The sequence below is a fragment of the Streptomyces buecherae genome, from assembly GCF_014295035.1.
In the GTDB taxonomy this organism is placed as follows: Bacteria; Actinomycetota; Actinomycetes; order Streptomycetales; family Streptomycetaceae; genus Streptomyces; species Streptomyces youssoufiensis.
In genome coordinates, this window is record NZ_CP060404.1 from 5209601 (window position 1) to 5266300 (window position 56700).

General features: G+C 71.7%; 52 protein-coding genes (2 of these 52 only partly in view). 30 read left to right on the plus strand and 22 right to left on the minus strand.

The window, feature by feature from the left end; translation table 11 throughout:
- The 6 genes from H7H31_RS20530 to H7H31_RS20555 form a co-directional block, all read right to left on the minus strand.
- Window positions 1-391: the start of an FG-GAP repeat domain-containing protein gene (locus tag H7H31_RS20530; RefSeq protein ID WP_187063554.1), read on the minus strand. It extends 1034 nt beyond the left edge of the window; the window shows 391 of its 1425 coding nt (coding positions 1-391); it begins with the start codon at window positions 389-391; its stop codon lies off the left edge, out of view.
- Between the two features lie 82 nt (window positions 392-473).
- Window positions 474-1844: an FG-GAP repeat domain-containing protein gene (locus H7H31_RS20535; protein ID WP_187063555.1), complete on the minus strand. Its 1371-nt coding sequence runs from the start codon at window positions 1842-1844 to the stop codon at window positions 474-476.
- A gap of 308 nt (window positions 1845-2152) precedes the next feature.
- Window positions 2153-2353 (minus strand): DUF397 domain-containing protein, encoded by a 201-nt coding sequence (locus tag H7H31_RS20540; protein WP_187063556.1) that lies wholly within the window; start codon window positions 2351-2353, stop codon window positions 2153-2155.
- Window positions 2354-2388: 35 nt separating this feature from the next.
- Entirely contained in the window at window positions 2389-2589 is a 201-nt protein-coding gene (locus tag H7H31_RS20545) for a DUF397 domain-containing protein (RefSeq protein ID WP_187063557.1), read from the minus strand.
- 219 nt (window positions 2590-2808) lie between these two features.
- The gene (locus H7H31_RS20550; RefSeq protein WP_187063558.1) at window positions 2809-3009 is read right to left on the minus strand and encodes a DUF397 domain-containing protein; all 201 of its coding nucleotides are present in this window, start codon (window positions 3007-3009) and stop codon (window positions 2809-2811) included.
- Window positions 3006-3845 carry a helix-turn-helix domain-containing protein gene (locus H7H31_RS20555; RefSeq protein WP_187063559.1) on the minus strand — a complete coding sequence of 280 codons (840 nt, stop codon included), beginning with the start codon at window positions 3843-3845 and terminating at the stop codon, window positions 3006-3008. Before H7H31_RS20555 ends, H7H31_RS20550 begins: the two co-directional genes overlap by 4 nt.
- 432 nt (window positions 3846-4277) lie before the next feature.
- On the opposite strand from H7H31_RS20555, the gene H7H31_RS20560 reads away from it, so the two are divergent.
- The 5 genes from H7H31_RS20560 to H7H31_RS20580 all read left to right on the plus strand — a co-directional run bounded on the left by H7H31_RS20560 (window position 4278) and on the right by H7H31_RS20580 (window position 6654).
- Window positions 4278-4598 (plus strand): hypothetical protein, encoded by a 321-nt coding sequence (locus H7H31_RS20560; protein WP_187063560.1) that lies wholly within the window; start codon window positions 4278-4280, stop codon window positions 4596-4598.
- Window positions 4595-5068, plus strand: a complete 474-nt coding sequence (locus H7H31_RS20565; protein ID WP_187063561.1) for an NUDIX hydrolase — start codon at window positions 4595-4597, stop codon at window positions 5066-5068. The genes H7H31_RS20560 and H7H31_RS20565 overlap by 4 nt, the downstream gene beginning before the upstream one ends.
- A 114-nt stretch (window positions 5069-5182) precedes the next feature.
- The gene (locus H7H31_RS20570; protein ID WP_187063562.1) at window positions 5183-5524 is read left to right on the plus strand and encodes an ArsR/SmtB family transcription factor; all 342 of its coding nucleotides are present in this window, start codon (window positions 5183-5185) and stop codon (window positions 5522-5524) included.
- A gap of 3 nt (window positions 5525-5527) precedes the next feature.
- On the plus strand, window positions 5528-6034 hold the full coding sequence (locus tag H7H31_RS20575; protein WP_187063563.1) for an SRPBCC family protein: 507 nt from the start codon (window positions 5528-5530) through the stop codon (window positions 6032-6034).
- Window positions 6034-6654 (plus strand): dihydrofolate reductase family protein, encoded by a 621-nt coding sequence (locus H7H31_RS20580; RefSeq protein WP_187063564.1) that lies wholly within the window; start codon window positions 6034-6036, stop codon window positions 6652-6654. Before H7H31_RS20575 ends, H7H31_RS20580 begins: the two co-directional genes overlap by 1 nt.
- Before the next feature lie 87 nt (window positions 6655-6741).
- On the opposite strand, the gene H7H31_RS20585 is transcribed toward H7H31_RS20580, so the two are convergent.
- The 4 genes from H7H31_RS20585 to H7H31_RS20600 form a co-directional block, all read right to left on the minus strand.
- Window positions 6742-7320, minus strand: a complete 579-nt coding sequence (locus H7H31_RS20585; RefSeq protein WP_187063565.1) for a TetR/AcrR family transcriptional regulator — start codon at window positions 7318-7320, stop codon at window positions 6742-6744.
- Window positions 7321-7371: 51 nt separating this feature from the next.
- Window positions 7372-7794 carry a RidA family protein gene (locus tag H7H31_RS20590; protein ID WP_187063566.1) on the minus strand — a complete coding sequence of 141 codons (423 nt, stop codon included), beginning with the start codon at window positions 7792-7794 and terminating at the stop codon, window positions 7372-7374.
- A 50-nt stretch (window positions 7795-7844) separates the two neighbouring features.
- A complete protein-coding gene (locus H7H31_RS20595) occupies window positions 7845-9077 on the minus strand; it encodes a Cmx/CmrA family chloramphenicol efflux MFS transporter (RefSeq protein ID WP_187063567.1) in 1233 nt (410 codons plus the stop codon).
- A 264-nt stretch (window positions 9078-9341) separates the two neighbouring features.
- Entirely contained in the window at window positions 9342-10442 is a 1101-nt protein-coding gene (locus tag H7H31_RS20600) for a citrate synthase 2 (RefSeq protein ID WP_187063568.1), read from the minus strand.
- 378 nt (window positions 10443-10820) lie between these two features.
- Between H7H31_RS20600 and pdxH the strand changes: the two genes are divergently transcribed.
- Window positions 10821-11507, plus strand: a complete 687-nt coding sequence (gene pdxH, locus H7H31_RS20605) for a pyridoxamine 5'-phosphate oxidase (RefSeq protein WP_372456050.1) — start codon at window positions 10821-10823, stop codon at window positions 11505-11507.
- 161 nt (window positions 11508-11668) lie between these two features.
- On the opposite strand, the gene H7H31_RS20610 is transcribed toward pdxH, so the two are convergent.
- Window positions 11669-12223, minus strand: a complete 555-nt coding sequence (locus tag H7H31_RS20610) for a hypothetical protein (protein WP_187117995.1) — start codon at window positions 12221-12223, stop codon at window positions 11669-11671.
- An 859-nt stretch (window positions 12224-13082) separates the two neighbouring features.
- Between H7H31_RS20610 and H7H31_RS20615 the strand changes: the two genes are divergently transcribed.
- On the plus strand, window positions 13083-14474 hold the full coding sequence (locus H7H31_RS20615) for a PAS domain-containing protein (RefSeq protein WP_222624839.1): 1392 nt from the start codon (window positions 13083-13085) through the stop codon (window positions 14472-14474).
- Between the two features lie 321 nt (window positions 14475-14795).
- Here H7H31_RS20615 and H7H31_RS20620 read toward each other — a convergent pair whose 3' ends face one another.
- Entirely contained in the window at window positions 14796-15569 is a 774-nt protein-coding gene (locus H7H31_RS20620; RefSeq protein ID WP_187060223.1) for an SIS domain-containing protein, read from the minus strand.
- Window positions 15570-15834: 265 nt separating this feature from the next.
- Between H7H31_RS20620 and H7H31_RS20625 the strand changes: the two genes are divergently transcribed.
- From H7H31_RS20625 to H7H31_RS20640, 4 genes are all read left to right on the plus strand, one after another.
- Window positions 15835-16527 (plus strand): metal-dependent transcriptional regulator, encoded by a 693-nt coding sequence (locus H7H31_RS20625; RefSeq protein WP_187060224.1) that lies wholly within the window; start codon window positions 15835-15837, stop codon window positions 16525-16527.
- A gap of 924 nt (window positions 16528-17451) precedes the next feature.
- Entirely contained in the window at window positions 17452-18321 is an 870-nt protein-coding gene (locus H7H31_RS20630) for an alpha/beta fold hydrolase (protein WP_187063404.1), read from the plus strand.
- Between the two features lie 401 nt (window positions 18322-18722).
- Window positions 18723-19226, plus strand: coding sequence for a hypothetical protein (locus H7H31_RS20635; protein WP_187063395.1), 504 nt, complete (start codon window positions 18723-18725; stop codon window positions 19224-19226).
- 366 nt (window positions 19227-19592) lie between these two features.
- Entirely contained in the window at window positions 19593-24053 is a 4461-nt protein-coding gene (locus H7H31_RS20640; RefSeq protein WP_187063396.1) for an FtsK/SpoIIIE domain-containing protein, read from the plus strand.
- 239 nt (window positions 24054-24292) lie between these two features.
- Here the strand turns inward: H7H31_RS20640 and H7H31_RS20645 are convergent, their stop codons facing one another.
- From H7H31_RS20645 to H7H31_RS20660, 4 genes are all read right to left on the minus strand, one after another.
- Window positions 24293-24556 carry a WXG100 family type VII secretion target gene (locus H7H31_RS20645; RefSeq protein WP_232109983.1) on the minus strand — a complete coding sequence of 88 codons (264 nt, stop codon included), beginning with the start codon at window positions 24554-24556 and terminating at the stop codon, window positions 24293-24295.
- 920 nt (window positions 24557-25476) lie between these two features.
- Window positions 25477-26058, minus strand: coding sequence for a DUF3592 domain-containing protein (locus H7H31_RS20650; RefSeq protein ID WP_187063397.1), 582 nt, complete (start codon window positions 26056-26058; stop codon window positions 25477-25479).
- A gap of 54 nt (window positions 26059-26112) precedes the next feature.
- Window positions 26113-27597: a hypothetical protein gene (locus H7H31_RS20655; RefSeq protein WP_187063398.1), complete on the minus strand. Its 1485-nt coding sequence runs from the start codon at window positions 27595-27597 to the stop codon at window positions 26113-26115.
- Entirely contained in the window at window positions 27590-27919 is a 330-nt protein-coding gene (locus H7H31_RS20660) for an SAV_915 family protein (protein WP_187063399.1), read from the minus strand. Before H7H31_RS20660 ends, H7H31_RS20655 begins: the two co-directional genes overlap by 8 nt.
- Before the next feature lie 115 nt (window positions 27920-28034).
- Here H7H31_RS20660 and H7H31_RS20665 point away from each other — a divergent pair, with 115 nt between their 5' ends.
- Together H7H31_RS20665 and H7H31_RS20670 are read left to right on the plus strand one after the other, a co-directional pair.
- Window positions 28035-28334, plus strand: a complete 300-nt coding sequence (locus H7H31_RS20665; RefSeq protein ID WP_187063400.1) for a hypothetical protein — start codon at window positions 28035-28037, stop codon at window positions 28332-28334.
- Window positions 28335-28530: 196 nt separating this feature from the next.
- Window positions 28531-29367: a hypothetical protein gene (locus H7H31_RS20670; protein ID WP_187063401.1), complete on the plus strand. Its 837-nt coding sequence runs from the start codon at window positions 28531-28533 to the stop codon at window positions 29365-29367.
- A gap of 99 nt (window positions 29368-29466) precedes the next feature.
- Here the strand turns inward: H7H31_RS20670 and H7H31_RS20675 are convergent, their stop codons facing one another.
- Together H7H31_RS20675 and H7H31_RS20680 are read right to left on the minus strand one after the other, a co-directional pair.
- The gene (locus H7H31_RS20675) at window positions 29467-30390 is read right to left on the minus strand and encodes a hypothetical protein (protein WP_232109984.1); all 924 of its coding nucleotides are present in this window, start codon (window positions 30388-30390) and stop codon (window positions 29467-29469) included.
- A 125-nt stretch (window positions 30391-30515) separates the two neighbouring features.
- Window positions 30516-31238 (minus strand): hypothetical protein, encoded by a 723-nt coding sequence (locus tag H7H31_RS20680; protein ID WP_232109985.1) that lies wholly within the window; start codon window positions 31236-31238, stop codon window positions 30516-30518.
- Window positions 31239-31581: 343 nt separating this feature from the next.
- On the opposite strand from H7H31_RS20680, the gene H7H31_RS20685 reads away from it, so the two are divergent.
- From H7H31_RS20685 to H7H31_RS20750, 14 genes are all read left to right on the plus strand, one after another.
- On the plus strand, window positions 31582-32169 hold the full coding sequence (locus H7H31_RS20685; RefSeq protein WP_308284286.1) for a hypothetical protein: 588 nt from the start codon (window positions 31582-31584) through the stop codon (window positions 32167-32169).
- A gap of 34 nt (window positions 32170-32203) precedes the next feature.
- On the plus strand, window positions 32204-33805 hold the full coding sequence (locus H7H31_RS34150; RefSeq protein ID WP_232109986.1) for a hypothetical protein: 1602 nt from the start codon (window positions 32204-32206) through the stop codon (window positions 33803-33805).
- The gene (locus tag H7H31_RS20695) at window positions 33802-35109 is read left to right on the plus strand and encodes a CpaF family protein (RefSeq protein ID WP_176162167.1); all 1308 of its coding nucleotides are present in this window, start codon (window positions 33802-33804) and stop codon (window positions 35107-35109) included. The genes H7H31_RS34150 and H7H31_RS20695 overlap by 4 nt, the downstream gene beginning before the upstream one ends.
- 6 nt (window positions 35110-35115) lie before the next feature.
- Window positions 35116-36108 carry a type II secretion system F family protein gene (locus H7H31_RS20700; RefSeq protein ID WP_232109987.1) on the plus strand — a complete coding sequence of 331 codons (993 nt, stop codon included), beginning with the start codon at window positions 35116-35118 and terminating at the stop codon, window positions 36106-36108.
- Entirely contained in the window at window positions 36105-37055 is a 951-nt protein-coding gene (locus H7H31_RS20705) for a type II secretion system F family protein (RefSeq protein ID WP_176162166.1), read from the plus strand. Before H7H31_RS20700 ends, H7H31_RS20705 begins: the two co-directional genes overlap by 4 nt.
- An 87-nt stretch (window positions 37056-37142) precedes the next feature.
- Window positions 37143-37391: a hypothetical protein gene (locus H7H31_RS20710; RefSeq protein WP_176162165.1), complete on the plus strand. Its 249-nt coding sequence runs from the start codon at window positions 37143-37145 to the stop codon at window positions 37389-37391.
- Between the two features lie 310 nt (window positions 37392-37701).
- A complete protein-coding gene (locus tag H7H31_RS20715; RefSeq protein ID WP_187063403.1) occupies window positions 37702-38217 on the plus strand; it encodes a TadE family protein in 516 nt (171 codons plus the stop codon).
- A 903-nt stretch (window positions 38218-39120) separates the two neighbouring features.
- On the plus strand, window positions 39121-39309 hold the full coding sequence (locus H7H31_RS20720; RefSeq protein ID WP_187117996.1) for a hypothetical protein: 189 nt from the start codon (window positions 39121-39123) through the stop codon (window positions 39307-39309).
- A 345-nt stretch (window positions 39310-39654) separates the two neighbouring features.
- Window positions 39655-42666, plus strand: a complete 3012-nt coding sequence (locus H7H31_RS20725) for a LysM peptidoglycan-binding domain-containing protein (protein ID WP_187062044.1) — start codon at window positions 39655-39657, stop codon at window positions 42664-42666.
- Window positions 42667-42879: 213 nt separating this feature from the next.
- Window positions 42880-43872: a hypothetical protein gene (locus tag H7H31_RS20730; protein ID WP_187062045.1), complete on the plus strand. Its 993-nt coding sequence runs from the start codon at window positions 42880-42882 to the stop codon at window positions 43870-43872.
- A 75-nt stretch (window positions 43873-43947) separates the two neighbouring features.
- Entirely contained in the window at window positions 43948-44664 is a 717-nt protein-coding gene (locus H7H31_RS20735; protein WP_187062046.1) for a hypothetical protein, read from the plus strand.
- A 44-nt stretch (window positions 44665-44708) separates the two neighbouring features.
- On the plus strand, window positions 44709-45590 hold the full coding sequence (locus H7H31_RS20740) for a hypothetical protein (RefSeq protein WP_187062047.1): 882 nt from the start codon (window positions 44709-44711) through the stop codon (window positions 45588-45590).
- Between the two features lie 30 nt (window positions 45591-45620).
- Window positions 45621-45881, plus strand: coding sequence for a hypothetical protein (locus H7H31_RS20745; RefSeq protein WP_187062048.1), 261 nt, complete (start codon window positions 45621-45623; stop codon window positions 45879-45881).
- Window positions 45882-45993: 112 nt separating this feature from the next.
- The gene (locus H7H31_RS20750; protein WP_187062049.1) at window positions 45994-46761 is read left to right on the plus strand and encodes a hypothetical protein; all 768 of its coding nucleotides are present in this window, start codon (window positions 45994-45996) and stop codon (window positions 46759-46761) included.
- A gap of 60 nt (window positions 46762-46821) precedes the next feature.
- Here the strand turns inward: H7H31_RS20750 and H7H31_RS20755 are convergent, their stop codons facing one another.
- The 3 genes from H7H31_RS20755 to H7H31_RS20765 all read right to left on the minus strand — a co-directional run bounded on the left by H7H31_RS20755 (window position 46822) and on the right by H7H31_RS20765 (window position 50316).
- Entirely contained in the window at window positions 46822-48405 is a 1584-nt protein-coding gene (locus tag H7H31_RS20755) for a transporter (protein ID WP_187062050.1), read from the minus strand.
- Window positions 48406-48593: 188 nt separating this feature from the next.
- Window positions 48594-49448: an ABC transporter ATP-binding protein gene (locus H7H31_RS20760; protein ID WP_372456051.1), complete on the minus strand. Its 855-nt coding sequence runs from the start codon at window positions 49446-49448 to the stop codon at window positions 48594-48596.
- Window positions 49449-49656: 208 nt separating this feature from the next.
- The gene (locus H7H31_RS20765; RefSeq protein ID WP_222623864.1) at window positions 49657-50316 is read right to left on the minus strand and encodes a bifunctional DNA primase/polymerase; all 660 of its coding nucleotides are present in this window, start codon (window positions 50314-50316) and stop codon (window positions 49657-49659) included.
- Window positions 50317-50647: 331 nt separating this feature from the next.
- On the opposite strand from H7H31_RS20765, the gene H7H31_RS20770 reads away from it, so the two are divergent.
- Window positions 50648-52033, plus strand: coding sequence for a tetratricopeptide repeat protein (locus tag H7H31_RS20770; protein WP_187062053.1), 1386 nt, complete (start codon window positions 50648-50650; stop codon window positions 52031-52033).
- A gap of 574 nt (window positions 52034-52607) precedes the next feature.
- Window positions 52608-54830: a hypothetical protein gene (locus H7H31_RS20775; protein ID WP_187061195.1), complete on the plus strand. Its 2223-nt coding sequence runs from the start codon at window positions 52608-52610 to the stop codon at window positions 54828-54830.
- Window positions 54831-54893: 63 nt separating this feature from the next.
- Here H7H31_RS20775 and H7H31_RS20780 read toward each other — a convergent pair whose 3' ends face one another.
- Window positions 54894-56285 (minus strand): ABC transporter substrate-binding protein, encoded by a 1392-nt coding sequence (locus tag H7H31_RS20780; protein ID WP_187061196.1) that lies wholly within the window; start codon window positions 56283-56285, stop codon window positions 54894-54896.
- Window positions 56286-56402: 117 nt separating this feature from the next.
- Between H7H31_RS20780 and H7H31_RS20785 the strand changes: the two genes are divergently transcribed.
- Window positions 56403-56700: the 5' portion of an SCO4402 family protein gene (locus H7H31_RS20785; RefSeq protein WP_187061199.1), read on the plus strand. Its footprint extends 203 nt past the window's final position; only the first 298 of its 501 coding nucleotides appear in the window; its start codon is at window positions 56403-56405; its stop codon lies beyond the right edge, outside the window.

The window sequence follows — 56700 nt, forward strand, 5'->3', positions numbered from 1 at the left end:
CGTTGTCCAGGTTGCGGATATTGGTCTCCACAATGACGGTCGCGATGGCGATGGCCCCGGCCCGCTGGTTCAGGCCGCGCCCCTTGACGGTCTCGATGATCGCTCTGGCGCACGAGGCTGTATAGGCGTTCATGTTGTCGCGCATGGCGTTGTGGAGAAGTGGGTTCAGGGCTGCGGCGTTCGCAGCGTCCTCGGCTTTCGGACCGCCCGACACACAGGGCAGGGAGTTCCAGGCCACGGCGGCGGCTCCCAGCGGACGCCTTGTCGCGATGCCATGGGGGTCGTCGGCCGCTGCGGCGGGGAGAGCGGCGACGGACAGCAGCAGGATAGTGATCGCGGTCGTGAGAGTACGTCTGGTCTTCTTACTGGTCTTCTTCTTGACGGAAGGCATGGGTCGGCTCCGGTCTCGGATAGTGGGTGGGAGGCTGGCGTCGGCCCACGCCGCCGTAGCGGCGCGGGCCCGGTGGACCGCGTCAGGCGAAGTGGATGTTGTCCTTGGTGAAGCCCCGGCCGATGACCACGTCGCCGTCCCACGGCATCTCCGCAAACCCACGACCGTTGTGCCACGCCTTCACATCACCGTTATCCAGCACACTGGCCAGCTCAGAACGACCATCACCATCGAGATCGGCAAAGTGCACATTGCCCCTGGCGAACCCCCGACCGATGACCACGTCGCCGTCCCACGGCATCTCCGCAAACCCACGACCGTTGTGCCACGCCTTCACATCACCGTTATCCAGCACACTGGCCAGCTCAGAACGACCATCACCATCGAGATCGGCAAAGTGCACATTGCCCCTGGCGAACCCCCGACCGATCACCACGTCGCCGTCCCACGGCATCTCCGTAAACCCACGACCGTTGTGCCACGCCTTCACATCACCGTTGTCCTGCACAGAAACCAGCTCAGAACGGCCGTCACCGTCGAGGTCAGCGAAGTGGATGTTGTCCTTGGTGAAGCCCCGGCCGATGACCACGTCGCCGTCCCACGGCATCTCCGTAAACCCACGACCGTTGTGCCACGCCTTCACATCACCGTTGTCCTGCACAGAAACCAGCTCAGAACGGCCGTCACCGTCGAGGTCAGCGAAGTGGATGTTGTCCTTGGTGAAGCCCCGGCCGATGACCACGTCGCCGTCCCACGGCATCTCCGCAAACCCGCCACCGTTGTGCCACGCCTTCACATCACCGTTGTCCAGCACACTGGCCAGCTCAGAACGACCATCACCCGACAGCGAGGTCCCGCGGCCGTGGCCGTCGATGATGTTGCGGTACCGGTAGGGCTTGAACTGGGCCGGCGTGCTGGAGTAGGGATATGGGATCTTCCGGTACACCGTGCCAGTGCCACCAGCCTGTTCATACCCCCAGTACTCGCTCTGTGCGTCGTTCACCCACTTGTCGAAGAGCACGACATGACGCGTGTTCGAGTCTCCCTGCGCGTCGAGCAGGACATCACCGGTCTTCAGATCGGCCTTGGTGATCGCGCTGCTGAAGTCCAGCAGGCCCACGGTGTTGGGGCCGGGCGCGGGCAGGCCCCAGGTCATCGAGACGTAACCCGAGCAGTCCGTGCGATAAGTGCCGTACTCATTGGTGTGCTTGGCATTCTGGCTGTAGGGGACCGAGGGCCGCAGCCAGCTTCTGGCCCGGACGATGACTTCGTCACGGGTGATCGGAGCGGCTGCCGCGAGAGAGGCAAGGTCCGCCGCTCGCGATGTGACGGCCGTCCCGTCACCCCCGGAAGCCGGCTCGGCCAGGGCCGGATTCGTGGTCAACAACACCGCGAGGGCGGCTGCCGACGCAACCGCCCACCGAGCCGCACGGACACGGATTCTGCCTTGCATGGGTTCCCCTGAGAGTCGATAGCTGTGGACAGACCGCAGCAGCGGATACCGCGGCGATCAGAGGCTGCACCACGGCAGGCAGACCGATGTTGCCAGCATCAACAAGGTCCTGATCTCGATCCTGTATGACCGGCGGGCCCCTCTTGCACTCCCCTCCATGCTCTTCCCGTCCGAGGAGTCCCTCGTCGAAGTAGCGGACGCACGGCGCCTTGAATGACTCACGGTCCCCGGGGACATGCTCGAACGGATGTGAAGACCCCCGCTTCTCTTGCTCGAAGAGCTGCGGGGGTCTGTTGCGTCGTACGCGGTTACGCGTCGAAGTCGCCGGCCTTGACGCCTGCCACGAAGGCCGACCAGGCCGACGTGTCGAAGGCGAGAGCCGGGCCGTGCGGGTTCTTGCTGTCCCGGACCGGCACGGTTCCGTACGCGGCAAGGTTGGCGGCGACCTCGACGCAGTTGCCGCCATTGTCGCTGTAGGAGGACTTGGTCCAGCGGGGTTCGGTCGTCACGGGGCGTTCCTTCTGTCGCGGAGTGGGTGGGGGCTTTACGTCGTGAAGTCGCCGGACCGTACGCTCGCGACGAAGGTCGACCAGGCTGACGTGCCGAAGATGAGGGTGGGACCGTCTGGGTCCTTGCTGTCGCGGACCGGCACGGTGCCGTAGGCCGCGAGGTTAGTGGCGATCTCGACGCATTCGCCGCCGTTGCTGCTGTAGGAGGACTTGGTCCAGTGCGGTTCGGGGGTCATGTGTGCCCCTTCGTGGGTGACGGATCAGGGTCACGGGCGAGGGCCGGGTGTGCGCGTCCCGGCCTGCGAGGGAGGGTAGGGCGCCGGCCGGGGGAGCACGGTAGGGCGCGTTCGGCTCAACTCGGGGCGTGGCAGCGGGCGTTGGCGTACGCCCGGGCATGCGAAGACCCCCGCAGCTCTTACTCGAAGAGCTGCGGGGGTCTGTTGCGTCGTACGCGGTTACGCGTCGAAGTCGCCGGCCTTGACGCCTGCCACGAAGGCCGACCAGGCCGACGTGTCGAAGGCGAGAGCCGGGCCGTGCGGGTTCTTGCTGTCCCGGACCGGCACGGTTCCGTACGCGGCAAGGTTGGCGGCGACCTCGACACAGGCTCCGCCGTTGGAGCTGTAAGAAGACTTGTACCAGCGGGGTTCGGTCGTCACGGGGCGCCCTTTCGTACCTGGTTGACCATGGCCACAGATTCGGCCTGCGACAGGGATTCAGCCTGTAGCTGATGGTAGTTCGTCAACGCCGCGAGAACGAAGCTGCTTTCGCGCTCCAGATGCCCCTGGGCATGTGATTCCGCATACGCGACCATCGAGCGGTCCGTCATGGTCAGCAGGTAGATCGGCAGGTCGAACGGCCTCCGTTCACCGATGCCGAATGGGGCGATTTGCAGCATGGTGTTTGGTCGTGCAGAGAACTCCTCAAGGTGTGCGAGTTGCTCGCGCATCACCTCGTCGCCACCGACGCGGCGGCGGATGCAACTCTCGTCCATCACGGCCATCACCGTGGGCGGGCGGGGCCGGGTGAGTGCTGCCTGGCGATCCGTGAGGAAGGCCAGTCGCTCCTCGGCCTGTTCGGGGGAGATGGTGCCGCGTCGCACGTCACCTTGCGCGATGGATCGGGCGTAGGCAGGCGTCTGGAGCAAGCCCGGGATGATTCCGATTTCGAACACCCGGACCTCAACTGCTCGTCCCTCCAGTCCGATGTACTCCGGAAACCCCTCCAGCAAGTTTCCGTGCCGGATGTCGCGCCACTGGCGCTCGAACGACTCGGCCGTGTTGGCCACCCCGAAGGCATCATCGGCTTTGCGCGAGAACGGGAGGGTCGGCGGTTTCCGTGCGGTTTCCACGGCTGAAACGTGCTGGCTGGACAGGCCCAGGCGGTCGGCCAGTTGCTCCTGGGTCCAGCCGCGATTCTCGCGGTGCCTCCGTAAACGCGCACCGTAGGCGGCGCGCGGGCTGCTGTCGGGGTTCAGGTCCTTGCGGTTGACCATGGTCGACTCCAACTCTTCCTTAGGCCTGGATTATTTGAAGGGTTACGCGCTGTGGGTCAGGCTGAATCTCCCCGGTAGTGAAGCCACTACGGAGAGGAGCGGTTTCGCCATGTCCTCCACCCCTGCCCCCACGCCGTCCGATGACAAGTTGGCCGCGCCCATCGCCTCGTACGAGGGTGCGGCGCGAGCGGATCAGCAAGCGGCCGTGTCGGTGGCGCAAGAGATCAACTCGCGTGCGGAAAGCCGGCGTTCAGGTGGCAATTGCCAGGCCATCCGCATGGTTGGCGAGCGGGCCAAGACGTTCCGCGCCGCCATTCAGCACCGTAGGGCCACCGAGCTTTCGCGTGTCCAGCGTCTTCGTGAAGATCCCCTCGAACGGGTAACCAGGCAGCGGAAGTTCGGGCCGTGCGGCGCCGGGCGAGGTGACGCAGCGTGCTGAGCCGTCGCGTCTTCGAGGGCACGCACCGCGTCGTCGTACGCGGCGTCGCGCTCCGCTTCTTCCTGCGTACCGACGACACGTGGTCGCCGGTCACCGACACCGACTTCCAGCACGCCTACGAACTCGCGCTCTTCGACCCCGACGCGCTGCGCAAGGACGTGCTCTGCCCCAACGCGCGCAGGGTCGAGCACAGCACGGTCGAGGGCTGGTTCTGGTCCAACGGCAGCGACACGTGCGGGCTGTGCACCTTCGACGACAGGAGCCCCGAGGAGTGCGCCGGCATGGCCCAGATCACGGGCGGGACGGGGCCGTGACGCGGCCCCGTCAGACGTGGGTCCACCTGCTGGTGTGGCGGCCCGCCGACCCGTCCAACCCGCTCGACGTCAGCCGGTCCTGGCCGCACGTGCTCCAGGTCGTGCGGGACGAGCGGCCCGCGCCGCCGGGCGTCATCCTGCGGCCCGGCGAACCCATTCCGTACGCCGCGGGGCGCGTGGCGGCGGCCCTGGGGTTGCGCGCGCCGGAACCGCTGCGGCTGCTCGCCGTCGACCAGCAGCCGGCCGAACCGGGCCACGAGGAGCAGGTGGGCCTGGTCTTCGACGGCGGCTGGCTGGCCGCCGACGGGCCGCCGCCCTGCGACGACTGCGGGCGGTCCCACACGGTGTGGACGCCGATGCGCGACGTCGGCCGCGTCGCGCTGGCCCACGCCTTCCGCGCGCTGCTCACCGGCCGGCACACGTCGGCGGTGCTGTGGCGCGGCGGCCTGCCCGACGAGGGCGGGCAGTGAGGGGGCCGAGTTCGACGCCTCCGGCTCGGCGTCTCCCCGCTGGCTCCGCTCGGCGTGTTCCTTCGGCGTCCACGTGCCTATTGACGCATGCCCATATGGGAATATGATTGCCGCATGGCACGAGCAGCGACGACGTCGGACGTCTTCAACGCGGTCGCCGAGCCGCAGCGCCGGGAGATCCTGGCGCTGCTGCGGGCGGGTGAGCGGTCGGTGACCGAGTTGGCCCAGGAGTTGGGGATGACTCAGCCGGGAGCGTCCAAGCACCTGCGGGTGCTCCGGGAGGTCGGGCTGGTGCGGGACCGCAAGGTAGGCAAGCAGCGCCTGTACGGCCTCGACGCCCGCGGGCTGCGACCGGTCCACGAGTGGACCGGCGGGTTCGAGCGGTTCTGGAACGAGAGTTTCGACCGGCTGGACGAGTACGTGCGGGACCTGAAGCAGGCACAACAGGAGGAGTAACCGATGGCAGCGACAGGACGGGACGTGCCGGCGCGGTCAGCGACGGCTGACCGCGAGATCGTGATCTCCCGGGCTATCGGCGCCCCACGGGAGCTGGTGTTCGAGGCGTTCACCGAGGTGCGGCACCTGTCACGGTGGTGGGGACCAGAGGGGTTCACCACCACCACGCGGGCGTTCGAGTTCCGTGTCGGCGGAGAGTGGGACTTCGTGATGCACGGACCGGACGGGACGGACTACCAGGAGTGGATCACCTGGACCGAGCTCACCCCGCCGGAACGGATCGCGATGCTCCACGGTGAGGCCCGCGACGACCCGAACGCCTTCGAGTCGGTCCTCACGTTCGAGCCCGACGGCGCGGCGACCCGGATCGAGATGCGCACGGTGTTCCCCACCAGGGAACTGCGCGACCAGGCGGTCGAGAAGTACCACGCGATCGAGGGCGGCCGGCAGACCCTGGGCAACCTGGCCGCGTACGTCACCGAGACCGTTCGGAAGGGGGCGGAGGGCTGATGGCTGGCAAGGTGTTCTTCAGCGTGTCGATGTCGCTCGACGGCTTCATCGCGCCCGAGTCCCCCGAGGAACTGATGGGGCGCCTGTGGATGGAACTGCAGCACTGGGTCTTCCCGCAACGTTTCTTCCGGGAGAACCTGAAGCTCGGCAAGGGGGGCGAGGAGGGGCGCGACAACGACATCGTGCGGGAGACGTTCGAGCGCACCGGTGCGAGCGTGATGGGTAAGCGCATGTTCGACGCCGGCGAGCGGATGTGGCCGGAGGAGCCGCCGTTCCACACGCCGGTGTTCGTCGTGACGCACGAGAAGCGCGACCCTTGGGAGCGGCCGGGCGGGACCACGTTCCACTTCGTCAACGACGGTATCGAGTCCGCCCTCGAACAGGCTCGTGAGGCCGCCGGAGAGCGCGATGTCCGCATCGCGGGCGGCGGCGCGACGATCCTTGAGTACGTGAACGCCGGCCTGGTCGACGAGTTCTCGATCGCGCTCTCACCCGTGCTGTTCGGCTCCGGAATCCGCCTGTTCGAGGGCGTGGACGCCGGTCGCGTGGCCCTGGAGCAGGTCCGCGTGGAGCCCTCCCCGAGGACGACGCATCTGACCTACGCCGTCCGAAAGCGGTGATCACCCCGCCCCCGGCGCGGCCTCCCGCCAAGGCCAGCCGCCGACGTCAGCCGCCCGCGGACGGTTCAGCGCCCGGTCAGGCCCCGCTCACACCCCCGCCAGCGTGAGTTCCACCGTGCTCAGCAACGCGTCCCGGTCGTCGCTGGCCCGCGCCAGCACCCGTAGCCCGTAGTACGCGGTCTGCACCTGGCGGGCCAGGGCGCGGGCGTCGCGGTCGGCGCGGATCTCGCCGGTGCTCTGGCCGAAGGTCAGCACCGCGCACAACTCGTCCTCCACCCGCCCGAAGTTGCCCCGCACGGCCTCCTTGACCTCCGGGTCGCTGCCGGCCGCCTCGATGGCCGAGTTGACGGCGAAGCAGCCGCGCGGGCTCTCGCCGTCCAGGTCGGCGTCGATGGCCTCCACCATCAGCGCGCGCAGCCGCTCGCGCACCGGGCCCGGCTGCTGGAGCACCTCGACCTGGCGGGCGGTGGCGGTCTCGCAGTACCGGCGCAGGGCGCGTACGAAGAGTTGCCGCTTGCCGCCGAAGGTGTTGTACAGGCTCGACGGGCCGAGCCCCGTGCTCTGGCTCAGCTCGCGGGTCGAGGTGGCCTCGTACCCGTGCCGCCAGAACGTCTCCATCGCCGCGTCCACGACGCGGCCCTCCTCGAACGCGCGTGGCCTGGCCATGACGTCACGGTAAGGGTTTTGTAGCGCCCGTACAAAACCCTGGGGTCGCGGTCACCGGGCGGGGACGGCCCCGGCCAGTGCCACCGCCTCGATCTCGATCAACCACCGGGGGTCCGCCAGTGCGGCGACCTGGACGAAGGACTCGGCGGGGAACGGCGCGGTGGGGTAGTGCTGGGCGCGCAGGGCGCCGAAGGCGTCCTGGTGGGCGACGTCGGTGACGAAGACCGTGAGCTTGACGAGCTGGTCGAGCCCGGAGCCCGCGTTGGCCAGCACCGTGGCCAGGTTGGCGAACGCCTGCTGGGCCTGGGCGGTGAAGTCGCCGACGCCGACGGTCGCGCCGTGCGCGTCGATCGGCGCCTGGCCCGAGGTGAAGACCAACTCTCCGACCCGGACGGCCAGCGAGATCCCGGCCGACTCGTACCAGTCGGGGTCGGCGGTGACGCGGGTGCGGACGGTGGGGGAAGGCGAAGACATGGCGTAACTCCTCAGTTCGGTGACGGTGGTGGTGGCCGTGGTCCGTGCGGTCAGGCGTCGGAGCCGAGCAGCGGGGCCGGGGTGCGGTCCTTCGCGGCGAGGGCGTCGGCGGGGCGTACGGGCGAAGGGTTGGCGGGTCGGGCGGCGAGGTGGGCGGCCCACAGGGTGCCGGCGCAGCCGGCGACGCCCAGCGCGACGCCCACCCAGGCCACGGCGGTGAAGCCGTACCCCGCGTCGATGACCACGCCGCCGAGCATCGGGGCCAGCGTGTTGCCGACGTTGAAGGCGGCCGTGTTGGTGGCGCCGGCCAGCGTCGGCGCCTCCGGCGCGAGGGCGAACACCCGGGACTGGAGCGCGGGGTTGGTCACCCAGGCGACGAAGCCGAGGACGAAGACCAGCCCGACCGCGACCGCCGCGTGCCGCGCCGTGAGGGCCAGCGCCCCGGAGACGAGGACCAGCCCGCCGAGCCCCCACCCGAGCGTGCGCAGCGGATACGCCTCGGCCAGCCGGCCGCCGACCGCGATGCCCAGCAACCCGCCGACCCCGAACAGCGCCAGCACGGCCGGCACCCACCCCTCGGCGAGCCCGCTCACCTCCGTCAGCAGCGACGCCAGATAGCTGAAGGTGACGATGACCGCGCCGAAGGTGAACGCCGTGATCGCGTACGAGAGCCACAGGTGCGGCCTGGCCATGCCGCGCAGCTCGGCGCGGGCGGAGCCGGCGGGGACGTGCGTGCCGCGCCCGGCGGGGACGGCGAACACCGTGCAGACCAGGCTGACCAGCGTCGCGACGGCCACCGCCCAGAACGCGGCCCGCCACCCCGCGTACTGGCTGAGCAGCGTGCCGGCCGGGACGCCCACGATGGTCGCGAGCGTGAGGCCGCCGGCCACCGTGGCGACGGCCCGGCCGGTGGCGCCCGCCGGCGCGAGGCTCACCGCCGCGGCCAGGGCCACGCCCCAGCAGCCCGCGTAAACGAGGGCGCTGATGACGCGGGTCGCGAACAGCACCCCGTAACCGGGCGCGAGCGCGCCCACCACGTGCGCGGCGATGAAGACGGCCTGGAGCGCGACGAGCGCGGTACGGCGCGGCCAGCGCAGCGTGGTGAGGGCGAGCAGCGGCGCGCCGACGACCATGCCGATGGCGAAGGCGGAGATCAGCAACCCCGCGTCGGGGATGGAGACGCCCAGGTCATCGGCCATGCCGGGGAGCAGCCCGGAGAGCATGAACTCGGAGGTCCCCTGGGTGAAGATCACGAAGCCGAGGACGTAGACCGGCAGCGGCACGATGTTCCTCCGGTGGGAGTGGTGCGTGGGGTGCGGTGGGGGAGTGGTGGGCGCGTTTTGGAGCGTGTGCTTCAGAAGTGGGGCGTGAGGGTGCCCGTTCTCGCCGTTCCGGACCCTAGCATGTTGTGTAGCGACCGCTTCAAAACGGGTGCGCGGCAGGGCCGTGTGGGGATACGCGAACGCCCCGCGGTCCCGGCGCGCGGCCGGGACGACGGGGCGAGGAGGCGGAACGGCGGGCCGGTGGGCCCGCGGGGGTGGCCCGGGTCAGCGGGCGATGTCGGCGTACCCGACGATGTCCTTCGGGTCGCGCGAGCCCGGGCCTGTGTACCGCGCGGACGGGCGGACCAGGCGCCCGGTGCGCTTCTGCTCCAGGATGTGCGCGCTCCAGCCGGCCGTGCGGGCGCAGGTGAACATCGAGGTGAACATGTGCGCCGGGACCTCCGCGAAGTCCAGCACGATCGCCGCCCAGAACTCGACGTTGGTGGCCAGCACCCGGTCGGGGCGGCGCGCGTGCAGCTCCTCGAGCGCGGCCTTCTCCAGCGCCTCGGCCACCTCGAAGCGCGGCGCGCCCAACTCGCGGGCGGTGCGGCGCAGGACGCGGGCGCGCGGGTCCTCCGCCCGGTAGACCCGGTGCCCGAAGCCCATCAGCCGCTCGCCACGGTCGAGCGCGCCCTTCACGTACGCGCTCGCGTCGCCGGTCCGCTCGATCTCCTCGATCATGCCGAGGACGCGCGACGGGGCCCCGCCGTGCAGCGGGCCCGACATCGCGCCCACCGCGCCCGAGAGCGCGGCGGCCACGTCGGAGCCGGTGGAGGCGATGACGCGGGCGGTGAACGTGGAGGCGTTCATGCCGTGCTCGGCCGCCGAGGTCCAGTACGCGTCCACGGCCGCCACGTGCTTCGGGTCGGGCTCGCCGCGCCAGCGCCGCATGAAGCGCTCCACGACGGTCTCGGCCTTGTCGATCTCGCGCTGCGGCACCATCGGCAGCCCCTGGCCGCGCGCCGACTGCGCCACGTACGACAGGGCCATCACGGCCGCGCGCGCCAGGTCCTCGCGGGCCTGCTCCTCATCGATGTCGAGCAGCGGTTTCAGGCCCCACACGGGCGCCAGCATGGCCAGCGCGGACTGCACGTCCACGCGGATGTCGCCGGAGTGCACGGGGATCGGGAACGGCTCGGCGGGCGGCAGCCCGGGATTGAACGCCCCGTCCACCAGCAGGCCCCACACGTTCCCGAACGAGACATGGCCCACCAGGTCCTCGATGTCCACGCCGCGATAGCGGAGGGCGCCGCCTTCCTTGTCGGGTTCGGCGATCTCCGTTTCGAACGCGACGACTCCTTCAAGTCCGGGTACGAAGTCGGACATCAGGCGGCTCCTCTGAGAGTGGTCGACAAAGCGGCTTGTGACCAAGTTGTCAGGAATGGGGGGATCGGCGCGGTTTCACGGCCGCGGGTGCGGCTCGCGATCCGCGACGACCGCCCCTCGGTACCGGCCCCGCGCGACGTGGCGGTCATCCAGTCGCGTGCGGAGCCGGCCCGGACGGTGAAGTGGTGCGGCTCGGTCCAGGACCGGACACGATAGTTGGTGGTGTCCGGAGGCCACAGTGGGTCAGTCGATGATTTTGGTGGGTTCGCCACCTGCGGGGAAGCGTGAGAAGAGGCACACTGCCCCCTTCCACCCGAGAGGGTTACGGCGGCCCGCCCCGGGGCAGCGTGCGGGGGTCTGCCCGGCATGCTGCAAGATATGCGCGTGTCCCATGCCGACCCGCAGCAGCCGCGCGTCCTTGACCCCGCCGCCATGCGTGAGCACTACCGCGGCGCCGGGCTCCTCGAATCCGACCTCGCCGCCACGCCCTTCGCCCAGTTCACCCACTGGTTCGAAGAGGCCGTCACCAGCGGCCTGCACGAGCCGAACGCGATGGTCGTCAGCACCGTCGACGAGGCGGGTCGCCCGCACTCCCGTACCGTCCTGCTCAAGGGCTACGACGAGCGCGGCTTCGTCTTCTTCACCAACTACGGCTCCCGCAAAGGCCGTCAACTCGCCGCCAACCCCGCGGTCTCCCTCCTCTTCCCCTGGCACCCGGTCGACCGGCAGGTCATCATCACCGGCACCGTGCGGCGCACCGGGCGGGACGAGACGGCGGCGTACTTCCGCACCCGTCCACACGGTTCCCAACTGGGCGCCTGGGCCAGCCACCAGTCCGAGGTGATCGGCTCCCGCGCCGAACTCGACCGCATGTACGCCGAACTCGCCGACCGCTACCCGCCGAACGAGCAGGTCCCGGTGCCCCCGCAGTGGGGCGGCTTCCGCGTCACGCCCGACGCGGTGGAGTTCTGGCAGGGCCGCGCCAACCGCCTCCACGACCGCCTGCGCTACGTCCGTACGCCCGAGCCCGCGGACTCCTGGCGCGTCGAACGCCTCTGCCCGTGATCGGCCGGCCCTAGCCACCCACCGGACCGCACGGGGTCCCACTGGGCCGCATCGGCCCCACCGGCCCCACCCGTTCCACCGGTCCCACCGGCTCCTTAGCGCGGGGCGCGCCCGAGCGTCCGGATACGGGGGCCGCCGGCCCGCGTGCGGCGGCCGGCGCGTCAGGCTTCCGGGGCCGGGGCCGGGGCCGGGGCCGGGGTCGGGGGCGCCGGTGGGCGGTCGATGGTGAACACGCGGGTGACCGGGTTGACCCGGGCCGGCAGCACCGTCCCCCGCGCGGCCCCGCCGAACTGGTACCGCAGAACCTCGGCGCCGTATTCGAAGGGCGCGAACCCGGGGCCGCTGACCCGCATCAACAGCCGGACCTGGAAGTGGTGGTCGTTGGTCGGCGGGGCGGAGGCGACCGCCAGGACCAGGGCGGACGCGTCGACGCCGTGCGCGGCGAGTTGGAGCGTGGCCCGCCGCTCCGCGCGGGCGGAGACGGCCGTGGACCACCCGACACTGGCGACGAACGCCGCGAGCAGGGCGAGACCGGCGCCGGCCCACGTCCACCCGGCGCCGGTGTCACCGAACTCGGCGACCGTGCGGACGACGACGTAACCGCATGCCCCTCCCGCGCCCAGGAACAGGGCGGTGCCCACGGCGCACGCGAGGGCCGTGATCACGGGGCCCTGCGGGTCGAGCAGAACCGGTTCGTCGGCGCGGGCGGTGGCCATGGCCGCACCCTAACCAAGGCGAAGCGGCCGGCGGCAGGGCCTGGCCCGATCGCGCGAGCGGGGGGACGGGGGGCGGGGGTCCGCCGGGGAGCCCCGGAAAAGCAGACGACCCGCGAGTCGCTTCCCGGCGCGCCTGGTGGCGCATCGGGGCCGGTCGGACGTACCGGCGACTCGCGGGTCGGGTGACTGCTTGGGATTGGCCAGCCGCACACAGCTTGCGTGTGCACGCCCGGCGTTACGCGGCCTGTTCCCTCCGGGCTCCGCACGCGGAGACGGGGGAAGGCGAGATGCGACGTCGGGCGCTAGCCCGCAGTCACCTCACGCGTCCGGATTTCGTACATCGGCCGAACCACCTCCCTTCTCGTGTACCTCAAGCCTAGGAACCCCTCCGCCGCCTCACAACCGAATTTCCGGCAGGCAACGATTTCGCGGAAGGTGGTGTGGTGCGCGTCACGTTCGAGTTGAATATCTCGTCGTGTGGCTGTCGCGCGCGCACGGCCCGCCGCACCCGCCCCATCCGTCGTTCGACCGCTTCCGGCCCGCACGACACGCTTCGGATGCTCGAACACCTCAGATCCTCGGTTCTTCCCGTTCTTTTCCGTTCTTCTCCGTTCCTTCCAGGTCTTTCCGACCGAGAGCCACGTCCCGCCCGTTCAGCACGACCAGCAGGGGGTGACCGGTGACCGCTTCGCCACGCTCCGAGCCCGCCCGTTCCTCGGGTTCCCCACCCGCGTCCGACGCCGTCGATCCCGCCGGCGACCCGGCACCCGACCCGTCCGGCGCCGGCCCGCGAGGCGGCGGGCCCGACTGCCCGGCCGACCGGGACGACTCCGACCTCCTCGCCGCCCTGCTCGACGGCATGGACGCCGCGCTGTGCGCGTTCGACGCCGACGGCACCGTCACCCACTGGAACCGGGAGGCGGAACGCATGCTCGGCTGGTCCGCCGACGAGGCGGTCGGCCGGCGCGGCCTGGCGGGCTGGGCGGTACGCGCGGCCGACGCGGCCGAGATCGAGACGCTGCTCCTGGGCGCGATGCGGGCGCCGGGCCGCCAGGTCCACGAGTTCGCGCTGCTGACCAAGGACGGCGGCCGGGTCCTGGTCCGCACCCAGTCCGCCGCCGTGCCCGGCGCGGACGGCGAGGCCGCCGGCGTGTACTGCGCCTTCAGCGAGGTGCACACCCAGGTCGACCTGGAGCGCTCCATCGCACTGAGCGAGGCGCTGTTCGAGGACGCGTCCTGGGGCGTGGTCCTGGTCGACGCCGACCTGCGCCCGGCGGTCGTCAACGGCCACGCGGCGCGCTCGCTGGGCGCAGGCCGCGCCACGCTGCTCGGCCGCCCGCTGGGGGAACTCCTCGACCAGGGCGTGGAGGAGGTGGAGAGCGCCTTCCAGCACGTACTCGCGGAGGGCGCGCCACCCGAGCCGACCGAGATCTGGGTGACCGTCCGTGGCGAGGGCGCCGACCTCGGCCAGCCGCCCCCGCGCCGCTGCTGGCGCAGCGGCTTCCTCCGGCTGGCCTCGCCCCTCTCGGAGGAGGCGGTGCCGCTCGGTGTGGCCTGGATCTTCCGCGATGTGACGGAGGCCAAGCGGGCCGAGCAGGAGGGGGCCCGGATGCGTTTTCGGAGCAACCAACTGCACCGCGCCGCGCGGGCCGCCGCCGAGTGCGAGGACCCGTTCGAGGCGGCCACCGTCTACCTCGACTTCGCCCTGGCCGGCTTCGCCGACCACGCCCTGATCGACCTCGTCCGCGAGCCGTCGCCGGGCCGGCCGGACGGGCGCACGCCGAGCGCGACCGACCCGGGAGCCGACCCGTCCGGGCTCGCGCCCCCCGGGCCCGGCGCGACGCTGCCGGACCGGCCGCCGATCGTGCTCGTCCGCGCGGTGGCCGCCCCCGCCGGAGCCGCCACCGGCATCGGGCCCAACGCCCCCGCCGGCACCACCGACGGCATCCCGGTCGCGTACGCGGCGGGCCACCCCGCGCTCCAGGCCGCCGACCGCGGCGGCTCCGTGCGCGCCAGCGCGAGCCGCGCCGACGAGGAGATCAGCACCCAGTGGGCGGCGGCGCGCAAGTGGCCGAGCGGCACGGTGCACGGCCTGTGCGCGGTACTCCGCAGCCGGGGCCGCACCCTGGGCGTGGCCTCCTTCCTGCGCGGCGCCAGCCGCCGCGCCTTCGACCGCGCGGACGCGGCGTACGCGGAGGACGTGGCGGTCCGCGTCGCCGCGGCGATCGACCTGGCCCAGCGGTTGCGCTAGCGGCTGGCGCCGCTTGGCGCTTGGCGCTTGGTGCTCGGCCGGGCGGATCGGGTCGGGCCCGGGGCCGCTGGCTCGCGCCGGCGGGGGCGGGGCTGGCGTGGCGCATGCCGTCACGCCGGCGCACGCCCCGCCGGCGGAGGCGGGGCGTGCGGAGTGCCGGGGCGTACGGGGTGAGCGCTGGGGCGTACGGGATCGGCGAGGTCCTACGGAGCGGGCGGCCGGGGGCGTAGAGGTCGGCTACTGGCGGGACGTACGGGATGGGCGGCCGGCGGGCCGGGGCGTACGAGGCCGGCTACCGGCGGGGCGTACGGGGTGCGCGGCTCAGTGCCGGTAGAAGATCCGGTCCCCGTACTCGGCCATCACGCGCCCGTTCCACTCGTGGCCGCCGTCCACGTTGCCCGAGCGCAGCAGCGGCGGGTCGATGCCGCGCGCGGCCAACTCGCCGGCCGCCGACGCCAGGACCGCCTGCATCACGGCGCTGGTCACCACCGTCGAGGCCGGCGCGAACGGCGCGGCGACTCCGTCGACGCTCAACTCGGCGTCGCCGACCGTGATCTTGCTGTCGAGGACGAGGTCGCAGTGGTCCTTCAGGAAGGTCCCCGACGCGTGCCGCGACTTGGTCTGTGACGCGTACGCCACGGACGTCACGCCGATCACCTTCAGGCCGAGGGCCCGGGCGTTCATCGCCATCTCCACGGGCAGCGCGTTGCGACCGGACAGCGAGATGATCACCAGCAGGTCGCCGGCCACGGCCGGGCTGGTGTCCAGGACCACACCGGCCAGCCCGTTGACCCGCTCCAGCGCGCTGCCCAGGGTGGCCGGCCGCACGTCGACACCGATCACGCCCGGCACCTGGAGCAGGTTCATCAGCGCGAGCCCACCCGCGCGGTACACGACGTCCTGGGCGGGCAGCGAGGAGTGTCCGGCGCCGAAGGCGAAGAGCCGCCCGCCCGCCTGCACGGTGTCCGCGATCATCGTGCCCGCCTCGGCGATGGGCCCGGCTTCCTCGTCCCGCACGGCGCGTAGCAGGGCGATGGCTGCGTCGAGGTACCGCTCGGCCAGTGGGGCAGGGACTGACCGCGTGCTCTCGCTCATCGACGAGGGGCCCTTTCCTTCGTTTTTCTTTCGTTATTCGGGTGTTTTCGCTCCGGAGCGCGCACGGCTGCGCCCGCTTCTCCGGCCTGTGCTGTCGTGTCCGTGGTGTGCGTGGCGCGGATCACGTTGCGGTCTGGACCAGTGCTCTGTCAATACGCCGTACTCGGTCGAACACCAGCCGATCACGCGCGCGAGTCCCGGTTACCAGTGGGATGCGTCAGAATTGAGTCCAGGGCCACCGCACGACACATCGAGGGGCACGCACATGTCCGGTTTGATCGATACGACGGAGATGTATCTCCGCACCATCTTGGAGCTCGAAGAAGAAGGCGTGGTCCCGATGCGCGCTCGGATCGCGGAGCGGCTCGATCAGAGCGGCCCCACGGTCAGCCAGACCGTGGCGCGAATGGAGCGCGACGGCCTGGTGACCGTCGCCGGCGACCGGCACCTGGAGCTGACCGACGAGGGGCGCCGGCTGGCGACGCGCGTCATGCGCAAGCACCGGCTCGCCGAGTGCCTGCTCGTCGACGTCATCGGCCTGGAGTGGGAGCAGGTGCACGCGGAGGCGTGCCGCTGGGAGCACGTGATGAGCGAGGCGGTGGAGCGTCGCGTCCTCGAGCTGCTGCGGCACCCCACCGAGTCGCCGTACGGCAACCCGATCCCCGGCCTGGAGGAGCTGGGCGAGCCGGCCGAGGCCGATCCGTTCCTGGACTCCAGCATGGTGAGCCTGCTGGAGCTGGAGCCGGGCACGGAGGGCAAGACCGTCGTGGTGCGCCGCATCGGCGAGCCCATCCAGACGGACTCCCAGCTCATGTACACGCTGCGGCGGGCTGGGGTGCAGCCCGGCGCGGTGGTCAGCGTGACCGAGTCGGCCGGGGGTGTGCTGATCGGCAGCAGCGGTGAGGCGGCGGAGCTGGAGTCCGCCATCGCGTCGCACGTGTTCGTGGCCAAGCGCTAGCACCACTCCCGGATCACCTTCCGGACCCTCCTCCCGGACTCCTCGGACCGCTTTCGCGATCGTCTTCGGATCGCGTCGCGGTTCGCGTTCCGGATCGTCCGCAGATCGTCCGCGGACCTTCTTCGGTTCGTCGTCGGTTCGTCTTCGCATCGCTCTGGATCGCTTGCGGATCGCTTTCGGACCACCGTGGCGCCGGCCCCCGCAGTGGGGGTCGGCGCCACGCCCGTGTGGGCGCCGGCCTCGGGGGCGCTGGCGGGCGTGGTGGCCGACGCCGTGGTATCGGCCGTGTGGTCGCCGCGCAAGGAGGAGGGAGCGGGGGGTAGGGGAGCGGGGCGGGCGCGGCGGGTCGGCGTATGGGGCGCGGCGCGCGTGGCTCGCGCCGGGGTCGCGCCGTACGCTTCCGGGCCCGCGCGCCGGCCGTGGCGACCTTCTGCGGCAACGCGGTCTTTCCGCGCCGGAGTTGGGGGAAACCGCGCGCCCGGGCGCCCGGCGTGCAACGCTGTCGCTGGCGCATATGCGCGGAGTTGCGTTGAGAACCGGGGATGTGGGCACACGGGTCCCCGGAATCTCCCGGGGCTGAGGAGGGGGGCCGATGGGCCCGTCAAGGTCGTGGGTAGCGCGCCCGTACGCCATGGGTCGCGCGCCGCGAGGTGGGCGACACAAGGGCCCCGGCTGCCGTGGCCGCCGGGGCCCTGCCTCCCCGTTCCCCGATGGCGACCTGGAGCCCCGAGCTCTCAAGGTGCGCCGCGGCGGACTCCCTTCCCCGAGCAGTCCGCCCCCGTGTAGCTGTCTCCCCTCGGGGACGGCGAACAATCCCCGAAGCCGGTCACTCGAACGAGGGGTGTTGCCGCCGATCCCCACTTGTTCGAATACGAGTTCGATACTGTGGAGCTGGTCTAGGGAGGGATGGAGGTGCCAGGACACATGGTGCGGCGCACGGACGTGACCGGAGCTGGCGGGGTGCGGCTCGCCGCCTGGGAGTATGCCGATCCGCCCAAGGCGGTCGGCGGCAGGGCAGGCGAGCAGGTCCCCGGTGTGTTGTTGCTGCACGGGCTGATGGGCCGCGGCGCGCACTGGGCGGAGACCGCCCGCTGGCTGTCCACCCGGTACCGCGCGGTCGCGCTCGACCAGCGGGGCCACGGCCGCAGCGAGAAGCCCTCCGGCGGCCCGTTCACGCGCGAGGCGTACGTGGCGGACGCGGAGGCCGCCGTCGAGCAGCTCGGCCTCGCCCCGGTCACCCTGATCGGGCACTCCATGGGCGCCCTGACGGCATGGCAGCTCGCCGCCCGCCGCCCCGACCTCGTGCGGGCCCTGGTCATCTGCGACATGCGGGCCTCCGCCCTGGGCGCCGCCTCGCAGCGCGAGTGGTCGGAGTGGTTCAAGTCCTGGCCGGTCCCCTTCGCCACGCTGGCCGACGTCCGCAAGTGGTTCGGCGAGGGCGACCCCTGGCTGGAGCGCCCGCGCCCGACCCGAGGCGAGTTCTTCGCCGAGGTGATGGCCGAGCGCACCGACGGCTGGCGCCCGGTCTTCTCCCGCCGCCAGATGCTGACGGCCCGTGAGACCTGGGTGCACGACGCGCACTGGGAGGACCTCGCCCACGTCCAGTGCCCGACCCTGGTCGTGCGCGGCCTGGACGGCGACCTGGGCCGGGCGGAGGCCCAGGAAATGGTGCGCGTGCTGCCCCGTGGCATATACGCGGAGGTGCCGGACGCCGGCCACCTCGTCCACTACGACCAGCCCGACGGCTGGCGACGCGTGGTCGAACCCTTCCTGGAGTCAGCCCTCCCGGCCTGACGGCGCGCTCAGCCGGGGCGGTCGCTGGCCACCCCCCGACCAGCCGCGCGTTCACCCGCCGCGCCCGCCGCCGACGGGCTCGGCTTCTGCGCCGTACGCGACGCCTGGCGTGTACGGAAGCTGCCACGTGCGCGGTAACTGCCGTACGGGGCGCCGCCGTACGCGGGTCGCGCACGGGCGCGCCGGTGGGTGCGGGGTGCGTGAGGCTCGCGGGGTGTGCCGGGTGTGCGGGGTGTGAGGCGCGCGGGGACGCCGGGTGCGCGGGGCGGGGTCCGGGTCCGGGGCGGTCGTGCGGTCCTGTGGCCGTACGGCCAGGCGGGGCGGCCGTGTGGGGCATCTCATCGCGCCGGCGGCGGGCGAGTGCTTGCCAGGCGCGAAACCCGTCTCGGATCATCAACGCCATGTATCGCGAGCGCCCCTCGAAGGTCTGGTCCCTGATCTGCGTCAGCCTCTACGTGGCGGGCGTCGCCTGGATGGGCGTGGACTCGCTCCCGGAGGACCTGGGGCCATGGCTCGCGGTCTCGGCGCTCTTCCTGCTCCTGCTCCTCGCGTTCACCAGCGTTCCGGTCTCCAAGTACTTCTACAACCGCATCGACCTCGACCACACCACGCTGCGGGTCGGCCGCGAACGCCTCGCCCTCACCGACCTCGACCCGGCCTCCGTCACCGCCGCGCTGCACCGCGCCCAACAGCCCCCGGGCCACCCGTTCGCCGGGGCCGACACGGCCCACTGGGCGGGCCAGCGCCCGCCCCGGCTGGTGGGCGGCGGCTGGGCCGTACCGATGGGCATGGACAGCGTCACCATCGCCACCCGGCGCGGCGAGGGCCTGAACATCCCCGCCCGCGACCCCGAGGCATTCCTGACGGCCCTGGCCAGCGCGCTCGCCCTCCAACACCAGGCGTAGTCCCGAGGTCATGCCTTCGGGCCCGACCGCGCGACCCCACCGCACCGCCTGCCGGGCCCACATCACACGCCGTACTGGACCACGCCGTACGGGACCACGTCGTACGGAACCAGTCGCGCGGGCCCGAGCCGTACGGAACCAGTCGCGCGGAACCGAGCCGTACGGAACCGAGGCCCGCCCGACCGCCGTGAAGATCTATGACGTCCACGCGCCGTGAAGTCCCGTGTCATTCAAGGGCATACCGCGCACATCGCACGCGGCGCGGAGTTATCCACAGGCAATCCGTTCGATGAGACACCCAACAGATAGCCTCGGGACGAACGACTTGAGAGCCACGCAACGCCGCGGGCGGGGAGGAAGGCAGCCATGCGTGTCCTGGTGACGGCTGTGCGGGCGGGGGCCGAACCCCAGGACGTGCTGGTCACGGCCGACGACTCGGCCACGGCCGCCGACATCGCCGCAGTACTGGCGAGCACGACCGGCACCAGCCGCCCGCCCGGCCACCAGGCACCCCCCGGCGACGTCGTCCCCCTCTCCTGGAGCTCCAAGGGCCACCCGGACGCACAGCCCACCGGCCCGACCCTGTGGGCGGACGGCCGCGCCTGCCACCCCACCGAGAGCGCCAAGTCCGTCCTCCGCGACGGCATGCGGGTCTCCGTCGACGACACGGTCGGGCCGCTGATGCGCGCGGGGGAGCCGAGCGGCGACTTCGAGATCCGGATCGTGGGCGGTCCCGCCGCCGGCCGCGTCATCCGCCGATCGGTCGGCGTCACCACGATCGGCTCCGGCGCGGCCAACGGACTCGTCGTCCCCGACCCGTCGTTGCCCGACACGGCGGCGCGCGTCTCGATCGACGTGAGCGGCCGCGTCACGCTCACGCCACAGCCTGGTACGACGGTCAGGCTCGACGAGGCGAAGGTGACGGCGGAGAGCCCGTGGCGCCTGGGCGCCATGCTCCGCATCGGCGACTCGATGTTCGTCCTCGACAGGCCCTCGCCCCCCGACGCGCACCTCTCCGCCACCGGCGAGGGCGGCCTGGCCTACAACCGCCCGCCCCGGCTGAACGCCGTCAGGCCGCGGGTCCGGCTGCACATTCCGGCACCGCCGTCGCGGGGCGAGGGCCCGCGCCTGGAGCTGATCTCGGCGTTCATCCCCAGCCTCTTCGGCGTCACGATGTTCTTCGTGACCAAGCAGGTGTACATGCTGCTGTTCTGCCTGATGAGCCCGATGATGGTGTTCGGTCACTACTGGAGCGAGCGGCGGCACGGCAAGAAGAAGTTCCGCAAGTCCGTCAAGCAGTACAAGGAAGAGCTCAGCCAGTACGAGAGCGACCTCGCCAGCGCCTGCACCCAGGACCAGCGGGCCCGCCGCACGGACCTGCCGGACCCGGCCGAGGTGATGCTCCGCGCCGTCGGCCCCCGGCGCACCCTGTGGGAGCGGCGGCTCACCGACCCCGACGCGCTGCACCTGCGCGTGGGCATGGGCGACCTGCCGGCCGAGATCGAGCTGTTGCAACCCGGCAAGCAGTACGACGAGGACCCGCCCGAGCCGCCCACCATCCACGACGTCCCCGTCGCCCTGCCCTTCGCCACGCTCGGGGTCGTCGGCGTGGCGGGGGAGCGGGGCCGTGCCCTGTCGACCGCCCACTGGCTGGTGGCGCAGGCCGCCGTGCTGCACAGCCCGCGCGACCTGTCCCTGGTGGTGCTCTCCTCCGAGCGGGACGCCGGCCGGTCCTGGAGCTGGTCGCGCTGGCTGCCGCACTGCGCGCCCCAACTGGGCCAGGACTGCCTGGCGCTCGTCGGTACGGACGCCGAGACGATCAGCCGTCGGGTGAGCGAGCTGCTGACGGAGCTGGACCGTCGCAAGGCGGCCAGCTCCGGGCAGGGCATGTCGATCACGCCGCTGCGGCCCGACCCGTTCGTCCTGCTCGTACTGGACGGGGCGCGCCTCCTGCGCCGCGTCCCCGGGCTGCCCCAACTCCTCCAGGAGGGCCCACGGCACGGCATCTACGCCTTGTGCACCGATCAGGACGAGCGGCTGCTCCCCGAGGAGTGCGCGGCGGTCGTCAACTGGACGCCGCAGTCCGCGTCCCACTTCTTCGTGCGCGGCGGCGGCCTGGAGTCGGTCGGCTCCGTCCTGGCCGACCACGTCACGCCCGAGTGGTGCGAGCTCATCAGCCGCTCCCTGGCCCCGGTGCGGGACGTCAGCCGGGACGACGCCGACGCCGCGCTGCCCACGTCCGCACGCCTGTTGACGCTGCTCGGCATGCCGGACCCGACGGGTGCGCACATCGCGGACGGGTGGCAGCGCGGGGGTTCCACGACGGTCGCACCGATCGGCCTGGCCGCCGACGGGCCGTTCCACCTGGACATCCGCAAGGACGGGCCGCACGCGCTGGTGGCCGGCACGACCGGTGCCGGTAAGTCCGAGCTGCTGCAGACGATCATCGCCTCGCTGGCCGTGGCCAACCGCCCGGACGCCCTGAACTTCGTGCTGATCGACTACAAGGGCGGCAGCGCCTTCCAGGACTGCGCGCGGCTTCCGCACACGGTGGGCATGGTGAGCGACCTGGACGCCCACCTGACCGAGCGGGCCCTGGCCTCGCTGGCGGCGGAGCTCAGGCGGCGCGAGGAGATCCTGTTCAACGCGGGCACGAAGGACATCGAGGACTACAGCGACACCCGTCGGCTGCGACCGGACCTCGCGCCGATGCCACGACTGGTCCTCATCATCGACGAGTTCGCCTCGCTCGTCGCCGAACTGCCGGACTTCATCGCGGGCCTGGTGGACATCGCCCGCCGCGGACGCTCGCTCGGGGTGCACCTCATCCTGGCCACACAGCGGCCGGCGGGCGTCGTCAGCGCCGACATCCGTGCCAACACCAACCTGCGGATCGCGCTGCGCGTGACGGACGGCGCCGAGTCCTCCGACGTCATCGACGCCCCGGACGCCGGAGCCATCGCCAAGTCCACCCCGGGCCGGGCCTATGTGCGCTCCGGAGCGCAGGCCCTGGTCGCCGTGCAGTCCGCGCGTATCGGTGGCCGTCGCCCGAGCGACGGAAGCTCCGGCCCGCAGGCGGACGTGTCGCCGATCGCCTGGACCTCGTACAGCCGCCCACTGCCGAGGTCCGGCGACGACGAGGACGACGGCACGCTCGTCACCGACCTGGCGGTCCTCGTGGACGCCATCAGGGGCGGTGCGGAAGCGCTGGGCTTCAGCACCCCGCGCAGCCCCTGGCTGCCGCCCCTGCCCCAGGAGGTCACGGTGGACGAGTTGGCGCACCTCGACGTCTTGTCCACCTCCGGCGGTACGAGCGCGACGGCGATCCCCTTCGGCATGACCGACCTGCCCAGCCAGCAGGCCCGTACGGCACTCGCCGTCGACCTGGTCCACGGCGAGAACACCATGATCGTCGGCGGCCCCCGCTCCGGCCGCTCCACCGCCCTGCGCACGCTCGCCGGTCGCCTCGCCCAGACCTCGTCCCCGCGCGACGTGCACGTCTACGGCATCGACTGCGGGGCCAACGCCCTGCTCCCGCTGGCCGGCCTGCCGCACTGCGGGGCGGTCGTCAGCCGCGACCAGCCCGAGCGCGTGCGCCGGCTGCTTGACCGGCTGCTGGTCGAGATATCCCGCCGCCAGCAGTTCCTGGCGGCCCAGGGCGCGGCAAGCGCCGCGGAGCAGCGCGAGTCCGCCCCGCCGGAGGAGCGGCTGCCCCTGATGGTCGTCTTCTTCGACGGCTGGGAGGGCTTCGTCGCGGACTTCGAGAACTACGACTACGGCCGCCTCATGGAGTCCGCCAACCGGATCTTCCGAGAGGGCGGGGCCGTCGGGCTGAAGGTCGTGATGACCGCGGACCGCACGGGCTTCCAGGGCCAGGTCTCCTCGTCCTTCGGCAGCAAGCACGTGCTGCGGCTCTCCGACCCCAACGACTTCGCGGTGGCCGGCCTCAACACGCGCGACGTCCCGCACGACATGCCTCCCGGGCGCGCCCTCAGCCTCACCGACGGCGGGGTGCTGGAGAGCCAGGTCGCCCTGCTCGCGGCCGACCCGTCCGGCCGGGCCCAGGTCGAGGCGTTCCGCGCGATCAGCGCGGCGGCGGAGCCGCTGGGCCCCGACACACCAGCGGCCCTGCGCCCGCTGCGCGTGGACGCGCTGCCCGCACGGATCAGCGCCGCCGAGGCGATGGCCCTCCAGCCCACCCTGGTGCCCCCCCCGCTGTGGGCCCTCATCGGCGTGGGCGGCGACGAGCTGCGGCCCGTCGGGATCGACCTCGCCGAGTCCGGCCCCGGCTTCGTCATAGCCGGCCCGCCGAAGTCCGGCCGGTCCAGCACGCTGGTCACGGCCGCACGCTCGCTGCTCGCCCGAGGCACGTCGCTCATCCTCGTGGCGCCGCGCAAGTCGCCGCTGCGTGACCTGGCGGACGAGCCGTTGGTGGCCGGGCTGTTGAACGCGGAGAGCACCGAGGACGACCTGGAGGAGCTGATCGACACCATCGACGGCCCGTACGTCGTGGTCGCCGACGACGCGGAGCTGCTCTACGAGGCCCCGTTGGACGAGGCGCTCGAAACCGTCATCCGAAAGGGCATGGACGGCGACCACGGCCTGATAGCCGCCGGCAACTCGGACACGCTCTCCGGGCAGTACCGAGGCTTCGTGGTCGAGGCCCGGCGGTCCCGCAACGGACTACTGCTCCAGCCGCAGAGCTCCACCGACGGCGAGCTGTTCAACATCCGCATCGCGTCCAACAGCGGCGGCGGGCCCGTCGGCAGCGGGCTGTTCGCCTTCGGCGGCGGCGCCATGCCGATCCAGGCCGCCCAGCCGGAGTGACGCGCCGGGCCTGATCGGCCTTGCGCGGCCCCGCCGGGGGCGACCGGTGCGCGCGGGTGCGCGCGGGTGGTGCGCGGCCCGGGGCGCGCGAGGCGGCGCACCCACTCGGCTCAGCCGGAGCGAGCGCCGCGCCGCACCAACCGGTGACACGCGTGAGGCCGGGGTCGCCACCACCTCGCAAGGTGGGCAACCCCGGCCTCATCCACATACGTGCGGAACTCGCTCACCGGCGAGAAGGATCAGGTCGCACGCTCGATGTTGTCGGCGTTGGTGTTGGCCGATTCCTTGGCGGACTTCAGGGCCTCCGCCATCTTCACCATGGTCGGCTTGAAGTCCGTCCAGTCGCTACGGAACTTGTCCGCCTTGCCACCCTTCCAGTAGCTCTCGCTGCTACTGGTCTGGGTGTCCAGGAACGAGATAAGGCTCCGGACGTCCGATTCCTTCTTGCCGAAGTCCCGCGACAGCTTCCTCAGCAGCTCGACATCAGCGCCGCGCATTGACATGCGGCTACTCCCCTCGTTATGGCGGCAAACAGACTGCCTGCAAGCCGCAACTGACGTTACCCCACCGGGAATGGGCCTCGGTGTGTTACAACGTCAGCACTCTGGTACAAGCGTGTCACACTGACCTCCGCACGGTGGCAAGTGGGGTGAACGACCGGCAATTCCTGAGTCGTTGCGAATCCTGTCGGAGGGTAAGTCAACACGTGCGCTGAGTAGCCAACAGCCGTTTCTCGCGCCTTACTTACGACCGCGCGGTGACCGACGGTAGCGCGCGGTCGTTCATGGCTCTCATCGCCGTTTCGCGTACCGCTGACTGACTGTGGCTGGTGGTTCTCGTCGACCCCGCTCCCTCCCGTTTCTCCTTGTTCTTGCGGTGTGTCGACTGTTTGCCTAACTCGTCCACGATGGTGCGCAGGTGCCCAATTTCGCGTGATGGTCCCGCCTCACGCTTGGGGGGCGTACGGGCCCTGCCGGCGCTCGCCCGCCGACTCCGTTACGCCTGCCGCGATATCCGGCGGCACTGCCGAGTCCATTACGTATGTTGCTCGCCGGCGTTTGTAGTTGCTCCGGATCGGTTTCCGTCATAGAGCTGAATTCTCTGACGCGGTGTCCAATACCGCCCTCAATCAGCGCGGTGAAGAGGCTTTGTGCCTGTGCGCTGTCGTCCAGTGACAAGGATGAGCAGTTGCCAGAAGAGCCCGAAGGAATCATGCCGGTTGAGGCGATGGCGGCCATGCGCCCGGACGTCGAGAAGGCACTCAAGGAGACGATCCCGGGAACTGACCGCCGAGTGTCCCAAGATGACCTCGGGTGACAAGGTCCCGACCATTCACGCCCAGCTCGTCACGTACTGCCTACGCAATCCTGACGGGCGAATGTAGGGCCGCTGCCGCCGCCCGCTACGGCTCGCCATCGAACCCCTACGCCTTGTCGTCGAGCAGAGCCAGCACCTTGCGTCGCCGTATCACGAGAGCGACGCCGCCGGCCAGGAGTAGCGAGGCCACGGCAATGCAGGCGGCCATGGGAAACGTCAGCGTGGGGGGATTGTTGACCCATTTCTGGGTGAGGACGCGGCTCGGGTCGTTCGGGTCGTAGACGACGCGGACGAAAGAGCCCTGGGGTAGGCCCTCGGGGCGTTTGCCGCCCCATTCGCTCAGGGTTTTGCGCAGGGGGCCGTCGGGTCCGTCGAAGCGCACCTGAATATTGCCCGCACTGCCGAATCGATCCCTGGGCGAGTCGGTGACCTCGGCCGTCGTGGCGATGCCGCGCGACCGCAGGTCATCGACCAGCGCGTGGGAGGGAATCCAGAAGAAGAACAGGAACGCGGAGCAGGTCAGCAGAAAGGCGGCGAAGACGCTGTAGATGAGTCTGCGCTGCGGTAGCGCGGGACGCTTACCGAGGGCGCGGCGCTCGCGGCTCGCCGCGTCCACCGCCCGCCAGTGAGCGGACTTGGGTGGCTGTCGCCACTCCGCCCCGCCGCGCTTCTGCTTCTTCCGTCCCATGCGCTGGTGTCCCGCCGTCGATTCGGGTGCTGTCGTGTCCGGCTCGGGTCGGCGCTACAACCCGAGCCAGCCGCCGACTTTCTTGGCTGCCCCACCCACCTTCTTGGCCGCGCCACCGATCTTCTTCCCGGCGTCCTTGATCGCCCCGCTGGCCGCGTTGACCACCTTCTTGCCCGTGTCGGTGTTCAGGGCGTAGTACGCGGCGTAGCCGAGCCCGGCGCCCACGACGATGCCCGCGGCCACGCCCCAGCCGACGGGGCCGCCCATGGCCGCGACGCCCGCGACACCCATCCACGTGCCCGCCATGCCAGCCCCCAGGGAGGCCGTGTTGGAGGCGATGGCGACGTCCTTCTCGGCGCCGTTGACCTTGATGTCGTAGCCGATGCCGCCGATGGTCAGCAGCGAGCCGACCAGGGGGACCTTCGAGCCGAAGCGCAGCGCCTTGCCCAGCCGGCCGACATTGCCGGAGGGGGTGGGGCGTGGCGTGATGCCAGGGACCTTGTCCATGAACCAGCGCGCGCTGTCGCCGACGGTGGATTCCATCAGCCGGGACATGGGGCCGAGACCGTATTTGGCGAAGGCCCGCTCCGCCTGGCGGCTGGCCCCCTTGGCGGCCTTGGCGTTGGCCCGGGTCTCCTTCTTGAAAGCGGCCCGCTCCTTCGGCGTCATGGCGTTCAGACGCTTCTCGTACGCCTCCTTGGCCGCCGCCGAGAAACCGGACGCCTGGTTCCAGAAGATGTCCGCGTATTTGGACTGGGCGCCGATGACGCCCGCGACGAGACCGGAATGCACCGTCCAGGTCGCCTTGGGGTCGCCCAGGTCCGTCACGGCCTTTGTCAGGTGCTTCCAGGCCGTCTCCCACAGATCGGGGTCTTCCCCCTGCATCAGGGCCCGGTTGAACACCGCCCCGGGGTCGTCCTTGGGAATGTCGCCGTGGAAGAGTTCCAGTGTCTTGGCGAAACCGGGTGCCGGATAGTCCGCGTTGACCGCGGCGGTGAACGCGGCACCGAACGCCTTGACGTCCTCCTTAGCCGTGGGCGCGCCTGCCATGGCGAGAGCGGTGGGCAGGGTCTTGACCAGGTTCGGGTCCATGGCGGCGTAAAAGGCGGAGGCGTAGTCGGGGTCTCCGCGGTGTTTGTTCAGCTCCGCCGCGATGCGGTGGAACTCCGCGCCGGCCTCGCCTGGCCCGAGTTTCTCCGCCTTGTTGGCGTCGGCCGCGAGCTTCTTGCCCGCCTCCCGCGCCTGCTGCACGGTGAGTACCGGCTCCGGGACCTGCACCATGGTGGGCTTGGGCCCCACCCCCTTGAACTCCATCGCTGCCGCGAGCGCCTGCCGCCTGCGCAGCATGGGCAGTTCGTCATCCACCCACGACGCGATCTTGCCGAGTTCGGTGAGGTGGTGCGTGTCGATGCCGTGCTTCTCGAACCGGGAGAAGTACGCGGTTTTGCCGCCGCGCAACGTCTTGCTACCGGAAACGAGTTTGCCGATGGTCGTCTGGAGGTTGTCCGGGTTGATTCCGGAGAAGTTCTTGTCAACCACCTGCCACACCCCCCGCTCCGTCGTCCGCCAACTCCGGGTCGACGAGGACGGCTTGAGCCCCCGAACCCTCCAATGCCTTCTCCAGTTCGTCCACCGGGATGGCCACCCACGGCTGTTCCTCACCCATGGCCTCAACCAGGAGCGGCACCGTGGTGAAAGCGAGGGCGACCCGTTGTACGCCCCCGGACTCGGCCTCCAGTGGGATGAGCATCACCTCAATGGAACCATCCAGGAGGGGCGTACCGGCGTCGTCACGGGCGATGTCCGCCATGGTGGGGAGAACCAGCACGTCGGGCGTCTCTTGGGTTTCTGGTGATTCCATCAAGGCAGGCTAGGAGCTAACCGTTGTATGGGGCAACCTGTCGCTCGCCCGCGATGGGCGCGCATTTGTAGGGTGGCCCGATCCGGGATACCGACGCAGCAAGGGGGAGCAGCCGGTGGGCGAGTCAGAGGACAAGGTGGCAAATCCGCGTAAGGCGGACCTCGAAAAACTCCGCCGCGACGTGGCGAGGGAGGCGGAGGGGCTGAAGAAGGCGCTCAAGACGCCCACCGAGGACATCGGGGGAGACGCGGTCTGGGTGGGCAAGAACGCCCGGGCCTGGCACACCGAACTCAAGGGCCGCCACGAGAAGGCCGGCACGCACGTCGAGAAGCTGTTGCCGCTCATCGACGCCGCGATAGCGGCGGAGCCGGACAAGGTGTCGGCCAGCGACGCGCGGGCGTACGACGCGTCCTGAACCCCCACCGGCGGTGGGTCGCGCGCGCGAAGTGAACCCCCATGGCGAGGGAGCCTCCGGCGTGGCGTGATCGTGTCGGACCTTGCGTAAGGTGACGGTTTGACGTGCCCGACTGTCGGCTCCGCCACGCGCGCCCGCGTGTGTGTGGCAGTAATGGCGACACGGGCGGAAGAGACCTGCCAGGGGGAGGACGCACATGGGGGTTCGGGGTCGGATACGCGACATGGGCGAGGCGGTGACCTCCGCCGCGGCGAACGTCGGGCGCGAGGTCATCGGGCGGGGCGTCGATGCCCGCAGGACCGGAGCGAACGCCTCCGGTGAGTGGGTGCTCGGCGTGCTCGGCGCGCTGCCGCCGCCGGCCGCGCCGGCCGAGCGGGAGTGGGAGTTCTCGCTGGGCACCCTCATCTGCCAGCACCCGCGCGTGCCCGCCATCACCGCCAAGGCGCTGCGCGCCCTGGACAGCCTCGGGGCGTTGCGCTTCGGGCCGGAGTCCGTGGGTTTCGAGGGCGAGGACATCCCGTGGAAGAAGGTCACGGGGCTGCGGCTGCACAACGCGTTCGACGCCATGACCACGGAGGGCCTCGACGCCGAGGTGGACCGAATCCGTGAGGTGCTGCCGCCGCTGCCCGGGCGCAAGTGGGCGGTGACGAAGGTGGTCGAGGGCCTGGCCACCGTCGTGCTCGCGGCCCTGGAGCAGGCCAGCGAGCAGCGGCTCGACAGCGTCAACGTCGCCTGCGAGGTGACGTACCGGGGCGCGTTCGGCCGAGAGAAGACGCTGCGGGCCAACCTGTTCACGACGGCGCTCCTGGCGCACCAGACGGACGTCGCCTACAGCCTGGTGGTCACGGCGCAGGCGGCCGGCGTGCCGGTGATCCCGGCCGACCCCGCCGCGCTGGACGACAAGGCGCTGGAGCGGGTTCGCGCGCTGCGGGAGCGTACGGACGCGATGGCCGCCGAGTTGCGCGCGCAGGGCGACGACGACGCGTCCGCCGGCGCGGACGGGCCGTCGCCGGCGCGGCCGGCCGTCTCGTAGCGCGACTCGGGGCTGTCTCGCGGCTCGCGAGGCGCTCGCGTGGGGCCGACTCGAAGCCGGTTGCCGTCCGCGCCGCGGCAACCGGCTCGCGGCGCGGCGTCATCGGTTGATGGACTGCACTTCGCCGACGGTGACGTCCGTGGTGTCCCCGTACGTGCCGGTGGGGAGGGCGCCGCCGTCACCGTCGGAGCTGGTCCAGGAGATCTCCCAGGTGACGGTGGCCTTGAGCGGGTGCGGGCCGGTCTGGTTGGTGGCCCGGAGGTAGGTCACGCCGCACGGCGGGGCCTGGTTCTTCTTGTCGTCGCTGTACGGGGTGCCGATGCTGCCGTCTGCGGCGATGCGGCATTCGCCTGAGGCGGGGTGGACCTTGGCGTCCTGGGTGCCGGGTTCGATGGTGAGGGAGACCGGCTTGGCGGTGGTGGTGGCCGAGAGGCCGATGCTGGACAGGCTGGCCTTTGCGGAGACGGGCTTGAACCGCGCCTTGTCGAGCCAGATCCAGGTGTCCAGGTTGACCGTCTGCTTGCCAGACGGATTCATGGTGATGTCCGTGTCCGGGACGGGGAGCTCGTCGTAGGCGTACTCGGCGAGGATCTTCGACGAGATGGCGAGCGGTTCGTCCGGCGTCTCGCCCTCATCGACCCAGAAGGGCAACCGGTTGCAGGACTGTGCCTCGGGTTCGTCCTTGCGGTTCTTGTTGACGACCGCTACCCAGAATTGGCCCTTGCCCTGCTTCTTCATGTTGTAGTCGTCGTACTTGTGGGTCTGGAAGATGGTCTTGTAGACCTGAGCGAACGTGGGCCCGATGCCGAAGAAGCCGGGCATCTTCTCCAGGCCCTCGATCGTGCCCTTGAGTTCCTTGGGCGTGATCCGCGGCTCGTACCAGCAGGCCGGGGGCTTCCAGTTGGAGTTTCTTGGGGTCAGCGTGCCTTTCTTGCCCTGGCCGTTGCTGCCCTGGACGTTGACTTCCACGCCCGACGACTCGACGCCTACGGCGACTTTCTGGTTGGTGCCGGAGGGATTCACCTCGGCTCGTTGGGATCCGGGGTCGCGTCCGCCCCTGGTTTCAGTTGCCTGTGCTGCCGTGGGTAGCGTAACCGTCAATACTGCAATGGCTATGGTGCCTGCACTGCAAGTGATGATTTGACGCCTCAAGCCTGGCACTTCTCTCCCCCGCTTGTCGAGATGGCCTTGGTCATCTGCCACACCCCCAGGTTGTTCTTGGTGAGAGTGTCTGTGTAGTAGCCGACATTTCCCGGCCCCGGCTCGTTCTTCTTGACCTTGCCCGTCTTTTTGTTGACGCTACTCGACTTCGTCTGATCTGAGCAGTAATTGACGACTGCTGACCCGTCCTTGAGGAACGTGACCTTGCGGTTGTAGTAGCGCGTGCTTCCCGTGAAGGTGACTCCAGCGTCGTAATAGGACTTGATGTACTCCAGCGCGGACAGTAGGGCCATGTCCTTTACGTAGAACTTGAGAGCGGGCCGCTCTGTGCTACCACTGGTGATGGCCTCGTCGATGGCATTGAGTCCGCGCTCGCTGTCCGCCAGCACCGCGTCCTTCTTCGGGTCGCCCGTCTTGCTGTCCTCGAAGACGTTCTTCACGTCCGCCGGCAGCTTGATCTCCGGGCGGTCGATCCCGTCGTCCATGGGGGTTGAGCTTGGGGTGGAGGTGACGGGCGGGGGTGTCGACGAGGTCTCGGCGCCCTTGATCTTGTCCTTGCTGTCGGAGCCTGAGTCGGAGTCACCTCCGCATGCCGTCAGCGTCATCGAGGCGGCCACGAGCAGCACGATGCCTGCGCCGAAGCGTGTCTGTGTGTTCAACGTACGTATCTCCCGTGGGTGTTCGATGAGAAACGCCACCGATGATGACATGGATGCGTACGGCAATGGCGACGGTTCCCTTGCGTGTGGATAACGGTGGGACCGGGGAGTGGTGAGTGCCACTGGCGCGCCTTGAGGCCGCTATAGGCTGCTGATACGGTGCGATGACTTGACAGCTTCTTAGTCTGCGGTTTAAGCGTGCGACAGTGGCTGTAGCGGGCAAATGCCTGAATACGGACATAACTTCGGGGGCAGTGGCGTGAAGATTCAGGAGCGCACGGGCGCGGGCAGTGGCCGGGGTACCGCACCCGGTCAGCCAGCGGGGGAGAGGCTCCCTTCCGCGCCTCGTGAACGGAAACCGGCACTCGCCGCGCTCGCCGTACTCCTCATCCTGGTGGGCGCGTTGGGGGCGACCGTCCTGGTGTTGCGCGCCGGTGACCGTATTGAAGTGGTGAAGATCAAGGAGAAGGTGAGCGCGGGTAAGCCGATCCCGAGGTCCGCTATCGAACCCGTGATGGTTGCCGAGGATTCCGGTGTCGATTACGTGAAATGGGAGCAGTGGAAAGCACTGTCCAATTACCGGGCCGCCGCCGACCTGACGAAAGGCTCGCTTCTCGTCGGTTCGATGCTGACTGACAAGAAGGGCCTGCCCGAGGGCAAGGTCGTGGTCGGGCTCTCGCTCAAGGACGGGCAGTACCCGCGCGGCCTCAAGGCCGGCGACGTGGTCGCCGCGTACCGGGTGGGAGACGCCAAGGGTGGCTCCGGCGGTTCCTCGGGGGACGGCGGCGACTCGGGCGGCGGTGACGCCCTGCTGGTCCGCAGCGCGACCGTGGACACGGTGACCGGCACCAACGACGGGATCGGCGGCGGGGACCTGCCGGTCGCGGTCGTGGTCAACCAGGACGAGGCGCCCGCGCTCACCCAGGCGGCGGCCAACGGCGCGGTCTCCGTCGTGCGGCTGTCCACCAACAGCGGCACCTGAGCCGAGGGGCCAGGGGACAGGGAACGTAGGGGATATGGCGCTCATCGCTCTCGCCGCGGACAAGGGCTCGCCGGGGGTCACCACGGCCGCCGTCGCGATGGCGGCGGTCTGGCCTCGGCGCGTGCTCCTGGCCGAGGTGGACCCGGCCGGTGGGGACCTCGTCTACCGGGGCTCGGCGGCGCACGGCGGGCCGCTGGACCCGAACACCGGCATGCTCTCGATCGGCGCCACCGCCCGCCGCGGCCTGGTGCCCGACCAGTTGTGGGACCACGCGCAGCCCATGCTGGGCGGCCTCGACGTGCTCGTGGGGCTCGGCAGCTCCGAGCAGTCGGCCGGGCTCGCCGGGCTGTGGCCGATGCTGGGGCGCGCGTTCGCCGGGCTCGGCGACTCGCCGCACGGCCCCGCCGACGTCATAGCCGACTGCGGCCGGGTCGGGGCGGACGCGGTGGCCGTGGAGATGTTCCCGTACGCCTCGATCGTGTTGCTGGTCGCGGGTACGGAGCCGGAGCAGCTCGCGCGGGTCAGGGACCGGGCCGCGGCGCTGTCGGCCCGGCTGCACGGCGGGCAGCGCGGCGCGGCGCAGTTGGGAACGCCGCTGATCGGCGTGCTCCTGGTGGCCGACGTGGGGAGCGCGAGCCGGCTCGTCGGGCAGGTCAACGACATGTTGGTGGCGGCGCAGGCCGGGGCACGCGTGGTGGGCGTCATCGCGCGGGACGCCTCCGGCGCTGACCAGTTGGCCGGGCGCAAGCGTGGCCGGTTGGACAAGTCGCTGCTCATCCGCTCGGCGCGGAAGGTCGTCGGCGACCTGCACCAGCAGTTCGGCGCGGCGTTCGCCGGCGCGCCCGCCGGCGCGTCCACCCCCGGCGGGGCGCGCGGTGGTGTCGGCGGCGCGGGCCGCGTGCCCGGCGCGCGGCCGGCCGGCCAGCCGCTGCCCGGCCAGGTCGGGCAGGCGGGCCAGGTGGGTCAGGCGGGTCAGGCCGGCCACCAGGCCCAGCCGCTGCCGGGCCAGCCGGGTTCCGCGGGCCACCCGGCCCAGCCGGGCCACGGCGCCCAGCCGGCCCCTGGCGCCCCCGGCCCCGACGGGGTCGCCCCCAGCGGACCGATGCCGCCGCACGGCGGCCCCGCGTCGCGGCCCGGCGCGGGCGCGCACCGCCGCCCCGGCGGCCCGGAGGCGACGGCCCAGCAGCCGGCCTCCGGCGCCCAGCCCATACCGGGCGCCCAGCCCCCGCCGCAGCACGCGTCGGGCGACCACGGCGAGCAGCCCTCCGCTCGGCACGCCCAACCGCCGCGCGAGCAGGGCGGCCAGCTCGACCAGCCCCGCCCACCGCGCGACCAGATCCGCGAGAACGAGCGCACCCAGCAGATCCACCAGATGCCGCGCCCCGGCCGGGCCCAGCCGCAGCCCGAACCCCAGCCGCCCGCCGCGCACGACGGCGGCAGCCCGTACGACGGCGGCAGCCCGTACGACCGCCAGGCCGCGCTCGACGGCGGCAGCGCGTACGACCCGCAGACCTCGTACGACACCCGCGCCCCGCACGACACCCCCGCCCCGTACGACGGCGGTGCCGCGCAGCCCGAGCACCGGCCCGGTGCGGTCGGTGGTGCGGGTGGGGCCGGAGGGGGAGCGGGCTGGTGAGCACCGTCGACCACCAGCTCGTCAAGCGCTTCCGGCAGGAGGCCGGCGACCGGATCGCCGAGCAGCGTCGGATCGACCAGGTCGCCGGCGCCGCGCCGATGACGCCCGAGGACGAGCGGCAGTACGCGCGCGCCGTCATCGCGCAGATCCTTGAGGACTACGCGCGCGCCGAGATCAACCTCGGGCGCACGCCGCTGGACGCGGAGACCGAGGAGAGCTACGCGGCGGCCGTGCACGCCGCGCTGTTCGGCGTCGGCCGGCTGCAACCGCTGCTCGACGACCCCGAGGTCGAGAACATCGACATCAACGGCTGCGACCGGGTCTTCATCGGCTACGCGGACGGCCGCGAGGAGCAGGGCGAGCCGGTCGCCGAGAGCGACGAGGAACTGATCGAACTGATCCAGGTGCTCGGCGCGTACTCCGGCCTGTCGTCGCGCCCGTTCGACACCGCCAACCCGCAGCTCGACCTGCGGCTGCCCGACGGCTCCCGGCTCTCCGCCGTCATGGACGTCACCCGGCGGCCCGCGCTGTCCATCCGGCGGGCGCGGCTCGGCAAGGTCTTCATGGCCGACCTGGTGCGCAACGGCACGCTCACCCCGGAGCTGGGCAACTTCCTGGCCTGCGCGGTGCGGGCGCGGAAGAACATCATGATCGCCGGGGCCACCAACGCCGGCAAGACCACGCTGCTGCGGGCGCTGGCCAACGAGATCCCGCCCAGCGAGCGGCTGATCACCGTGGAACGGGCGCTGGAACTGGGCCTCGACCAGTTCCCCGACCTGCACCCCAACGTCGTGGCGTTCGAGGAGCGGCTGCCCAACTCCGAGGGGCAGGGCACGATCAGCATGGCCGAGCTGGTGCGCCGCTCGCTGCGCATGAACCCCTCCCGCGTCATCGTCGGCGAAGTGCTCGGCGACGAGATCGTCACCATGCTCAACGCGATGTCGCAGGGCAACGACGGCTCGCTCTCCACCATCCACGCCAACAGTTCCAGCGAGGTGTTCAACCGCATCTCTACCTACGCGCTCCAGGCGAACGAGCGACTGCCCATCGAGGCCAGCCACATGCTGGTCGCGGGCGCGGTCAACTTCGTCGTCTTCGTCGAGCGCCGCAACGACTACGCCAGCGGCGGCACGCTCAGCCGCCGCGTCACATCCGTGCGCGAGGTCAACGGGGTCGACGGCCGGGTGCTCTCCAGCGAGGTGTTCATCGAGACGGCCGACGGCCGCGTCGTGCCGCACGCGCCGGTCACCTGCCTGGACGAGTTGGCCGCGTTCGGCTACCGCCCGTCCGGGGCCTGGGGGTAGGGCCGTATGAACGAAATCACGTCGATGGGTGGGTTCTTCTCGCTGCCCACGCTGTTCGCGCTGTTGTCCGGCGTGGTCGTCGGTGGCGGCGTCGCGCTGCTGATCGTCGCCATCCGGGGGCTGCCGCCCAAGCCGGAACACGAGAAGGCCAAGGCCGGCCAGCGGGCCGCCGAACTGGCCCGGTTCGCCAGCCGGCGCGGCTCGCTCGCGATCGGTGTCGGCCTGGCCGTGCTGTTGCTGACCCGCTGGATCGTGGCGGGCCTGGCGGCCGGCGTGCTGGTCTTCGTCTGGGACCGGCTGTTCGGCGGCGCGGCCGAGGAGCGCTCCGCGATGCGCCGGGTCGAGGCGCTGGCCGCGTGGACCGAGTCGCTGCGCGACACCATCGCCGGCGCGGTCGGCCTGGAGCAGGCGATCCCGTCCTCCGCGCGGGCCGCCGCGCCGGCGCTGCGCCCGCACCTGGACGCGCTGGTGGACCGGTTGCGGGCGCGTACGCCGTTGCCGGACGCGCTGCAACAACTCGCCGACGAGATCGACGACGCGTCGGCCGACATCATCATCGCCGCCCTCATCCTCAACTCCCGGCTGCGCGGACCCGGCCTGCGCGAGGTGCTGGGCGCGCTGGCCAAGTCGGCGCGCGAGGAGGTCGACATGCGACAGCGGGTCATGGCGCAGCGCGCCAGCACCCGGCGCAGCGTGCAGATCGTGGTCGGCGTCTCGATCGCGTTCGTGCTCGGCTTGTCGATCTTCAACCGGGACTTCGTCGAGCCGTACGGGACGCCGGTCGGGCAGCTCGTACTGGCCTGCGTGTGCGCCCTGTTCGCGATGGGCTTCTGGTGGCTGCGCAAGCTGTCCAGCATCGACACGCCGGACCGGTTCCTGACCCGGGACGCGACGCCGGAGCGGTACGCACCGGCGCGCGCCGGCGCCCACGCGGCGCGGCAGCCCGGCGCGGGCACCGTGCAGGCCCCCGTCTACGGCGATGAGGTGACCCCCCGATGAACAGCGGAATCACGATGCCGGTCCTGGTCGGTGCCGTCTTCGGGCTCGGCGTCTACACCCTGGTCCGCGCCCTGATGCCCGGCCGGCGCGGGGCGGTGGCGCGGGTCGCGCAGATCGACGCGCTGCGGGCGCGCGGCTCGGCGCACGCCGGCCGGTACGAGGCCGACCGAGGCCAGGCCGGTGGCGCGGGCCAGGAGAGCCGGCTGGAGGCCGCCCGCGTCCGGATCGGCCAGCGGGTCGCCGACCTCTACCTGCAACAGGGCTGGGAACAGCGCTCGCTGAGGGCCGACCTGGCGGTCCTGGAGCGGAGCTGGGAGTCGTTCCTGGCGACCAAGGTGCTGCTGGGCGCGGCCGGGCTGGTCTTCGGCCCGTTCGTCTTCGTCATCGTCTGGACGCTCGGCTTCGGCAGCAGCCCGATCATCCCGGTGTGGATGGCGCTGCTGTTCGGCGCGGTCTTCTTCATGCTGCCGGACCTGGAGGTACGCCGGGACGCCGCGGACAAGCGGCGCGACCTGCGCCGGGTGATCGGCGCGTACCTGGACCTGGTCGCGATGAACCTCGCCGGCGGGCGCGGCCTGCCCGAGTCGCTGATGGCCGCGGCCGACGTCAGCGACGGCTGGGCGCTGCGGCGGATCAAGAACGCGCTCGCGGACGCCCGGATCACCGGGACCAGTCAGTGGCAGGCGCTCGGGAACCTCGGCGAGGAACTTGGCGTCGATGAACTCAAGGACCTCTCGTCGTCCCTCGCGCTCGTCGCGGACGACGGGGCGAAGGTACGTGAATCACTCGGGTCGCGCGCGGAAACGATGCGGCACCGAGAGCTCGCGGAGATCGAAGGGAGCGCTGGAGAAAAGTCGCAGTCGATGCTGGTGGCGCAACTGCTGCTGTGTGCGGGGTTCCTGGTCTTCCTCATCTTTCCGGCCGCGATGCGCGTCTTCGAGGTCTGACCATGCCGACACCGCCGACACAGCCCTTCTCCAACGGTCACCGTTCCCTCGCTACTCCCCCCACCACCTGAGAGGACACTCATCACCATGAACACAGGCCCTCGCATCAGCCACCCGGCGCTCGACTTCCTGCTCGCCTTCGTGCGCGGCCGAGTGGAACGCGCCCGCTCCGGCGAACTCGACCGCGGCGCCTCCGCCGTGGAGTGGGTCATCATCTCGGCCGTCGTGGTCGCGATCGTCGGCGTGGTCGCCGCGATCATCAACGCCGCCCTCAGCGACGGCGCGGACAAGGTCGGCGACTGCATCAAGGGCGCGGACGCCAGCAAGACCTGCTGAGGCCGGCACGACCTGCCGAGGCCAGCACGACCTGCCGACGCCAGTAGACCCACTGACGCCACCACCCGCTGACGCGCCAGCACCCGGGCCACGGGCCTGAACGTCCCGGAGCCAGCCGGGGGCCGGGCGGCCCACCGCGCCGGCTCGCTGGGTGGCCGCCGGTCGGCTGGCCGGGTGGTCGGCGGGCGACCGGCCGGGGGTGTGCCGAGGCGGAGCCCGTACGGGGTGACGAGCGCCGCGGCGCCGGCCCCACCGGGCCGCCCGTGGGGCGGCGGCGCCAGGGGACCGAGAAGACAACGGGGATGACGGCATGAGACGAACCGGGGGCGGTGCCCTGCACCGCGCGGTGCGGCGCAGGGTGGACGCCATGCGCGGCGACGGCCGCGACCGGGCGGGCGCGGCGCCGGGCCGGGCGCGCGGCAGCGGCGGCCGGACGAGCGACAGCGGGATGACCGCCATCGAGTTCGTGCTGCTCACGCCGGTCCTGTTCTTCCTGATCTTCGCGACCGTGCAGTTCGCGCTGTACTTCTTCGCCGACCACGTCGCCCAGGCGGCGGCGCAGGCCGGCGCGCGCAAGGCGCGCGCCGAGGCGGACGAGAACCCCGGCGGCTGGGGCGGCAAGGCGCGCTCCACGGCCGACAGCTACATCCGGCAACTGGGCCCGAACCTGCTCATCAAGCCGGAGGTGACGCTGCTCACGCCGCGCGCCGACACGGTGGGGGTGCAGGTCGAGGCCGGTGTGCCCACCGTGTTCCCCGGCATGAGGTTCACCGTGCACGCGCGGTCGCAGGGGCCCATCGAGCGGTTCGTCGTGGACGGGGGCTGAGCGCGGTGTGGCGTGCTGAGCGACGCGCGACGGTCCGGGCCCGCGCCCGGCGTACGCCCGATCCGAGCGGGCGCGCGCCCGGCGCCCGGGTGGTCGGGCGTTGCGGGCAACGCGGGCGTTGGCCCGGTGGGGGGCGGGGCGAGGCCGCAGCGCCGGGCAGGGAACGCCGGGGATACATGTCGGACCATGCATTGGTAGGTCAATTGACTAGGGGAGAAGTGATGGTTCATGTTTCATAAATGGAAGGGATTATGGTGAGGGGATTAGGGGCGAAGATAGGTGGAGGGAAGGGAAGAGGTGTGTAGCGGGAGGAAGGAGAGAGTAGAAGAGAGAGGAAGGGATAAATAATATAGAAGTAGTAGGAGAATGGAAGTGGGGAAAGATTGGGGAAGAAGAGGAAGTAAGATTGGTAGGGGGAGGGGAGAGGGTGGAGTAGAAGGTGGTAAGGAGAAAGAGGTAGTAGAAAAGAGTAGTATTGGGAGTGGGGTGATGAGTGGGAGAGGAAGGAATGGTGAGGAAGAGTTATGAGATGTTTAAGTAATGGAATAAGGGATGGAGAAATGATAAAAGTAAGGTGGGGGAAATGGTAAAAAGATATAAAGAAGAAATGGAAGAGGGTGGGAGTTTAAGTGGAGAGATAAAGAGTGGTTTATGGGGATAGGGGAAAGGAGTAATGTTTTATTATGATTAAGGGAAGGAAGGAGAAGATGAAGAGGGAGGGGGAGGAGAGGGAAGAGGAAGGAAGGGAAAGGGGAGGGAGGTAGGAATGGGAATTATAGATCGTGAGGGAAGAAGTATGAGAAGAATGAAGCCCGGTACGCCGCGCAGGACATCGACGAGGCGGCGCTGCGCGCCAGTGGCGGCACGAGCGCGCCCATCAACTACGAGAACTGCGGCGCCCGGGTGCGCCAGTTCGCCCGCGAGGCCGGGCTCTCGGGCCCGGACGTCGCCGCGTCGCGCTGCCTGTCGGCCAACGCCGAACAGGTCGAGGTCGAGATCCAACTCACCTACGAACCCGTGCTGACCGGCCTGTTCTACAACGGCTCCTTCACGGTGCGCGGCTCGTCCAAGGCGGAGTCCCATGTCGGCTGACCCCCACACGACCCGACCCGTACGCGCGACCCGGCCCGTGCTCCCGGCGCGGCCCCCGCACGCGCCGGAGCCCGCGCACCCGGCGGAGCCCCTACGACCAGCGCGCGCCGTACGACCGGGCCGCCGGGCAGCAGCCGGGCCGGCGGAGGCTCCCGTACCGCCCGTACCGCCCGTACCGCCCGGGCCCCCGGGGGCCTCGCGGCCGGCCGGGTGGCGCGGGTGGCGTCCGCCGCCGGGGGTGCCCCGGTACTGAGCCCCCGTCCGCACGCGTCGCCCCGCGTCGCTCGCCGCACACGCCACGCCGACCCGTTTGACGCTCCCACCCGAGGCTGAGGAATACCGCCCATGGCGCGCACCGCCCGCCCCACCCCAGGCCCGTCCGGCTCGCAGCCGCGACGGCAGCCGCAGCCGCTGCCCGTGCGTACCCGTACGGCGGGCGACTTCGTCAAGGCGTTCTTCGCGTTCGTCGCGCTGTCCGCGCTGCTCATCGGCGTACCCGGCGCGCTCGCCTACTTCGTCGGCTGGCCGCTGCCCCACGAGGCGCCGACGCTGGAGACGGTGCGGCAGCCGATCACCGCGAGCGTCTTCGTCGACGTGCTGACCGTCGTGGTGTGGCTGGCCTGGGCGCAGTTCGCCGCGTGCGTGATCGTCGAGGGCAAGGCGGAGATCTCCGGCGTCGGCATGCCGTCGCGGGTGCCGGGCGCCGGGCCGACCCAGTTGCTGGCGCGGCAACTGGTGGCCGCGCTGCTGCTGGTCGGCGCGTCCGCCGCGAGCCTGACCCCCGGGCTGTCCCAGATCGGCAACGCGTACGAGGACAACGCGCGCGGCACCGTCGCCTCCGCCCAGCAGACCCCGGGCGGCGAGCGGGTCGGCGAGGGCCAGCGTCACCTGGAACCGCACCAGCAGCGGATGGTGGACCCCACGCGGCCCGGCACGGGCAGCGCGCGCGTGGGCGAGGAGCGGCGGCAGACGAAGTTCTACCGCATCCAGCCGCCCGAGGGCCGGCACCACGACTCGCTGTGGGAGATCGCCGAACGGCACCTGGACGACGGCCGCCGCTACAAGGAGATCTACCAGCTCAACAAGGACCGGGTGCAGCCCGACGGTTCCAGGCTCTCCCAGGCCAGCCTGATCCGCCCCGGCTGGATCATGGAGATGCCCGCCGACGCGCACGGCGGCGAACTGGTCGAGATGCCCGAGGACTCGCCGGAGATCACCAAGGGCCTGCGGGAGCAGATCCGCGAGTACGACAAGTCCAGCCGCACCCCGCACCGCGACGTCGACCCCGGCCGCGCCGACCAGGCGCGGGACATCTCCGTCGACCAGCCGGCCCGGCCCAGCGTCCCCGAGCCGGCCCCGGCCACCCCGGACGACAGGCAATCCGCCGACTCCGCCACGTCCGCCGACGAGTCGGCGTTCGGCCTCTCCGAGGCGCTGATCGGCGCCCCGCTGCTGGCCGCCGGGCTGTTGGCCGCGCTGGGCCGGCGGCGCAGGGCCGCGCTGTGGCAGTCGGCCATGTCGGCGCTCGGCCTCGGCATCGACCTCACGCCGACCGGCCCGGCCGCCCGCGCCGAGGAGGCGCTGCTGGTCGGCGCCGACCCCGTGGCCGTACGCGACCTGGACCGGGCGCTGCGCGGCCTGTCGACGGCGCTGGCCGCCGACGGGCGCGAGCTGCCCGTCGTCTACGCCGCGTGGCTGACCGGCACCGAACTGCACCTCCAACTCTCCGCGGCCTCCGGAGAGCCGCCGCGCCCCTGGCAGCTCGGCCAGGACGAGACGTTCTGGCGGCTGCGCCGCTCGGCCATCACCGAGCACGCGGACGACGGAACCGCCGCCCCCTACCCGGGACTGGTCAGCCTCGGCACGCTGGACGAGGCGCGCCTGCTGCTCAACCTGGAGGCCGTGCCCGGCATCGTCTCGCTGACCGGCGCGGAGGCGGACCGTACGGCGGTCTTCGCCTCGATCGCCGCCGAACTCGCCACCAGCGGCTGGTCCGACCGGCTGACGCTGACCCTGGTCGGCTTCGGCGCCGAACTCGGGGCGCTGGCCCCCACCCGCATCCGGCACCTGGACGGGGTCGCCGCGCTGGTGGAGACCATGACGGCCGAGACCGAGCAGCGGCGCGCCGCGCTCAGCGTCGCCGGCCACGACTCGGTGCTCACCGGCCGCACCGGCCAGGCCCAACACACCCAGCGCGCCCCGCACCTGGTCCTGCTCGCGGCCGAGCCGGACGGCGAGCAGGCGACGCGGCTGGCCGAACTCGCCGCCGACTCCGGCCGGCTGGGCATCGGCTACCTCATCGGCACCACCCAGCAGCAGTTCCCCGGCGCGACCTGGGAACTCGACGTCACCCCCGACGGCACGCTGCGCGCCCCGCTGCTCGGCCTCGAACTCACCGCCCAGCGACTGCCGGCGGAGCAGCACCGGGCCGTGGTCGAACTCTTCGCCGCCGCCGACCCGGACGGCGTCACCCCGCCCGGCCGCGCCGACGGGCAGCGGGCCCCGTTCCTGGTCGACATCAGCGAGGCGGGCCGGCCGGCGGTGTACGCGAGGTTGCTCGGCGACTACGAGATCATGGGCCTGGAGACCCCGGACGACGAACGCGGCGCGCTGCTGCACGAGGCGCTGGCCCTGCTGTTGCTGCACCGCGAGGGCGTCCACCCGCGCGTCCTGGCCTCCGCGCTGTGGCCGCGGGGCGCCACCGAGGACGTACGCGACGCGCTGATCGAGCGGCTACGGGAGTGGCTCGGCGACGACCGTGGCCCCGAGCCGGGACCCGGCGGCGGCGCGGCCGGCGCGAGCGCGCCCCGACTGCGGAGCGACGCCACCGGCCGGCTCATCCTCGCCTCGTCGGTCGTCTCCGACCTCGACGTCCTCCGCACCCTGCACCACGAGGCCACCCAGGGACGGGGCGCGAACGACCCCCGGACCCGCGAACGCCTCCTCACCGACGCCCTCGCCCTGGCCCGCGGCCCCCTCCTGGCGGGCCGCCCGCAGGGCCGTTACGGCTGGCTGGCCCACGAGATCATCGAGGCCCAACTGCCGCTCCTGGTCGCGGACGTGGCCCTCGCCCTGGCCGCCCACCACGGCGCGGCGGAGCGGCCACACCAGGCCATGGCCGCGCTGGAGGCGGCGCTGGCCTCGGCCCCCGCGGACGAGCGCCTGTGGAACGAGCTACTCCGCGCCGCCCACGCCACCGGCGACACGGCCCAGCTCACCACCACCGCCACCGCCCTCCTGGACCGCAACGCCACCCTCAGCGGCGGCGCCCGCGGCCTCCCACCCCGCACGGAGGCCCTGTTGGACGAGCTGCTGCCGACGTGGCGGGGGGATGTGCGGCGGGCTATGGCGAACTAGACACGTGCCCGCCCGGCGCGCTCACTCCGGTCGGCGGGCGGCGGGGCACGCGGAATATGGTGAGCGCATGTCATCGGCGGCCGGTTTGATGGCAGGCCACAGCGGTGCGACAACAACATCACGCGGCCGGCGAGTTGGGCGAAAGTGGCTCTCCGTGAGGGCGCCACTGGGCCGGCCGCACGTTTCAGGGGGAGAAACATGAGTTTTCGAGGCATGAAGGACGATATGGCGCGGAGCCTCGCCTCCGCGCTCGACCTCGGTGGAGGCGCACTCGCCATTCAGGGCGGTCTGGTCCGCGGAATTCTCACCAAATGGGGAGCACAGGCGGGAGCCGTCGCGAAATTCCCCGTCCAGGCCAGTTGGGGCCGGGGCCAGGCGTCGGATGTGCGCCACCGCCTCGGGCTGCTCAACGGCGACCCGGAGTACCAGTTGGCGATGGCCGCTCATCTGGGCCTCATCAAGACGTGGGAATGGGCCGAGAAGAACAAGGAGAAGTTCGACAAAGAGGTGGTCGAAAGCGCCCGGAAGCTTGGCAAAGAGGGCGAGAAGCTGGCCGACCAGTACGCGGCGGACACCGGGGCCGGGGCGAAGGGGCTCGCCATCGCCAAAGGTGTGGCGGCCTACCGTCGCCTGAAGGCTGTTTGGGATGCGAAGAACGAGGTCAAGAACGCCAAGGCGCTGCTGGAGATCAGCGAAGGGTTCCGCGGGAACTACGACGAAGCGCTCGAACTATTCGACAACACAAAAAAAGGCTACACGGCCGCGTGGAAGCCGCTGGAGGTCCTGTCGAGGTTGAAGGGCCTGAGCTGGCTCAACAAGGCACCGGGCGCCGGCATTTTGGACAAGGCGCTGGTGCCACTCTCCTTCGCCACGGGCGTCAAAGAGGTGTTCCTCCCGAGCCACAAGGGCGCGTACGGGACCGCCGACCGCGTGATGGGTGGCGTGCAGGCGGTCAGCGCCGGTGCCGTCATGGCCGGCTGGACCAGTGCTGCGATCGCCGGATCGGCGATCCCCGTCGTCGGCTGGGTGGGGCTCGGCGTGGCGGGCGCCTACTTCCTGGGCAGTTGGGCCTGGGACAAGTGGGGCGGGGACGTCAAGGCGTACGCCAAGAAGAAAGTCACCCAGACGGTCAGGGGCGCGGTCAATTTCGCCGAACGGGTGGCCCCTGGGCCGGTGAAGAAACTGAAGAAACTCAAATTCTGGTAGCGGGTCAGCGCGCCCCGCCGCGTCGGGCGCCATCAGGAGCAGCACGCCGGCGGTTGACGGAGCAAGGGGTATCGCATGTTGAAGTTCGAGGACAAGCAACACCTGTCCGGGCTCATCGGTGGCGGGCTGGCGACTGCCGAGTGGTGCAAGATCGGCCCCCTCCCCAAGCCGCCACCGGACGTCCACGAAGCGGCCGGAAACGGGCCCTTGCGACCGGCCTTTGTGCGCCCGCTCGGCATCGCGGGATACGTGCTGGCAGCCCCGGTCTGGCTGGTCGTCGGAGTTGCCGGTGCCATAGAGGCGCTGTTCGAGTTGGTCTTCGGAGTCTTCACCATCAAGAAGAACAGAAGGCTGAACAGGGAAGCTGAGCAGCGAAAGGCCGAGATCGCGGCGCACGGGCTGAACGAGGTGTTCGACGGCGACTGGAACGCCGCGGCGGGCCAGTTGCTGCTGCGCTGGTACAGCCAGTCGTCGCACCCGAAACGCCTGGTGCTGATCGCCCCGGGGCGCATCGTGCTGGCGGGCCCGCCCAAGCGGGTGACGCTCGGAGCACTCGACGAGTCGGACGTCCTGTACGAGATTCCGGGCGACCAGGCCGTCATCGAGGACCCGTTGAACGGCCGGCTGGACACCGATAAGTTCCGCATCCGTTTCTCCGACGGCTCGTGGATCGTGTTGGAAGTGACGGATAGGCCGAGCGGTATTCACGCACGGCTCAAGACTATGGCAGAGAGGGGCGGGGACAACCCCGACGGCTTGCCGGTCGTCGTGGGACCCCGCCCGGCCCCGTAAGAAGGCCCGTAAAAAAGCCTGTAGGAAAGGAAGAACGAGTTTTCATGGCTCTCTCACAGGAGGAGGAAGAGCGCGATGCCGTTGACATCCTCGCGCAAGCACGGACGACACTGGCCGAGGGCATCGCTGAGGCGGGTGGAGGTAATCGGGCCATCCTGCGGCTGACCGACGAGGAACTGGCGGTCATCGACACGGAGCCGATGGATGAGCGGCTGGTGCCATCGCCACACCTGGCGAAGATGCCCGAGGACCAGCGGGACACCGCGATCGCCACCGCCCTGCGCTCACTCGTCTCGCGCGAACTCATCGAGGTCGCGAACATCGAGGAGATCGACGAGCTCATTCGCCAGCAGGAGGCCGCCGAGGCGCGCGGCGAGACGCTGAACGAACGGGCCCCCATCGACATCAGGTTGGCCGAGAAAGCCGCCCTCGTGCTCAGCCTCCGCGGCAGTGCGGAACGGGTGCTCGCCGCGGATCTGACGGCCAGCGACGACACCTCGCACGCCTTCGTCTACATCCACGCGAACGACCTCTTTCTGGTAGAGCGCGTGACCAGCGGGGGCATGCATTTGTTCACGCTCACCAACGCGCCCGAATCGGCCGCCGAACTGGTGCAGGCGCTCGTGGACCCGTTCGGCGTCGCGGAAACCGAAGGCCCGGCACAGCAGCTTTCCCCCGATGCGCTGGACCGAGACAGCGTTCCCCGGTCGGTGCGCCGCGTCATCGACACCGCGTTGGTGGTCGGGCAGCTCATGGTTCTCTCGGATACCGAGGGCGCCCTGGTGACGACCTACGCCACCGGCAAGGAAGTCATGACGGTGACGGTGGACGAGCCGCACTCGCCGAAGGGAATCGTGGCCCAGACCCTGAGCACCAGGGCGCTGCGCCGGAAGATCATCAAACTGCTGAAATTGCCCAAGGCGTAAGTCACGTGCCCGCACACGGGGGTGGGAGCCATGAGTAAGGTCTCTGACTGCGAGAAGGACATTCGCGATCTCAAGCGATACGCGGATGAACTGGAGCGCGCGCTCGACGCCGTGCAGAGGTATTCCGGCGACACCGTATGGCGTGGCCCTGCCGGCGACCGTTTCCGGGCGGACTGGGGAAAGCGGTCCAAGGAAATTCGAGCCGCCCTGCAGTACGCCAAGGAGGAGATGGAGCGCGTCAAGAAGAAGCTGGAGAAGGAGGAGGCGGAGAAGAAGAAGGAGGACGACTGACCCGCCTGACCGGGTTTCCGTACGGTCACGCTCGCGGAGGGCGCGGCACTCTCGGACGGGAACGGAAGCTCGGCGGAGGGCACCAAGCGCGGGGGTAGGAATAGGGGGGAACATGCTGGACGAGGAAGACCGCACGCGAGCGAAGGATCTTCTGCGGTACGGGCGCTTCACGGAAGAGCTGCTGCCGAGCCAGGTGGTCGGCGAGTGGTGCAAGCTCGACTCCATTCCCAAGCCGCCGCCTGACGTCCACGCGGCGGCGGGCAACGGCCGACTGAGGCCAGGCCACGTGCCGTTGGGTTTCGCACTGCTGATGGTCCTGGCCGCTCCCCTGTGGGCCGCGGTCCTCGCCTACGCGCTGCTCGAAGGCGCGCTGACGTTGCTGGTCGCGGCCTTCCGCCCGGGGAAGAACCTGAAACGCGCGCGCGGGTCCTGGCGGGAGTCGAGAGCGGAACGGAAGGCCGTGGCCGAACACGGCCTGGACCGCGTCTTCGACGGCGACTGGGGCGGTGCGGCGGGGCAGTTCCTGCTGCGGTACTACACGCTCTCCACGCACTCCCAGCGGCTGGTGGTCCTGGTGCCGGGGGCGATCGCCTTTCTCGGCCCGACGGAGCGGGTGGGGTTCGGTAAGGGCAAGGAGATGCAGGTACTCCAAGTGCTGTCGGCCGACCAGGCGGTGATCGAAGGCCCGCCGGCCGGGCTTCGGACGGCGGGCGTACTCCGCCTGCGGTTCGCGGACGACACCTGGGTCGTCCTGCGGTCCGACACACCGAGCGACATCCACGCCCTCCTGGAACGTGAACTGCCGAGAGGCAACCCGGAGGGCTACGCACTACGGCGCGAGGTCAGGTCAGCGCCGCCACCACGCCGCCCGCCCGACTGACCGACCGCCCGACCGACCGGTGCCGCGCCCGCACCGGTCGGGGCGGCACCGGTCCGCCGCTCACCCCTTGCTCACCGCCGCCAAAATCTCCGGCAGCCGGTCGGCCGTCCGGGGAGCGGCCAGGCGGAGGCCGATGTGGGTGATGGCGTAGGCGTAGGCCGCGCCGATGGGGAGGATGAGCCACAGGAGGCCGTGGTGGTCGGCGACGTGGAGCCAGATGGTCAGGCCCAGGACCGGGGCGCAGAGCAGGGCGCCGACCAGCATGCCGCCGAGGATGGAGATCCAGGCCAGGCCCGCCTGGCCGGGGACGACGTTCTTGTAGCCGCTGTCCTGGGGGATGGAGTACGGGTAGCGGGCCGAGGCGAGGGCGCCCGTGGCCAGCAGCGCGCCGAGCATGGCCAGCGAGAGTCCGAGGACCTCCGGGAAGGCCGCCCAGTCGCCGAGCAGGGCCGCCGCGCCGATGACCACCAGCGTGACGTACGGCAGTGCCACCAGGACCAGGGCCAGGGCTCGGCCGCGGAGTTCGAGGTAGGCGTCGCGCGGGGTGCCGATGGTCTGGGCGACCATCCAGAAGGCCGACGAGTCCTGCCCGAACTGGTTGTACATCTGCATGCCGAGCAGCCCGGCCGCCCAGCACGCCGAGTACACGCTGCCGCCTCCCTGCGCCACCATGACCACCGGCAGCAGCAGCCCGATGCCCAGGGCGGTGGCCCAGCCGGCCTTGGTCTTCGGGTCGCGCCAGGCGTAGCGCAGCGTCCGCAGCATGACGGTGCCGGTGCGGCCGGCGGGCAGCCAGCGGGCCGGGCCGCGTGCGTCCGTGGGGCGCGTGCGCTCCTGGGCGACCTGGATCGTGGAGGAGTCAGGGGAGGTCATGAGCGTGCTCAGGGAACGCTGCCAGAACCACACGATGCCGGCCAGGGCCGCGACGGTGAGCCCGAGTTGCGCGGCGGCCGTCCCGTACGACCCGTCGCCGACCGACCACACCGCGTCCACCGCGGCGGCCGGCGGCACCCAGCGCAGCACGTCCGCCGCCGGCTCCAAGGCGCCGAGGCCGCCGGCGTCGGAGAGCTTCTGCGTGCCGAGGTTGACGGCCTGCGCGCCCACCGCGATGAACAGGCCGCTCAGCAGCGCCAGGTCGCGGCCCTTGCGGCTGGTCAGCAGCCGGATGTTGGCGGTCGCGACCATGCGCGCCAGCGCCACGCACACCAGCATCGTCAGCGCCACCGCGAGCACGGCGACGGCCGCCGCAGCGGCGCCGTGCGCCACGGCCACCACCGAGCCGACCGCCAGCGCCAGGGTGAACAGCGGGCCGATGCCGATCAGCGAGGACGTCAGGAGCGCCGCGATCAGCGTGTGGGGCCGCAGCGGCAGCATCACCAGCCGGGTGGCGTCCAGCGTCTCGTCGCCGCCGGGGAAGAACAGCGGCATCACGGCCCAGCCGAGGGCGAGCACCCCGGTGAGCGTGACGACGAGGGCCGCGGCGTGCTCGTGGCCGCGCAGCGCGATGAGGCCGAGGAGCTGGAGCACGGCGAACAGGCCGACGAGGACGACCGAGGCGATGTACGCGGCGCGCCGGCCGCTGGACTGCCGTAGCCCGTTGCGCAGCAGCGACAGCTTGAGCGCGGCGAAGACCTGGACGAGCACGGCGACCGAGGCCGGCGCGGGGGCCGCGAAACCGGACCCGGCGAGCGGGCCTCGCGTTCCTTCACCGCCCGCCGGAGGGAAGGAGGGTCGCGGGGCGGCGGCAGGCTGTGGCGCAGCGGGCTGCGCCACGGAGGGGCGCGGGAGGGCAGGGTCCCGCGGCTGCCGCGGCTGCTCCGGCGATGGGTGGCTCATCGGGCGCCGCCCAACCAGTCGAGGTCGTGGCCCTGCTGGCGGTTCGCGCCCACCAGCTCCAGGAACGCGTCCTGCAACGTGGGCGCGGCGCCCCGTACCTCGGCCAGCGGGCCGTGGGCGCGGATGGTCGCGCCGGCCATCACCGCGACCCAGTCGCACAGCGACTCCACGAGCTCCATCACGTGGCTGGAGAAGACGACGGTGGCGCCCGAGGCCGTGTAGCGCTCCAGGACGCCCCGGATGGTCTGCGCGGAGACGGGGTCCACGCCCTCGAACGGCTCGTCCAGGAAGAGCACCTCGGGGTTGTGCAGCAGCGCCGCCGCGAGCCCGATCTTCTTACGCATGCCGGTCGAGTAGTCGACCACCAGCTTGTGCTGCGCCCCGGCCAGGTCGAGCACGCCCAGGAGCTGGGTGGCCCGGCTGTCGACCTCGTCGCCGTCCAGGCCGCGCAGCCGACCGGTGTACGCGAGGAGTTCGCGCCCCGACAGCCGCTCGAACAGCCGCAGCCCCTCGGGGAGCACCCCGATCCGGGCCTTGACGGCGACCGGGTCGCGCCACACGTCGTGCCCGGCGATCTCCACCTGGCCGAGGTCGGGCCGCAGCAGGCCGGTGATCATCGACAGCGTGGTGGTCTTGCCGGCGCCGTTCGGGCCGACGAGGCCGACGAACTGCCCGGCGGGGAGTTCGAGGTCGATGCCGGCGACGGCCACCTGCTCCCCGAACCGCTTCCAGAGCCCGGACACGCGCACCGCGGGTGGCCGCTCGGCGCCCGCGCCCCCCGGCGCCGGCCGTTGCCGGCCGTCGGCCTCGGCGCCCGTCGGCGCTCCGGTCGCCGCCGTGCCGCCGGTCACCGCCGTGGTGTCGGTAAGCGGTTGCTTCGCCGCCCCCGAGCTGGTGTGCGCTGCCTCCGATGCCACCGATCTCGCCCTCCGCCGTCGCCCGGAGGTCCGTGTCGCCCCCGCGCAGCGTCCACCCTAAGGCCGCGCGCCCGGGGGCGGGGGGGTCGCACCCGGGCGCGCTGACGGAATGCCCCGACCCGCAGGTCAGGCGCGGTGTCGGCTAGCGGCGCCGGGCCACGCTGGCCTCGCGTCCGCACGCGTACGCCAGGGCGCTCGCCAACTCCTCGACGTCCGGCAGCCAGCGGTTGGCCGACGTGGGCTGCCGTGCCCACAGCACCGGGCCCCGCGAGCCGACCCGCGAGGGCGGCGCCACCACGTAGTCCCCCTCGCCGCGCGGGACCAGGTCGAGCGCGGCGGGCGGCCAGCCGATCCGCCGGACCAGGTCGAGGACCTTGAGCGCGCCGCCGGGCAGCACCCAGAACAGCATCCGACGCCCCGGCGTGCAGGCGATGGGGCCGAGCGGCACGCCCATCCGCTCCATGCGGGCCAGCGCCAGGCAGCCGGCTGACTCGGACACGTCGAGCACATCAAAGGTGCGCCCGGTGGGCAGCAGGATTGACGCCCGCGGGGTCTTCTCCCACATCCGACGCGCGGCGGCGGGGCTGCCGCTGGCCGCGCCCGCCCAGTCCGCCCGCGCCGGGTGCGCCCCGGGCGCCGGGCAGTCGGCCCGCTGGCACGAGCACCGTTCGCCGCCCTCGACCACCTGGAGCCAGGTGCCGGGGTGGACATCCCAATGCCGCTCTTCCGCGTACCGCACCGCCGCGTCGAGCAGCGACTCGCCGCGCTGCTGGGGGATCTGCGCACTTGCTGTGACGTCCAAGGTCTTCTCCACGCTCACTCAACTACCGCTGTCACCAAGGGTTACGGCTGGGCCGAAGCCGGGGAGGGGAGCATCACTACGGCACGCGGGGCGCATGGATGCATGGGTGGGGGCGCGTACGAGGACTCGGCCCGTGTGCGGGTAACCACCTTCCGTGACGGGACACGGTTCGGACCCCGAAGGCCGCGTGGCCGACGGGCCCGAAGCAGCCGATGGCCGTCGTGCGTGCGCCACGCGGGCACGTGCTGCGTCTCCCGCTCCGCGGGCGGGCAGCGATCGCGAAAGACCGGCGTTCACGAGGTGAACGCACCGCAGTAACAGGGGGTACACCATGGCCGCTAGGCCACTCGTGGCGCGGCAACCGAACGAACGGTTGCAGGCGCTCATCCAGGAAGCGGCCTGCTCCAACGCGGGCCTGGCGCGCCGCGTCAACATGTGCGGCGCCGAGCACGGCCTCGACCTGCGCTACGACAAGACGTCCGTGGCCCGTTGGCTGCGGGGCCAGCAGCCGCGCGGGCGCGCGCCCGCCGTCATCGCCGAGGCGCTGGGGCGCAAGCTGGGGCGCACGGTCACCATCGACGAGATCGGCATGGCGGGCGGCAAGAACCTCGCCTCCGGCGTGGGCCTCCAGTTCTCGCCCACCGTGGTCGGCGCGATCGAGCAGGTCTGCGAGTTGTGGCGGAGCGACGTGGGTCGGCGCGACTTCCTGAGCGGTTCGACGGTGGCCGCGTCGGCGCTGGTCGAACCCAGCCGGGACTGGTTGATCACCAGCGCCGACCCACAGGTGGCGCGCACGGCGGGGGCCCGGGTCGGCAAGGCCGACGTGGCGGCCGTCCGGGCCACCACGGAGGCGCTCGTCGCCCTCGACCACCAGTACGGCAGCGGCCATGTGCGTCCGGTCGTCGTCCACTATCTGAACAGCGTGGTCTCCGGGCTGTTGGCCGGCTCGTACCGGGAGTCGGTGGGCCGCGACCTGTTCGCCGCCGTCGCCCGGCTCACCGAACTCGCCGGCTACATGGCCGTGGACACCGGCCAACCCGGGCTCGCGCAGCGCTACTACATCCAGGCGCTGCGGCTGGCCCAGGCCGCGGGCGACCGGGCCTACGGCGGGTACGTCCTGGCCGCGAGCATGAGCCACCTCGCCGCGGCGCTGGGCAACCCGCGCGAGATCGCCCAGTTGGCGCGGGCCGCGCAGGAGGGGGCGCGGGGGCAGGTCACGCCGCGGGCCCGGGCCATGTTCCACGCGGCGGAGGCCCGCGGACACGCGCTGCTCGGCGACGCCAGGGCCTGCCAGACCTGTGCCCACCAGGCCACCACCGCCCTGGAACAGGCCGATGCCGCCCCCGACTCCGGCGACGACCCGCCCTGGATCCAGTACTTCGACCACGCCTACCTCGCCGACGAACTCGCCCACTGCCACCGCGACCTGGGCCAGGGCGAGGCGGCCGGGCAGCGCGCCAGGGAGGCGGTCGAGGGGCACCCCGACGCGCGCGCCAGGCGGCGCGCGATCGGCCTGCTGCTGATGGCCGCGGCGCACGTGCAACAGCGCGAGGTCGAGGAGGCGTGCCAGACCGGGACCCGCGCCCTGGAACTCCTCGGCCAACTGCGTTCGCACCGCGGCGCGGAGTACCTGGACGACCTCCAGCAGCGGCTCGAACCCTTCCGGGACGAGCCCGTGGTCCGCGAGTTCAGCGCCCGGCTTGAGGTGGCGGCGTAACGGACCCGGCGACCGGCCGCCGCCCCGCGCCCCGGCGCGCGCCCGGGAGCGACCGGACAGGGGGAGCAGGGGGAGCGGCCCCCGGCGGGCGGCGCGACACGGCCAGGACCAGCGGAAGCAGCGGTACCAGCGGGACCAGCAGCCGCGCGAGCGGTGGACGGGGGTGATGAGCCGGGGCGGAGGGGCCCGGACCCGTGCGGGGAGGGCGCGGCGCCGCACCGGGGGAAGGCGGGGGATGGCGTCGCCGGCACGGGGCCGGCGGGGGCCCGGCACCGCGCGCGTGCGGGCCCCCGCCGATGTCCGTCGGTGCTGACGGAGACGCCCACGACCTCGGTGACCGTCCCGTCGCGGAGGCCGCCCGGGAGCCGCGCAACGCCCCTGGCGGCGTGGGCGTTGTGCGGGAGCTTGTGACGGGCTGCGTGGGCTGTCGCGGCCCGCCCCATCCGTACCGGTCCGCGCCCCCGCAGGCCCCCTACGGGGCGGGCCCGGGAGCGCTGCCCGCGGTCCGCGGGGCGCGGGGACCCGGTAGCGTGACGGGCGGTTCCGTACTTCCGCATAACGCATAGGAGTCCCGGTGACGCAGAGCGGACAGGGAAATGAGCCGCAGCCTCCTGCGGTCCCGCCCGCGCACGAGGGCGTGGTCCTGCCCTCCGCTGGCCTCCGCCACGGTGGGGGGCAGGGCGCTCCGTACGACTGGCCCTCGCCCGAGCAGGCGGCCCCGGCCGAAGGCCAGCCGTGGGGTGACCCCTGGGGCCCCGACGCGCCGCGCCCGCCGCAGGGCCCACCGCCCGGCGCCCCCGCCGGGCAGGCCGGGACGCTGATGCCACGGGAGCCGGGGCCGGGCCAGCCGCTGCCGCCCGCCGCGCCCGCTGGGTACGGGCAGGCCCCCGGCCACGACTCCGACGCGACCCAGCTCATCCCGCCGGTCGGCGGCTCCATACCGGGCGGGCCCCCGCCCGGCGCGCTGCCCGGGCCGATGCCGGGCGCCCCGCTGCCCGGTGGCGCGCAGCCGCTGCCCGCCGAGGGAACGCCCGGCCCCGCGCCGGCGCCGGGTTACGGCGGCCCCGGGGCCCCGCTGCCGGCCGAGGCCGGAGCCTCCCCGGCCCTCCCGCCGCACCAGGCCCACCAGCCGGGCCAACCGGGCCAGCAGCAGGGTTACGGCTACCCCCAGCCGCAGCAGGGCTACGGTTACCCGCAGTCCGGCCAGGCCCCCGGCTACCCGGCCCAGCAACAGGGCTACGGCTATCCCCAGCAGGGCTACGGCTACCCGCAGTCGTCCGGCCAGCCCACCGGCCACGCCCAGCAGGCCGACCAGGGGCAGGCCCCGCGGCAGCAGCCCGGCCACCCAGGGCCGTACCCCGGGCAGTCCCAGCAACCCGGCCAGGCCCCCGGCTACCCGGACCAGTCGGGGCAGTTCAGCCCGTACGGCGGCCAGTCGGGCCAGCCGGGCGGGAACGGCCAGCCCGGTCAGACCGGCCAACTCGGCCAGAGCGGTCAGCCCGCGCCGTACCAGCGGCCCGAGGCGCAGCCGCAGACCCAGATCCTGCGCGCGCAGCCGGCGCCGCCCGAGGCCGACCAGGGTGGCCACACCCAGATCCTGCGCCCACAGCCACCGGCCCCCGCGACCGACCAGGGCGGCCACACGCAGATCCTGCGCCCGCAGCCGCCGGCCCCGGGGCAGCAGCCTCGGTCGGGCCACCGGCAGCCGCAGCCCGAGCCGCGCAAGCCCCCCGAGTCGCCGGCCGAGTCCACCACGATGCTGCGCCGGCCGAACTTCGACGGCGGCCCGCCGCGGCCGGGCGTGGGCGAGGAGACCCAGGTGCTGCCGGGCCCGATCCCGGCCACGGGCCAGCCGCCGTACCCGGGCGGCGCGCCGTACGGGGTGCGCCCCGGGGCGCCCGGGGACCGGCAGCCGCCCGCGGAGTTCGACGGTCTCTTCCGGGCGGACGGGGCGGCCGAAGGCCCGGACTCCACCCAGCAGATGCCGCTGTACCAGCAGGACCCGGGCCCGCAGCCCCCGCAGCAGGGCCCGCCGCACGGTTCGTACGGGCACGGTCACGGCCCGGGCCACGACGGTCCGGCCGGCTACGACGGGCCCGGTGCCGTCGGCTACTCCGGTGACGACGGGGGTCGGCGGCGCTCGCGGCGCGGCGTGGTGATCGGCGCCGTGGTCGCGGCCTGCGCCGTGGCCGGGCTCGCGGCCGGTGCCGCGATGAGCATGGGCGACGACGACAAAAAGGACAAGGGCGACAAGTCCACCGACCCCGGCAAGGAGGTCGTGGCCAGCGAGTCGGCGGCGCCGTCGGCCTCCCCGTCCCCGACGCCGACCAAGACCACGGACCCCGCCGAGCCGCAGGCCAAGGCGCTCGACGCGTTGCTCAAGGACAGCGGCAACAGCCGCGCCAGCGTGATCGCCTCGGTCAACAACATCAAGACCTGCAAGGCGCTCCCGAAGGCCGCCGCCGATCTGCGGTCGGCGGCGCAGCAGCGCAACGCCCTGGTGACCCGGCTCGGCGAACTCAAGCTGGACAAGATCCCGCGGAACGCCGAACTCACCCGGGCGTTGACCAAGGCGTGGCGGTCGTCCGCGTCGGCGGACAACCACTACGCGGCCTGGGCCGACCAGGCCGCCAAGAAGAAGGGCTGCGACAAGGGCAAGGCCCGCGTCACCGGCCACACGGCCTCCGGCAACCGGGCCAGCGGCGAGGCGAGCGCGGCCAAGAAGCAGGCGGCCGACCTGTGGAACCCGGTCGCGCGCAAGTTCGGCCTGACGGAGCGTCAGGCCGCGCAGCTCTGACCGGCCCGCACCCGACCGGCTGGCGCCCGCGCGGGCGCCAGCCGGTCGGGGAAGACGGGGGCGCTACGCCGCCTTGCGGTTGACCAGCGTCTGGCCCACGTCGACGAAGCCCTGCCGGACGGCCACCAACTTGCCGTCCTTGACCACCTGGTAGGTCACGTTGGCGTTGACGATGCGCGGGTAGTCGCGGATCGGCAGCAGGTCCTGGAAGCGCCAGCGGAGCTTGGGGGTCAGGCCGCCGGTGTCCGTGGCGTGGCCGCGGTCGAGCGTGGTGCGCACCGCGTGCGCGCTGATCTTGCCCGGGTCGAGCGAGGTGAGCACGGACCTGAGCACGGTGTACGCGATCCACGTGGTCTGCACGCCGGGGTCGGCGATGTCGATGCGGTTGTCGTCGAAGGCGTAGTCGTGAACGATCTTGTGCATCGGCTTCCAGCGCGGATCGTCGGCGACCGGGTACCAGCCGGTGGCGTACGTCCCCTCCAGGGCGCTGTCGCGTCCGCCAGTGCTGTCCACCAGCGACTGCCGCACGCTGCCCAGGATCGAGGCGATGCGCACCCGCGAGTCGTCCTCCTGCACGCGGCGGAAGGAGTCGAAGAAGGTGTTGGTGCGCTTGCCGAGGGCCGCGGTCACGCACCCCGGGCCGCTGCCCGTCGTGTCCGCGACCGTGCCGTCCGTCACGCCGGTGCCGGAGTCGGTGCCGGAGTCAGTGCCGGTGCCGGTGTCGGTCCCGGTGCTCGCGTCGGAGGTCGGGTCCCCGCCGCTGCCGGCCCCGGTCAGCGCCTGCTGGGCCTGGCGCGTGTAGTCGCTCGCGTCCTCCGGTGCGCGGATGTCGGCGGCCGGGCTGCGGTTGCCCTCGGCGAGGCCGGCGTCGAGGAGTTCGGGCAGTTCGTCGCCGGCGATGGTGTCGGGGCGTACCAGCGACACCGCGCCGCACACGCTCGCCAACTGGCGGCCGTTGCCCGCGAGGAGGGCGGCCTGGCCGCCGTTGACCGGGTACGAGAAGGGGCTGGTGAACTCCTCCTCGGAGAGACCGTAGCCGCCGATGTAGGGGATGCCGGACGCCTCCAGCGGCGACATGAAGGAGCGGCCGTGCTGGCTGTAGGAGCCGACGACGGCCACGGCCTTCTCGTCGGCGGCGCGCCGCGCGCACTGGGCGGCGGCGATGGCGTCGTTGCGTTCGTTGCAGGTGAGGACGCGCAGCTCGCGGCCGTGGATGCCGCCCTTGTCGTTGACCCAGCGGGCGTACGCCTGCGCCATGGCCGGCATGCCCGGCATGTTGGTGGCGTTGGTGTCGTCGGGGGCCCAGGTCATGATGGTGATGGGTTCGTCGCGGGAGCCGTTCGAGGACCCGGAGAGGATGCCGCAGCCGCTGATCAGCAGCGTGCCGGCCGCCGCACAAGCCGCCACTCGCGCGGTAGGGGTAGGACGGAGGAAGGGACGTCGCCGACCGTTCATAGGAAGAGACCCTTGCGTCCCGCCCGGAACGCCTGAGAGTTGTCCGCGTAACGAAAAGTGTATTGGAGGTGAATTGCGGGGGTGCGAGGAGGACTCGATGTGCGGAACGTATGATCGATTACTGTGCAAGGTTCGGAGAAGACTTCCCGTCGCGGTCGCCGCTCGACCACCATGGGCGCTATGCCGCTCACTGACATGCCGTGGTGGCGCTGGCGCAGCAACGTGCGCTCGGCGCTGCACATGCTTTCCGACCCCGCGTTCCAGCGGGACTGCTGGCTCGCGGGCCAGGACGGTTACGGGGACGTGACCGACGCCGTGTACCGACTCGTCGAGGACACCTGGCTGGACAACTGGTCGGCCGAGAAGTACGTCGGGACGATCTTCCGGGACGCGCAGGAGGCCGCGCTCGTGGACG

Excerpts from the sequence above, each read along its gene's own strand:
- H7H31_RS20535 (WP_187063555.1), bottom strand. The coding sequence starts at position 1,844 with ATGCAAGGCAGAATCCGTGTCCGTGCGGCTCGGTGGGCGGTTGCGTCG.
- H7H31_RS20545 (WP_187063557.1), bottom strand. The coding sequence starts at position 2,589 with ATGACCCCCGAACCGCACTGGACCAAGTCCTCCTACAGCAGCAACGGC.
- H7H31_RS20555 (WP_187063559.1), bottom strand. The coding sequence starts at position 3,845 with ATGGTCAACCGCAAGGACCTGAACCCCGACAGCAGCCCGCGCGCCGCC.
- H7H31_RS20570 (WP_187063562.1), top strand. The coding sequence starts at position 5,183 with ATGGCACGAGCAGCGACGACGTCGGACGTCTTCAACGCGGTCGCCGAG.
- H7H31_RS20575 (WP_187063563.1), top strand. The coding sequence starts at position 5,528 with ATGGCAGCGACAGGACGGGACGTGCCGGCGCGGTCAGCGACGGCTGAC.
- H7H31_RS20580 (WP_187063564.1), top strand. The coding sequence starts at position 6,034 with ATGGCTGGCAAGGTGTTCTTCAGCGTGTCGATGTCGCTCGACGGCTTC.
- H7H31_RS20585 (WP_187063565.1), bottom strand. The coding sequence starts at position 7,320 with ATGGCCAGGCCACGCGCGTTCGAGGAGGGCCGCGTCGTGGACGCGGCG.
- H7H31_RS20590 (WP_187063566.1), bottom strand. The coding sequence starts at position 7,794 with ATGTCTTCGCCTTCCCCCACCGTCCGCACCCGCGTCACCGCCGACCCC.
- H7H31_RS20600 (WP_187063568.1), bottom strand. The coding sequence starts at position 10,442 with ATGTCCGACTTCGTACCCGGACTTGAAGGAGTCGTCGCGTTCGAAACG.
- pdxH (WP_372456050.1), top strand. The coding sequence starts at position 10,821 with ATGCGCGTGTCCCATGCCGACCCGCAGCAGCCGCGCGTCCTTGACCCC.
- H7H31_RS20610 (WP_187117995.1), bottom strand. The coding sequence starts at position 12,223 with ATGGCCACCGCCCGCGCCGACGAACCGGTTCTGCTCGACCCGCAGGGC.
- H7H31_RS20615 (WP_222624839.1), top strand. The coding sequence starts at position 13,083 with ATGGACGCCGCGCTGTGCGCGTTCGACGCCGACGGCACCGTCACCCAC.
- H7H31_RS20620 (WP_187060223.1), bottom strand. The coding sequence starts at position 15,569 with ATGAGCGAGAGCACGCGGTCAGTCCCTGCCCCACTGGCCGAGCGGTAC.
- H7H31_RS20625 (WP_187060224.1), top strand. The coding sequence starts at position 15,835 with ATGTCCGGTTTGATCGATACGACGGAGATGTATCTCCGCACCATCTTG.
- H7H31_RS20630 (WP_187063404.1), top strand. The coding sequence starts at position 17,452 with ATGGTGCGGCGCACGGACGTGACCGGAGCTGGCGGGGTGCGGCTCGCC.
- H7H31_RS20635 (WP_187063395.1), top strand. The coding sequence starts at position 18,723 with ATGTATCGCGAGCGCCCCTCGAAGGTCTGGTCCCTGATCTGCGTCAGC.
- H7H31_RS20640 (WP_187063396.1), top strand. The coding sequence starts at position 19,593 with ATGCGTGTCCTGGTGACGGCTGTGCGGGCGGGGGCCGAACCCCAGGAC.
- H7H31_RS20645 (WP_232109983.1), bottom strand. The coding sequence starts at position 24,556 with ATGTCAATGCGCGGCGCTGATGTCGAGCTGCTGAGGAAGCTGTCGCGG.
- H7H31_RS20650 (WP_187063397.1), bottom strand. The coding sequence starts at position 26,058 with ATGGGACGGAAGAAGCAGAAGCGCGGCGGGGCGGAGTGGCGACAGCCA.
- H7H31_RS20660 (WP_187063399.1), bottom strand. The coding sequence starts at position 27,919 with ATGGAATCACCAGAAACCCAAGAGACGCCCGACGTGCTGGTTCTCCCC.
- H7H31_RS20670 (WP_187063401.1), top strand. The coding sequence starts at position 28,531 with ATGGGGGTTCGGGGTCGGATACGCGACATGGGCGAGGCGGTGACCTCC.
- H7H31_RS20680 (WP_232109985.1), bottom strand. The coding sequence starts at position 31,238 with ATGTCATCATCGGTGGCGTTTCTCATCGAACACCCACGGGAGATACGT.
- H7H31_RS34150 (WP_232109986.1), top strand. The coding sequence starts at position 32,204 with ATGGCGCTCATCGCTCTCGCCGCGGACAAGGGCTCGCCGGGGGTCACC.
- H7H31_RS20700 (WP_232109987.1), top strand. The coding sequence starts at position 35,116 with ATGAACGAAATCACGTCGATGGGTGGGTTCTTCTCGCTGCCCACGCTG.
- H7H31_RS20705 (WP_176162166.1), top strand. The coding sequence starts at position 36,105 with ATGAACAGCGGAATCACGATGCCGGTCCTGGTCGGTGCCGTCTTCGGG.
- H7H31_RS20710 (WP_176162165.1), top strand. The coding sequence starts at position 37,143 with ATGAACACAGGCCCTCGCATCAGCCACCCGGCGCTCGACTTCCTGCTC.
- H7H31_RS20715 (WP_187063403.1), top strand. The coding sequence starts at position 37,702 with ATGAGACGAACCGGGGGCGGTGCCCTGCACCGCGCGGTGCGGCGCAGG.
- H7H31_RS20725 (WP_187062044.1), top strand. The coding sequence starts at position 39,655 with ATGGCGCGCACCGCCCGCCCCACCCCAGGCCCGTCCGGCTCGCAGCCG.
- H7H31_RS20730 (WP_187062045.1), top strand. The coding sequence starts at position 42,880 with ATGAAGGACGATATGGCGCGGAGCCTCGCCTCCGCGCTCGACCTCGGT.
- H7H31_RS20735 (WP_187062046.1), top strand. The coding sequence starts at position 43,948 with ATGTTGAAGTTCGAGGACAAGCAACACCTGTCCGGGCTCATCGGTGGC.
- H7H31_RS20740 (WP_187062047.1), top strand. The coding sequence starts at position 44,709 with ATGGCTCTCTCACAGGAGGAGGAAGAGCGCGATGCCGTTGACATCCTC.
- H7H31_RS20745 (WP_187062048.1), top strand. The coding sequence starts at position 45,621 with ATGAGTAAGGTCTCTGACTGCGAGAAGGACATTCGCGATCTCAAGCGA.
- H7H31_RS20750 (WP_187062049.1), top strand. The coding sequence starts at position 45,994 with ATGCTGGACGAGGAAGACCGCACGCGAGCGAAGGATCTTCTGCGGTAC.
- H7H31_RS20770 (WP_187062053.1), top strand. The coding sequence starts at position 50,648 with ATGGCCGCTAGGCCACTCGTGGCGCGGCAACCGAACGAACGGTTGCAG.
- H7H31_RS20780 (WP_187061196.1), bottom strand. The coding sequence starts at position 56,285 with ATGAACGGTCGGCGACGTCCCTTCCTCCGTCCTACCCCTACCGCGCGA.